Origin of the sequence: Caballeronia sp. INML3B (genome assembly GCF_023631305.1) — a bacterium.
In the GTDB taxonomy this organism is placed as follows: Bacteria; Pseudomonadota; Gammaproteobacteria; order Burkholderiales; family Burkholderiaceae; genus Caballeronia; species Caballeronia turbans.
The window spans coordinates 1-43,402 of the sequence record NZ_JALQDI010000061.1 but is presented as its reverse complement, the minus strand read 5'-3'; the positions used below and the strand labels follow the sequence as shown (position 1 = coordinate 43,402).

Annotated in this window: 37 protein-coding genes and 1 pseudogene; 15 read left to right on the top strand and 23 right to left on the bottom strand. The window is 63.9% G+C overall.

Annotation, left to right across the window (positions count from 1 at the left end; all coding sequences use genetic code 11):
* The first annotated feature begins 632 nt into the window (after positions 1-632).
* The 3 genes from NCS58_RS27240 (at position 633) to NCS58_RS27230 (ending at position 4,750) form a co-directional block, all read left to right on the top strand.
* On the top strand, positions 633-2,174 hold the full coding sequence (locus NCS58_RS27240; RefSeq protein WP_250477883.1) for a UxaA family hydrolase: 1,542 nt from the start codon (positions 633-635) through the stop codon (positions 2,172-2,174).
* A gap of 145 nt (positions 2,175-2,319) precedes the next feature.
* Entirely contained in the window at positions 2,320-3,315 is a 996-nt protein-coding gene (locus NCS58_RS27235) for an SMP-30/gluconolactonase/LRE family protein (protein ID WP_250477882.1), read from the top strand.
* Between the two features lie 58 nt (positions 3,316-3,373).
* Entirely contained in the window at positions 3,374-4,750 is a 1,377-nt protein-coding gene (locus tag NCS58_RS27230; RefSeq protein WP_250477881.1) for an MFS transporter, read from the top strand.
* 54 nt (positions 4,751-4,804) lie between these two features.
* On the opposite strand, the gene NCS58_RS27225 is transcribed toward NCS58_RS27230, so the two are convergent.
* Entirely contained in the window at positions 4,805-5,767 is a 963-nt protein-coding gene (locus tag NCS58_RS27225) for a GntR family transcriptional regulator (protein WP_250477880.1), read from the bottom strand.
* On the opposite strand from NCS58_RS27225, the gene NCS58_RS27220 reads away from it, so the two are divergent.
* Genes NCS58_RS27220 through NCS58_RS27200 form a run of 5 tightly spaced genes read left to right on the top strand, consistent with a single transcriptional unit; the run spans position 5,766 to position 11,603 of the window.
* Positions 5,766-8,366, top strand: coding sequence for a CaiB/BaiF CoA-transferase family protein (locus tag NCS58_RS27220; RefSeq protein WP_250477879.1), 2,601 nt, complete (start codon positions 5,766-5,768; stop codon positions 8,364-8,366). The two genes, NCS58_RS27225 and NCS58_RS27220, sit on opposite strands and share 2 nt — an antisense overlap.
* A 42-nt stretch (positions 8,367-8,408) precedes the next feature.
* The gene (locus NCS58_RS27215; protein ID WP_250477878.1) at positions 8,409-9,539 is read left to right on the top strand and encodes a thiolase family protein; all 1,131 of its coding nucleotides are present in this window, start codon (positions 8,409-8,411) and stop codon (positions 9,537-9,539) included.
* Between the two features lie 3 nt (positions 9,540-9,542).
* A complete protein-coding gene (locus NCS58_RS27210; protein ID WP_233409651.1) occupies positions 9,543-9,953 on the top strand; it encodes a Zn-ribbon domain-containing OB-fold protein in 411 nt (136 codons plus the stop codon).
* A 25-nt stretch (positions 9,954-9,978) separates the two neighbouring features.
* Positions 9,979-10,980: a dihydroxyacetone kinase subunit DhaK gene (locus NCS58_RS27205; protein ID WP_250477877.1), complete on the top strand. Its 1,002-nt coding sequence runs from the start codon at positions 9,979-9,981 to the stop codon at positions 10,978-10,980.
* A gap of 2 nt (positions 10,981-10,982) precedes the next feature.
* The gene (locus NCS58_RS27200; protein WP_250477876.1) at positions 10,983-11,603 is read left to right on the top strand and encodes a DAK2 domain-containing protein; all 621 of its coding nucleotides are present in this window, start codon (positions 10,983-10,985) and stop codon (positions 11,601-11,603) included.
* Between the two features lie 40 nt (positions 11,604-11,643).
* On the opposite strand, the gene aldA is transcribed toward NCS58_RS27200, so the two are convergent.
* The gene (aldA, locus tag NCS58_RS27195; protein ID WP_250477875.1) at positions 11,644-13,089 is read right to left on the bottom strand and encodes an aldehyde dehydrogenase; all 1,446 of its coding nucleotides are present in this window, start codon (positions 13,087-13,089) and stop codon (positions 11,644-11,646) included.
* A gap of 69 nt (positions 13,090-13,158) precedes the next feature.
* Between aldA and NCS58_RS27190 the strand changes: the two genes are divergently transcribed.
* On the top strand, positions 13,159-13,938 hold the full coding sequence (locus NCS58_RS27190) for a FadR/GntR family transcriptional regulator (RefSeq protein ID WP_250477874.1): 780 nt from the start codon (positions 13,159-13,161) through the stop codon (positions 13,936-13,938).
* A gap of 26 nt (positions 13,939-13,964) precedes the next feature.
* On the opposite strand, the gene NCS58_RS27185 is transcribed toward NCS58_RS27190, so the two are convergent.
* Positions 13,965-15,167, bottom strand: a complete 1,203-nt coding sequence (locus NCS58_RS27185) for an acyl-CoA dehydrogenase family protein (RefSeq protein ID WP_250477873.1) — start codon at positions 15,165-15,167, stop codon at positions 13,965-13,967.
* Positions 15,168-15,218: 51 nt separating this feature from the next.
* On the bottom strand, positions 15,219-16,532 hold the full coding sequence (locus NCS58_RS27180) for an MFS transporter (RefSeq protein WP_250477872.1): 1,314 nt from the start codon (positions 16,530-16,532) through the stop codon (positions 15,219-15,221).
* A 164-nt stretch (positions 16,533-16,696) separates the two neighbouring features.
* On the opposite strand from NCS58_RS27180, the gene NCS58_RS27175 reads away from it, so the two are divergent.
* Together NCS58_RS27175 and NCS58_RS27170 are read left to right on the top strand one after the other, a co-directional pair.
* Positions 16,697-17,332: a flavin reductase family protein gene (locus NCS58_RS27175; protein WP_053570491.1), complete on the top strand. Its 636-nt coding sequence runs from the start codon at positions 16,697-16,699 to the stop codon at positions 17,330-17,332.
* A 35-nt stretch (positions 17,333-17,367) separates the two neighbouring features.
* Positions 17,368-18,279, top strand: a complete 912-nt coding sequence (locus NCS58_RS27170) for an SMP-30/gluconolactonase/LRE family protein (RefSeq protein WP_250477871.1) — start codon at positions 17,368-17,370, stop codon at positions 18,277-18,279.
* Between the two features lie 68 nt (positions 18,280-18,347).
* Here the strand turns inward: NCS58_RS27170 and NCS58_RS27165 are convergent, their stop codons facing one another.
* From NCS58_RS27165 to NCS58_RS27100, 14 genes are all read right to left on the bottom strand, one after another.
* Positions 18,348-19,058, bottom strand: coding sequence for an ABC transporter ATP-binding protein (locus NCS58_RS27165; protein ID WP_014193382.1), 711 nt, complete (start codon positions 19,056-19,058; stop codon positions 18,348-18,350).
* On the bottom strand, positions 19,036-19,821 hold the full coding sequence (locus tag NCS58_RS27160; protein ID WP_014193383.1) for an ABC transporter ATP-binding protein: 786 nt from the start codon (positions 19,819-19,821) through the stop codon (positions 19,036-19,038). The genes NCS58_RS27165 and NCS58_RS27160 overlap by 23 nt, the downstream gene beginning before the upstream one ends.
* The gene (locus NCS58_RS27155) at positions 19,818-20,849 is read right to left on the bottom strand and encodes a branched-chain amino acid ABC transporter permease (protein WP_250477870.1); all 1,032 of its coding nucleotides are present in this window, start codon (positions 20,847-20,849) and stop codon (positions 19,818-19,820) included. The genes NCS58_RS27160 and NCS58_RS27155 overlap by 4 nt, the downstream gene beginning before the upstream one ends.
* Positions 20,846-21,715: a branched-chain amino acid ABC transporter permease gene (locus NCS58_RS27150; RefSeq protein ID WP_250477869.1), complete on the bottom strand. Its 870-nt coding sequence runs from the start codon at positions 21,713-21,715 to the stop codon at positions 20,846-20,848. Before NCS58_RS27150 ends, NCS58_RS27155 begins: the two co-directional genes overlap by 4 nt.
* Before the next feature lie 83 nt (positions 21,716-21,798).
* On the bottom strand, positions 21,799-22,974 hold the full coding sequence (locus NCS58_RS27145) for an ABC transporter substrate-binding protein (protein ID WP_250477868.1): 1,176 nt from the start codon (positions 22,972-22,974) through the stop codon (positions 21,799-21,801).
* 66 nt (positions 22,975-23,040) lie between these two features.
* On the bottom strand, positions 23,041-23,940 hold the full coding sequence (locus NCS58_RS27140; protein ID WP_014193387.1) for an MBL fold metallo-hydrolase: 900 nt from the start codon (positions 23,938-23,940) through the stop codon (positions 23,041-23,043).
* A gap of 164 nt (positions 23,941-24,104) precedes the next feature.
* A complete protein-coding gene (locus NCS58_RS27135; RefSeq protein ID WP_250477867.1) occupies positions 24,105-25,157 on the bottom strand; it encodes an amidohydrolase in 1,053 nt (350 codons plus the stop codon).
* A gap of 1 nt (position 25,158) precedes the next feature.
* A complete protein-coding gene (locus NCS58_RS27130) occupies positions 25,159-26,466 on the bottom strand; it encodes an MFS transporter (RefSeq protein ID WP_250477866.1) in 1,308 nt (435 codons plus the stop codon).
* Between the two features lie 200 nt (positions 26,467-26,666).
* Complete coding sequence (locus tag NCS58_RS27125) at positions 26,667-27,446, bottom strand: SDR family oxidoreductase (RefSeq protein WP_250477865.1); 780 nt, start codon at positions 27,444-27,446, stop codon at positions 26,667-26,669.
* 49 nt (positions 27,447-27,495) lie between these two features.
* The gene (locus tag NCS58_RS27120) at positions 27,496-28,143 is read right to left on the bottom strand and encodes a GntR family transcriptional regulator (protein ID WP_045456864.1); all 648 of its coding nucleotides are present in this window, start codon (positions 28,141-28,143) and stop codon (positions 27,496-27,498) included.
* 213 nt (positions 28,144-28,356) lie between these two features.
* On the bottom strand, positions 28,357-28,791 hold the full coding sequence (locus tag NCS58_RS27115; protein ID WP_250477864.1) for a Zn-ribbon domain-containing OB-fold protein: 435 nt from the start codon (positions 28,789-28,791) through the stop codon (positions 28,357-28,359).
* 9 nt (positions 28,792-28,800) lie between these two features.
* Positions 28,801-29,985 carry a thiolase family protein gene (locus NCS58_RS27110; protein ID WP_250477863.1) on the bottom strand — a complete coding sequence of 395 codons (1,185 nt, stop codon included), beginning with the start codon at positions 29,983-29,985 and terminating at the stop codon, positions 28,801-28,803.
* Complete coding sequence (locus NCS58_RS27105) at positions 29,982-31,199, bottom strand: CaiB/BaiF CoA-transferase family protein (protein ID WP_250477862.1); 1,218 nt, start codon at positions 31,197-31,199, stop codon at positions 29,982-29,984. The genes NCS58_RS27110 and NCS58_RS27105 overlap by 4 nt, the downstream gene beginning before the upstream one ends.
* 19 nt (positions 31,200-31,218) lie before the next feature.
* Positions 31,219-32,364: a CoA transferase gene (locus NCS58_RS27100; RefSeq protein ID WP_250477861.1), complete on the bottom strand. Its 1,146-nt coding sequence runs from the start codon at positions 32,362-32,364 to the stop codon at positions 31,219-31,221.
* 178 nt (positions 32,365-32,542) lie between these two features.
* Between NCS58_RS27100 and NCS58_RS27095 the strand changes: the two genes are divergently transcribed.
* On the top strand, positions 32,543-33,094 hold the full coding sequence (locus NCS58_RS27095) for a DUF2889 domain-containing protein (RefSeq protein WP_250477860.1): 552 nt from the start codon (positions 32,543-32,545) through the stop codon (positions 33,092-33,094).
* Positions 33,095-33,358: 264 nt separating this feature from the next.
* Positions 33,359-34,270, top strand: coding sequence for a LysR family transcriptional regulator (locus NCS58_RS27090; protein WP_250477859.1), 912 nt, complete (start codon positions 33,359-33,361; stop codon positions 34,268-34,270).
* On the opposite strand, the pseudogene NCS58_RS27085 reads toward NCS58_RS27090, so the two are convergent.
* From NCS58_RS27085 to NCS58_RS27065, 5 genes and pseudogenes are all read right to left on the bottom strand, one after another.
* Positions 34,261-35,185 (bottom strand): annotated as a pseudogene (locus NCS58_RS27085) (SMP-30/gluconolactonase/LRE family protein). The gene NCS58_RS27090 and the pseudogene NCS58_RS27085 sit on opposite strands and share 10 nt — an antisense overlap.
* Positions 35,186-35,201: 16 nt before the next feature.
* Positions 35,202-35,426 carry an ABC transporter substrate-binding protein gene (locus NCS58_RS27080; RefSeq protein ID WP_311394680.1) on the bottom strand — a complete coding sequence of 75 codons (225 nt, stop codon included), beginning with the start codon at positions 35,424-35,426 and terminating at the stop codon, positions 35,202-35,204.
* Positions 35,427-35,437: 11 nt separating this feature from the next.
* Positions 35,438-36,949 carry an aldehyde dehydrogenase gene (locus tag NCS58_RS27075; protein ID WP_250477857.1) on the bottom strand — a complete coding sequence of 504 codons (1,512 nt, stop codon included), beginning with the start codon at positions 36,947-36,949 and terminating at the stop codon, positions 35,438-35,440.
* Between the two features lie 18 nt (positions 36,950-36,967).
* A complete protein-coding gene (locus NCS58_RS27070) occupies positions 36,968-38,365 on the bottom strand; it encodes an MFS transporter (protein WP_250477856.1) in 1,398 nt (465 codons plus the stop codon).
* Positions 38,366-38,400: 35 nt separating this feature from the next.
* Positions 38,401-39,132, bottom strand: coding sequence for an enoyl-CoA hydratase/isomerase family protein (locus NCS58_RS27065; RefSeq protein ID WP_250477855.1), 732 nt, complete (start codon positions 39,130-39,132; stop codon positions 38,401-38,403).
* 56 nt (positions 39,133-39,188) lie between these two features.
* On the opposite strand from NCS58_RS27065, the gene NCS58_RS27060 reads away from it, so the two are divergent.
* Together NCS58_RS27060 and NCS58_RS27055 are read left to right on the top strand one after the other, a co-directional pair.
* Positions 39,189-39,965, top strand: a complete 777-nt coding sequence (locus NCS58_RS27060; RefSeq protein WP_250477854.1) for a GntR family transcriptional regulator — start codon at positions 39,189-39,191, stop codon at positions 39,963-39,965.
* A 912-nt stretch (positions 39,966-40,877) separates the two neighbouring features.
* On the top strand, positions 40,878-41,888 hold the full coding sequence (locus NCS58_RS27055) for an IS30 family transposase (RefSeq protein ID WP_409241441.1): 1,011 nt from the start codon (positions 40,878-40,880) through the stop codon (positions 41,886-41,888).
* Positions 41,889-43,402 lie beyond the last annotated feature (1,514 nt).

The following is a 43,402-nucleotide window of genomic DNA, read 5'->3' as shown; positions in this document are numbered from 1 at the left end:
AAAAACAGCTCGGCGCTCAGCAAACGGGGAAGTCGACGCACCCGCGCCCTGCCCGTTCGACCCTGCATCTTCAACACTGCGTGAGAGCAAAATCCTTGGATAGATACGACATCTGTATTTAGCCCGCACCCCGACATTTCAATCTGGCCGTGACATCGTTAGTTGTCCCTAAGTAAAGACGCGCGTCACTTCGGGCGTAACTGTGCGAGCCAGCCGAGTAGTCTTAGCATGGGACAAACGGTCGTTACACATCCGTGCTGCCGCTCGACATTGGGAGCCTTCGCCGATCATCGCGAAGCGATCTAAGCGTTCGTTGGCATCTATAGGTCCTTCCTTCAGAGTTTACACACGACTCGCTGGAGGTCGAAATTTCGAGGGAAACTCGGATTGACCAGCTCGATGCCGGCACCTTTCCCAATCAAGAGCAAGAGGCGGGTCCGGGATGACGTTTCCCCCGTCGGCATCCGCAGCGCGGCCTTCGAGTGGGCTAGATGGAGCCGTTGCTGGTCCCTATGGATCGAAAGGAAGCGTTGGTCCGACCACGTGTCCCGGGACGCCAGCTTACTGCACTATCAACACCGCACGGACACTTAGAGAATCAGTTCCCAACCCGATCGCATAGGAGGATCGACATGAATTCGCTCAGCCCCGGCATCGTTTCACGCGCACTGAAGCTCGACAACGCGGACGACGTCGCGATTGCGCGCGACGCTCTTCCGGCAGCCACCACCTTGCCTGAATTCGGCAACATTGTCCTGCTGGACGATATCCCAGCCGCCCACAAGATCGCATTGCGTTCGGTCACCAAGGGGGAAGCGGTGCGCCGCTACGGCCAGGTGATCGGCTTCGCCACGACCGATATCGCGCGCGGCCAGCACGTGCATACGCACAACCTCTCGATCGGCGCATTCGACCGTGACTACGCGTACGGCTGCGACGTCAAACCCGTCGACCCACCCGGCGCACCGCTCACTTTCATGGGTTTTCGCCGGGCCGACGGACGCATTGCGACACGCAACTACATCGGCGTTGTGAGCACGGTCAACTGCTCGGCCACCGTCACCAAACGCGTCGCACAACATTTCGCAGCACCCGGGGCGCTGGCGAATTATCCAAACGTCGATGGCGTCGTGCCCGTCACGCATAGCTTCGGCTGTTGCATCGATCACCACGGCGAGGGCATCGCGCAACTGCGCCGAACCATCGGCGGGTATGTGAAGCACGCCAATTTCGCCGCCGTGCTCGTCATCGGACTGGGCTGCGAAGCCAATCAGATGGGCGCCATGTTCGTCGCCGAAAACGTGCAAAGCGGACCGCGCATGGTTCCGCTCGTGATGCAGGAGCTGGGCGGCACGCAAGCAACCATCGACGCCGCGATCGAGGCGGTCCACGCGCTGCTTCCCGCCGCGAACGAAGTCACGCGCGAACCGGTGCCCGTGTCGGCGTTGAGCATCGCACTGCAATGCGGCGGCTCGGATGGCTATTCGGGCATCACGGCGAACCCCGCGCTCGGCGCGGCAGTCGACCTGCTGGTGCGGCACGGCGGCACGGCGATCCTGAGCGAGACCCCGGAGATATACGGCGCGGAACACCTGCTCACCCGCCGCGCGATCTCGCGCGAGGTCGGCGAGAAGATCGTCGAGCGCATTCATTGGTGGGAAGGCTACGCCGAGCGCGAGAAAGGCAGCATCGACAACAATCCGACGCCGGGCAACAAGGCAGGCGGCCTGACGACGATTCTCGAGAAATCGCTGGGCGCGGTGGCCAAGAGCGGATCGACGCCGCTCATGGGCGTGTATCGCTATGCGGAGCCCATCGAGATGCACGGCCTCGTCTTCATGGATGCGCCCGGTTATGACCCGATGGGCGCGACCGGCCAGGTCGCAAGCGGCGCCAATCTCGTGCTTTTCACGACGGGACGCGGTTCGTGCTTCGGGGCGAAACCCGCGCCATCGATCAAGCTGGCGACCAACACGAAGATGTTTGAGCGCATGCGCGACGACATGGACATCAACTGCGGCGACATCATGGACGGCAGCGCCACGGTGCAGGAAAAAGGCGAAGAGATCTTCCGCGCAATCCTGCGCGTCGCCAGCGGCGAGAAGAGTCGAAGCGAAGCACTTGGCGTCGGTGACGACGAATTCGTGCCCTGGATGATCGGCGCGCAGATGTAAGCACCATCCGCCGCCGCGTTCGATGGGTGCCATTTTATAAAATGCTAAATATAAATTATATTGTCTTGGACCGCCGGCAGACGTACCGGCGTTTCCGCGTGCCGCGTGCGCGCTTTCACGTCCAACCCGTGCGGGAGAGCTTCCGATGTCTTATCCACTCAGGCCAGACTTCCGGCTTGGTTTTTCCGACTTGCGCGTCTCCGCCGCCGGCCTCACCCGGCCGGAGTGCGTGCTCGCGCTTGAGACGGGCGAACTGATCGCCGCGCACGGCGCAGGCGGCTACACGCATTGGCGCCCCGGCGGCTCGCCACGTCATATCCTGCCGGCCGACGGCAATCCGCGTCGCTATGTGCCCAATGGCATCGCGCTATCGACGCGCGGCAAGGTGCTGTTCGCCAACCTCGGCAGCGAGCTCGGCGGCATCTTCAGCATCGATGGAAACGGCGCGGTCGAACCCGTCGTGGAGACGGTGGACAACACGCCCATGCCACCGACGAACTTCGTCGTCGAAGACGGCAACGGCGCGATCTGGTTCACGGTCAGCACGCGCATGCGTCCGCGTGCGCATGCGTGGACGCGCGATGTCGCCGATGGCTTCATCGGCGTGGCGGACGCGAAAGGATCGCGCATCGTGGCGGACGGTCTAGGCTATACGAACGAAATTGCCTTCTCTGCGGACGGCAAGTGGCTGTACGTGAACGAAACCTACGCGCGGAAGACGAGCCGGTTCCCCCTCCTGCCGGGACCGGCGCTTGGACCGAAGGAAATCGTCTGCCAATACGAAGGCGCCGACTTTCCGGACGGCCTGTGCTTTGACGCATTCGGCGGCGTGTGGGTCACATGCGTCGGCAGCAACCGCGTCATAGTCGTTCGGCCGGACGGCTCGACGCAGATCGTGCTCGAAGACCTCGACGTCGAGTACACGGATTACCTCGCAGCGCGCTACGCGACCCGTTCGCTCACGCCCGACGACATGGCGACGACCGGCACATCGCGGCTGAAAAGCGTATCGAGCCTCGTGTTCGGCGGCCCCGACAGGAGAACCGCCTACCTCGGCTGCCTGCTCGGCGATGCGGTGTTGACCTTCGAAAGTCCCATCGCCGGCGCGCCGACGACGAACTGGAACCGCTCGCTGCGCTGAATCGCGGGCCGCATCGGCGCGCGATCCACCTACAGAACAGACAAAACCGGAGACTGAATTGAACACGACGAACGGCGGCTCCAAGGCCGACATCTCGACTCGCAGAAGGCGCGCGGTCATCGCGACACTGATCGGCAATTTCATGGAATGGTTCGACTTCGCGGTGTATGGCTTCGTCGCGGTCAATATCGGTCACGCGTTTTTTCCGGCGGGCAACACGACCGTCGCGCTGCTCTCGTCGCTCGCGGTGTTCGGCATCGCCTTCCTGCTTCGTCCGCTGGGCGGCATCGTGCTCGGCATGATCGGCGATCGTGTCGGCCGGCGGGAGTCGCTCGCCATCGCGATCATCGTCATGAGCGCGGCGACGTTCGTGCTCGCGATCCTTCCGACCTATGAGCGCATTGGCATGTGGGCGACCGTCGCGCTTCTGCTCACGCGCTGCGTTCAGGGCATGTCCGTCGGCGGCGAATGGATGGGTGCGGGCACGTTTCTCGTCGAATATGCGCCGGCGAATCGTCGGGGCATCGCGGCGAGCGTGATTTCGGCGACGGCCGCATTCGGCGTCGCGGCAGGCAGTCTCGTGGTGTTCGCCATATCGAGCAGGCTGGATGCGCAGGCATTCGATGCGTGGGGCTGGCGCATTCCCTTCGTGCTCGCGGTGCCTGTGGGGCTGGTCGGCCTCTACATGCGGCTGAAGCTCGAAGACACGCCGGTGTTCGAGGAAATCAAGGCGCGCTCAGCGGGCGGCGTTGCCAGAACGCCGTTCCTTGCTTCGCTGAACGAAGATATCCGGATGATCGGCATCGCGTTCCTGTTCGCGAGCATCACCGGCCTCGGCTTCTACTACTTCGTCACGTACATGGTGAACTATCTGCCCGTGACCGGTCATCTGGGACGCACCGAATCGGTGATGGTAAGCGGCGCGAGCCTCGTGCTGTACGGGCTGTTCTGTCCGCTGGCAGGCTGGCTGTCGGATGTGATCGGCCGTCGCAAGACCTTCCTCATCGGCATCTTCGGACACATGGCGTTCGGCTTGCCGGTGTTCTTCATGCTGTCGTCGGGCAGCCTGCTGATCGCATTCGCGGGACTCGTGATCTTCGCGTCGTTTCAGGCGCTCATCAACGTGATGAACACGGTTGTCGTCGTGGAGTTGTTCCCGCCGCGCACGCGGATGACGAGCGGCGCGCTCGCGCTCAACCTCGGCGCTGGGCCGGTCGCGGGCACCGGTCCGCTGATCGCGGCCGCGCTGGTGGCAAGCACGGGCATCGCGGTGTCGCCGGCGTTCTATCTTTGCGCGATCGCGCTGATCGCGTTCGTCGTGCTGTATTTGACGCTGCCGGAAACCTGCCGCCGCTCGCTGGTGGAAGAGGAGCCGATCGCACCGGCCGCCGCCGAAACGGGGCAGTCGCTCAGCCCCGCCCGCGCGGGACGTTGATCGCGGCCCGCGCCTTCCGGCCAGCGCCGATGCAGCGCTAGCCGGGCAGCATCGTCAGGCGGCAGTCGACGGTGTCGTCAGATTCTTCTCGACGCGGACCCAGCCGGCCTCGATGTGCTGGGTCATCGCATCCGCCACGCCCTGCGCGTCGTGATCTTCGAGCTTGCGCAGGATCTCGACGTGCTCGTGCGGCAACTGCTTGAACCGCCCTGCCTGATCGTAATGGAAGTTGAACGGAAACTTGGCCCACAGCACCCGGACGAACTGCAGCGTCTGCTGACAGTCGGCGATCTCGTAGAGCCGGAAGTGAAACCGCACGTTCGCGGCGCGAATCGCAAAGCGTTCACCGCTCTTGACCAGCGCGACGAACTCCTTGTGCATCGCGCGCAGCTCGGCGATGTCTTCCTTCGTCGCGCGCTCGGCGGCCTTGAAGGCAAGCATGCGTTCCAGCACGACGCGCAATTCGAAGATCTCGCGTGCGCGCATCGGATCGATATCGGGCACTGACAGGCCACGATGCGGTTCGCTGACGACGAAGCCTTCCATTTCGAGCGCCTTGAGCGCCTCGCGCACCGGCGTGATCGATACGCCGAGCTCGGCGGCGATATCCGCCTGCTTCAGCTTGTGGCCGCGCGGGTACTCACCCGAGATGATCCGTTCTCGCAAACGTTCTGCCACGTGATCGAGTTTTGTGAGGAAAGCCATGATTGTCCAGAGAAGGTGCGATCGCGCTTCGGGCCCGCCGATTGAGCCGGCACGCTCAGCCTGCAAGGCAACGCCAGGCCGTATTGTACGACGCCGCAGCCCCCGCGCCGTCGCCGATGCATTTTGTGTGCGCGTCGGCGCACGCCGCGTCCCGGCGCGTATTCGCCGCGCCCGATCCCCGGCTTGAGATTCAAATCGAAAGTGACGTGACCGCGTTATAGAATATATTTTATAATTTGCATCGACGATTCCGGGTAACACGGCCCGGCAAAGGAGAACCATGTCGCATCCCACCGCTTCCGGACCCAGCATGCCCGACCCCGCTACGCTTCCCGGCATGCTGAGCGGCCTCAGGGTCATCGAAGTCGCCGACGAAACCGGCGAATACTGTGGTCTGCTGCTGGCAGGACTGGGCGCCGAGGTCATCAAGATCGAACCGCTTCACGGCAATACGACGCGCGGCATCGGGCCGTTTTACGAAGACGTCGAAGACCGCGAGCGTTCGCTGCATTTCTGGGCCTACAATCGCGGCAAGAAATCGGTTGCGCTCGATACGGCGAGTCCCACGGGCCGTGCGCGACTGCTCGACCTGCTGGCCCACGCGGACATCCTGCTCGACAGCACGTGCGGCCGTCTCGCACGCGACCTGGACCTCGGCGAGCCGGTAACAAAGCGATTTCCCGCGCTGATCCATGCGCGCATCACACCGTTCGGCGACACCGGACCGTGGAAGGACTATCGCGCATCGGACCTCGTTCATCTCGCGCTCGGCGGCGTGATGATGAACTGCGGCTACGACCGGAATCCGGACGGCACCTACTCCACGCCCCCGATCGCGCCGCAGATCTGGCACGCGTATCACATCGCCGGCGACCAGACCGCCGTCGCGATTCTCGCCGCGCTGATGCACCGCTTGCGCACCGGCGAAGGTCAGGATGTCTCGTGCGCGATCCATCAAGCCGTGTCGATCAACACCGAGCTCGACCTCATGTCGTGGGTGATGCGGCATGCGCCGCTTTATCGGCAGACGGCGCGGCACGCATCCGAGACGCCGAGCGATGTGCCGAACATCAGCCGCACGTCGGACGGCCGCTGGAACATGACATGGGGCGTCTCCGCGCGCGACAAGGCGCGGCTCGTGCCGTTCCTCCAGCAGTTCGACAAGGCCGAGGACCTGCAGCCGCCCCCGAGCGACACCGACATGACGGCTCGCAACACGCCGGGTTCGACCGAGGTCGATGCCGATACGCGCCATATGCTCGAAGTCATCCAGCGTTTCGTCGGCTCGTACGATTACGAACAACTGCCGTGGCGCGAAGCTCAGGACGCTGGGCTGCTGTGGGCGCCCGTGCGCAAGCCTCACGAGAATGCCGAGGACGAGCACTGGCTCGCGCGCTCATCATTCAGCGACATCGAGCATCCGGAGCTCGGCCGCAGCTTCCGCTATCCGACCAGCAAATGGCTCGGCACGGCAACCGCATGGCAGGCGGGCACGCGCGCGCCGTTCCTTGGCGAACACAACGACGACGCCACGCTCACGAAGCCGCTCACGAAGCCGCTCGCGCGCAGCGAAGGGGACAAGCTGCCCGCGCGGCCTCGCGATCCGTCGCCGTCCGGCGTGACGCTCTCGAAGCATGGCAAGCCATTCCCGTTGCAGGGCGTGCGCATCTTCGACTTCTCGTGGTTTCTCGCATCGGCGGGCGGCACGCGCTTCCTGAACGCGCTCGGCGCGGAAAGCATCAAGGTCGAATGGAAGGAGAATCCCGACACGCGGCTGGCCGCGATGGCGCCGGTCGGCGGCCGTGAGGCGCGCGAAAAGGCCACCGGGCCGCTGCCGGGCGTCACGGACCCCGACATGGGCGGGCAGTTCAACAACAAGAACGCGGGCAAGCGCGGCATGTCGTTGAACATCCGGCATCCGAAAGGTCTCGCCATCGCGAAGGATCTGATCCGCCAGTGCGATATCGTCGCCGAAGGGTTCTCGCCCGGCGTGCTGCAACGGCTCGGCCTCGGCTACGACGTGCTGAAGTCGATCCGGCCGGACATCATCTATGTGCAGCAGTCGGGCATGGGCACGATCGGCCGCTATGGCCGGTTCCGCACGGTCGGGCCCGTGGCCGCGTCGTTCGCGGGCAGCACCGAGATGTCCGGCCTGCCCGATCCGGCGATGCCTGCCGGATGGGGCTACTCGTATCTCGACTGGATCGGCGCATACGGCTTCGCGCTCGCCGCGCTCGGCGCGCTCTATCACCGCGAGCGCACCGGCGAAGGCCAGTGGATCGACTCGTCGCAGTGCGAATCCGGCATCTTCCAGACGGCGTCGTCCGTGCTCGACTGGTCGGCCAATGGCCGCGTTTGGGCGCGCTATGGCAACCGCTCGCCGTACAAGCGCGCCGCGCCGCACGGCGCGTACCGGTGCGCGGGCGATGACGCGTGGATCGCGATCGCTTGTTTCAGCGACGCGCACTGGCACGCCTTCGTCGACGCCGCGCAACTGCCCGCGCTCGCCGGCGACCCGCGCTTCGCAACGCTCACGGAGCGGCTCGCTCACCAGGACGCACTCGACGCGCTCGTCGGCGCGTGGACGTCGAGTCAGGAGCCTTACGCCTGCATGCAGCGCCTGCAGCGCGCGGGCGTGCCGGCCGGCGTGTGCCAGACGGCCGCCGGCCGCTGCGACGCCGATCCGCAACTCGCCGAACTCGACTGGCTGACGGAAGTAACGGGCACGCGCATCGGCCGCTGGCCGGTCATCGAATTCCCGGTCAAGCTCGCCGCGACGCCCGCCTACAGCGGCGGCGTGATCGACCGCGGCGCGCCGTGCTACGGCGAGGACAACGCACACGTGCTCAGCCAGTGGCTCGGCTACGGCGCGTCGGAAATCGACGCGCTGCGCGAGGAAGGCGTGATCTGAGCGCGTCTGCACCGACCATCCCATATCGAACGGAGACACAGCATGAATCCGATGCAGGGCCTCAGTAACCGGATCGCCGTCGTCGGCGTCGGCAACACGCCTTACGGCGACTTCCCCGCCGTCGACGATTACGCGCTCGGCGCCGAGGCATTCAAGGCCGCGATCGCCGATTGCGGGCTCGACAAGAACGAGATCGACGGCCTGCTCTGCTGCCGCGTGCCCTTCTATGCGCGCATGGGCGAGATCCTCGGCCTCAATCCGCGCTGGACGATGACGCTGCCGGGCCACGGCCGCATGTCCGGCATGGCGATCGCCGAAGCGATGCTCGCGCTCGAAACGGGCGCGGCGAAATACGTCGCGCTGATCTATACGAACATCGGCCGCTCGCGCCGGATGAACTATGGCGGCGACGAATTCGCATCGTTCTGGGACCCGTGGGGCCTCACGTCGCCGGGCGCTTCGCATGGGCTGATGTTCCGCATGCATATGGAGCGCTACGGCACGACGACGCGCCAGCTCGGGGAAGTGTCCGTCGCGTTTCGCAACAACGCGATCCTGAATCCCGACGCGGTCATGCGCAAGCCCATCACGCTGGAGGATCACGCGTCGATACGCAGGATCGTCGAGCCGCTCGGTCTGCTCGACTACTGCCTCATCAACGACGGCGCCGTCTGCATGATCCTCACGACGCGCGAGCGCGCGAACGATCTCCGGAAGCAGCCGGTGCTGATTTCGGGCGTCGGCGCGCGCGATGCGTTCGAGCGTTCCGCCATCGGCAACTTCGATCCCGAGTTCTGGTACGACGAGGTGCGCGAGGCGGGCACGCAGGCCTACGAGATGGCGGGCGTCACGAAGGACGATGTCGATGCCCTGATGTGCTACGACAACTTCACGCCGACGGTGCTCTTCAGCCTCGAAGGGCTCGGATTCTGCGAGCGCGGCGAGGCGGGCGCGTTCGTCGAGAACGGCGCGCTCGGCGTGCATGGCCGGCTGCCGACGAATACCGATGGCGGCCACTTGTCGAATTCGTATATGCAGGGCTGGGCGCTCAACGTCGAAGCGGTGCGGCAGTTGCGCGGCGAATGCGGCGCGCGCCAGGTGAAGGACTGCGAGGTCGTGCAGTACATCGCGGCCACGCCGTGCACCCGATCGATCATCTACACGAAGGGATAAGCCATGACCACTGCCTATGACAAGCCGCTACCGGCGATCGACGAGTATTCGAAGGGTTACTGGAACTTCGCGCGCCAGCATCGGCTGTCGGTGCAGGTGTGCCGGCAATGCGGCCATCGGCATTTTCCGGCATCGCCCGTGTGCCCCTCGTGTCTGTCCGATGCGCAGGCGTGGGAAGCGGTCAGCGGCCGCGGGACGCTCGTCTCGTGGGTCACGTTTCATCGCGCGTACTGGGACGCCTTTCGCGGCGAGCTGCCGTATCACGTCTGCCTCGTTCAACTCGACGATGGCCCGATCGTCGTCGGCAACTTCGGGGACGGCATTCCCCAGGATGTGAAGATGGGCATGCCGATGAAAGTGCAGTTCGAAGACGTGACGCCCGAGGTATCGCTCGCGCGCTTCGTCCCCGCCTGACGCACACGCACCGCTGGAGGAACGCATGAAGAAGCTGATGAACGAACCGGGCGCGTATGTCGACGACATGCTCGACGGCCTGTGCGCAGCCCATCCCGACACATACCGCCGCGCCGGCGAAAGCGGCCGCGTGATCGCGCGCGCGACGCCGGGCTTCGAAGGCAAGGTCGGCGTCGTGTCCGGCGGCGGCTCGGGCCATATGCCGCTTTTCACCGGCTATGTCGGCGAGGGGCTGCTCGATGCCTGCGCGATCGGCAACGTGTTCGCCGGACCGACCGTCGGCGACTGCATCGACGCGATGCATGCCGCCGAGCGCGGCGCGGGCGTGCTTTGCCTGTATGGCAACTACGGCGGCGACCGGATGAACTTCGACATGGCCTGCGAGCTGACCGGACTCGACGGCATGCAAAGCGAAACGGTGCTCGTGACCGATGACGTCGCGAGCGCATCCGCCGACGAAAGCGGCAAGCGCCGCGGCGTCGCGGGTATCGTCTACGCGTACAAGATCGCCGGTGCGCGCGCCGAGCAGCGCGGCGCCACGCTCGACGACGTGGCCGGCAGCGCGCGCAAGGCCATTGCCGGATGCCGCACGATCGGCGTCGCGCTGACGCCTTGCATCGTGCCGGAAGTCGGCACACCGAACTTCACGATCGGCGAAGGCGAGATCGAGATGGGGATGGGCATTCACGGCGAGCCCGGCATCTGGCGCGGCGAGCTGAAACAGGCCGATGCGCTCGCGGGCGAAATGCTCGAATGCGTGCTCGCCGACCTCGACGTGGGCGCGGGCGAGCGCGTGTCCGTCATGCTCAACTCGCTCGGCGCGACGCCGCACGAGGAGCTTTACATCCTCTATCGCGCGGTGGCGCGGCTGCTAGATGCGAAGCGCGTGAGCATCGTCGCGCCGCTCGTCGGGCGCTATGCGACGTCGATGGAAATGACGGGCGCATCGCTCACGATCCAGCGCCTCGACGCCGATCTCGAAACGCTGCTGCGCGCGCCCGCGCGCTGTCCGTTCTGGAGCAACTGACGATGTCTCTCACGACTTCACAGATGGAAGCCGCGCTGCGCCGCTGGGCAGACCGGATCGACGAAGTGGCGCCCGAGCTCAATCGGCTCGACGGACAGCTCGGCGACGGCGACCTCGGCGCGACGCTCGAAAAATGCGCCGCGCGCGTGCGCACGGCGCTCGACGCCGGTCCGTACGCGGATCTCGGCCTGCTGTTCAAGGCCTGCGCGCAGGCTTGCGCGCGCGCGTCGGGATCGAGCTTCGGCACGCTTTTGACCGTGGCGTTCATGACGCTCGCGCGCCGGCTCGATAACCAGGCGACACTCGCCTGGCGCGACCTGCCGGCGGCGCTGCAAGCCGCGCTCGATGCGATGTCCCAGCGCGGCGGCGCGAAGCTCGGCGACAAGACCGTGCTCGATACGCTGGCGGCCGCGCACGACGCCATCGACGGTATCGATGATCCTCATACGCAATACGCCGCCGCGAGTGCGGCCGTCGACGAGACGATCGCGTCGTTCAAAACGCAGCCGAACCGGATCGGGCGCGCGCGGATGTTCGCGGAGCGCTCGATCGGTCTCGACGATCCGGGAATGATCGCGTTCCGCCACATGCTCCACGGCATCGCGCCCGCTCCCTGCAACTGACACGCGCAGCACGATGCGCGGGCTTGCGCCCGCGCCTGCGTCAGGCGTTCAGATAGATCGTCTTCGTGCGAACGTAGGCTTCGAGCCCGTACTTGCCGTCCTCGCCGCCCAGGCCGCTATCGCCGTAACCATGATGGAAACCTTGCGGCGCTTCGCCGAGCGAGCGGTTCACGTAGATCTCGCCGAAGTTCAGTTCGGCGGCGGTGCGCATCAGCACGCCGAGATCCTTCGTGAAGAGATAGGCGGAAAGGCCGTAGCTCGAATCGTTCGCGAGTTTGAGCGCCTCGTCGAAATCGCGCACCTTGAGCACCGACATGACCGGACCAAACACCTCTCCCTGCACGATGTCCATCTCGTGCGTCACGTCCGTCAGCAGCGTGGGACCGTAGAAATGGCCGCGCTCGTACACGCCGCCGCTCAGCCGCGCGCCGCCGATCCGCACGCGCGCGCCCTGATGCACCGCCTTCGCGACCATCGCCTCGACCTTTTCGAGCTCGGCGGCGCTGATCTTCGGGCCCATCGTCGTATCTTCGTTCGACGGATCGCCCACCTTGATCTCGCCGATCTTCTGGCTCACCAGTTCGAGGAAGCGGTCGTAGACGGCTTCGTGCACGTACGTGCGTTCATTGCACGTGCAGACCTGACCCGCGTTGAGAAAGCGCGCCTCGACGGCCGCGCTGGCGGCCGCTTCGAGATCGGCGTCGGCGAGCACGATGAACGGCGCCTTCCCGCCGAGTTCGAGGCGGACTTCCTTCAGCGTCGGCGCGGCCGCGGCCATGATCTTTTTGCCCGCCGCGGTGCTGCCCGTCATCGTGATCATCTTCACGGCCGGATTCGCGACGAGGCGCTGTCCCGCCGGAATGCCGCCGCTCACGATGTTGACGACGCCCGCCGGGAACTTCGCTTCGGCGACGAGCCTGGCGATTTCGAGCGATGTCACCGGCGTCAGTTCATGCGGCTTGAGCACGATCGTATTGCCGGCCGCGAGCGCCGGCGCGACCTTGCGCGCGAGCAGACCCGCCGGAAAATTCCACGCCGAAATGCCGGCGATCACGCCATGCGGCTGCTTGTCGATCAGGATCTTTTCGCCCGGACGGCTCCCCGGCACGATGTCGCCTTCGAGGCGGCGCGCATTCTCGGCGGCGAAGCGAATCAGCGAGATCGCGAAATCGATCTCGCCGCGCGCCTCGCGGATCGGCTTGCCGACTTCCTGGGTCAGCAGCCGCGCCAGGCGTTCGTGATCGCGCTGGATCAGCGTGTTCAGGCGCAACAGGAAGTCCGCGCGCCCGACGGCCGTGCGGCGGCTCCATGCGGGAAATGCCGCCGCCGCGGACTGAACCGCGCGGTCGATATCCGCGTCCGTCGCGTCGGCGGCCGTGGCGATGGTTTCGCCTGTCGCCGGATTGCGCACCGTGAGCCGCGCCGTGCCGCTCGACACAACCCAATCTCCATCGATAAATAGGGAATACTGATTGATTTCGTCCATTCGTTCTCACCTTTAGGGAGACGCGCCAGGCGCGCCGATGTTCGCGGGGAAGCAAAGCGCGACCCCACCATGTTGAAACAACCTTGGGCACTCACCAAGATGGTCAGACCACCGATGCAGCAGCCCCACACGACCGAGCGTAGGGCCGGACGTCGCGAGACGGTCGCGCGCGTCGCCCGTCAGCTCGAAAGCGCTATCGAAGAAGCCGGCTTGCGCAACGAGCCGCGTCTGCCGCCCGAACGCGAACTGGCGCTGACACTCGGCGTATCGCGCTCGACGCTTCGCGAGGCCATCCAGCGATTGATCGCAACCGGCGCGATCGACGCGCGTCACGGCCGCGGGCTGTTCATTCGCCGCGCGCCGCCCGCATCCGACATGCTGGAGCCTTCGATGTTCGGCGAAACCGCGGCTTCGCGCCGCGACACGCTCGAATTCCGGCTCGTCGTCGAATGCGCCGCTGCGAGGCTCGCCGCGACGCGCGCAGCCGACAGCGATCTGCGCGAGTTGCAGACGCTGCTTCAGCGCATGACCGATGCCGTGCACGCGAGAGACGTGGAAGCCGAAGCGCTCGCGGATGCGCATTTCCATCTGGCGCTCGTCCGCGCTTCGCATAACCGGATGCTGGCCACGCTCTGCCTCAACGCAGGTTCGACCTTGCGCAGCCATATCGCGAGAAACACGCTGCTGGCGTCGGCTTCCGAGGATGAATCGCATCGGCTCGCGACGGCGCGGCTTGCGCAGCATCGCGCGATCTACGACGCCATCAGCGCGCATCGGCCTCATAGGGCCGCCGAAGCGATGCAAACGCATATCGAAGAGGTCGGCCGGCAGTTCGATGACTGTGAATGAGGGACGCGCCGCGAAACGTTCGCGCATCAATACGACCGTGGCAGCCCGAGAACATGCTCGCCGAGATACGCGAGAATGAGGTTCGTCGAGATCGGCGCAGTTTGATAAAGCCGCGCTTCGCGCCACTTGCGTTCGATGCCGTATTCCTCGGCATAACCGAAGCCGCCGTGCGTTTGCAGTGCGGTATCGGCGGCGTGCCAGGTCGCCTCGGACGCGAGCAGCTTCGCCATGTTCGCTTCGGCCCCGCACGGCTGCCCCGCCTCGAATAGCGCCGCGGCCTTGCGCGCCATCAGATCGGCGGCTTCGAGTTCCATGTAGGCGCGCGCGAGCGGGAACTGCACACCCTGATTCTGTCCGATCGCGCGTCCGAACACTTTGCGCTCGTTCGCATAATCGACGGCCCTTTTCAGCAGCCAGCGGCCATCGCCGATGCACTCCTGCGCCACGAGAATCCGCTCGGCATTCATGCCGTCGAGGATGTAGCGAAAGCCCTTGCCTTCCTCGCCGATCAGGTTTTCGACCGGCACTTCGAGATTCTCGATGAAGATCTCGGTCGTGTTGTGATTGATCATCGCCGGGATCGGCCGGATATCGATGCCCCTGCCCTTCGCCTCGCGCAGATCGACGAGCAGCGTCGACAAACCATCGGTTCGTTTCGCGCACTGCGCCGCCGGCGTCGTGCGAACCAGCAGCAGCATCAGATCCGAATGGAGCGCGCGCGACGTCCATACTTTCTGTCCGTTCACGACATAGACATCGCCGCGCCGTTCCGCGCGCGTTCTCAGTTGCGTCGTATCCGATCCGGTGGTCGGCTCGGTCACGCCAAACGCCTGCAGCCGCAGCGCGCCCGACGCAATCTCCGGCAGATAGCGGCGCTTCTGCGCCTCGCTGCCGTGTCTCAGCAGCGTGCCCATGATGTACATCTGCGCGTGCGCGGGACTCGCGACGCAGCCGCTCGCATTGATCTCCTCGAGAATCACGGCGGCCGCGCGCAGCGGCATGCCGGAGCCGCCGTACGCTTCGGGGATCAGCGCGCCCAGAAAACCGCCGGCAGTCAGCGCATTCACGAATTCGGTCGGATATCCGCGCTCGTTGTCGAGCTTGCGCCAGTAGTCGCCCGGAAAATCGCGGCAGATGCGGCGCACCGCATCGCGCAGATCCGCGTAATCCTCGCGTGTGACGGAAATGCCGATGTCCTCGCCTGACTCGTGATTCGCTTCTGTCGTCATCGAAAAGTCCTTCGTGAAATACGTGAGAGGAACGCCGGGCCGCCGTGCGCCCTACCGGTTGACTAGCGCCCGCGGCAAACGCAGCACCAGCGCCGCGCCGAGCACGAGCCACGCGGCCAGCATGGCGACGCCATAGCGCGCGTCATGTGTGAAGTCGTTCAGCACGCCGGTCAAGAGCGGGCTCACGAAACCGGCCAGCGCACCGACCGAATTGATGAGCCCGATGCCCGCCGCGCCGGATGCGCCCTTCAAGAACGATGTCGGCAGACACCAGAACAGCGGCAGTGTCGCCATGACGCCGCCGGTCGCGATGGTCAGCGCGGCCAGCGCGAGCGTCGTGTCGTGCTGCAGGAACGTGCTGAGCACGAAGCCAGCGGCGCCGACCAGCGCGGGCGCGGCCACATGCCAGCGGCGCTCGCGCAGCCGGTCTCCGGTGCGCGAGAGCATCAGCATCGCGATGACGCCCGCCAGGTACGGAATCGCGCTGAGATAGCCTATCTGAAAGTTGTCGTGCAGCCCGAGACGCTTGATCAGCGTCGGCAGCCAGAAGCTGACGCCGTACTGCCCGGTCGCGATGCAGAAGTTGATCAGCACGCAGAGCCATACGCGCGCGTCGGTGAACATCTGGCGGAGCGAAGCATCGGGCTTCGCATCGTGCTCGGCGTCGAGTTGCGACTGCACCCACCCTTTTTCCGCCGGGCTCAGCCAGTCGACGTCCGCCACGCGATCGGGAAGCGCTTTCCAGAGCACGCCCGCGAGCACGACGGACGGCATCGCCTCGATCAGAAAAAGCCACTGCCACGACGCCAAACCGCCGGTGCCGCCCATGCTGCTCATGATCCATCCCGACAGCGGCCCGCCAAGCACGCCCGATACCGGAATGCCCGTCATGAAGATCGCGACGACGCCAGCGCGTCGGCGCGACGGAAACCATTGCGTCAAATACAGCACCACGCCCGGAAAGAAGCCTGCTTCCGCGACGCCCAGCAAAAAGCGCGTCGCATAGAACGCGCCGGGCGTCCGGACGAAAAGCATCGCCGCCGAGATGACGCCCCAGGTCACCATGATGCGGGCGAGCCACCGCCGCGCGCCCACGCGATACAGAATCATGTTGCTCGGCGTTTCGAACGCGAGATAGCCGATGAAGAACGTGCCCGCGCCGAGCCCGTACACCGTATCGCTGAAGCTCAAATCCGACGCCATCTGCAGCTTCGCGAAACCGATGTTGACGCGGTCGAGGTAGCAGGCCACATAGCAGATGAACAGCAAGGGCAGAAGCCGGCGCGTGATGCGCCCATAGATCGAGACACCCGGTGCCGCAGCGTGATGCGAAGACACCGCCGAAGCGGGATCGACAGATTGCATGCTTGTCTCCTGATTGACGACGGTTTCGTCGCCGTGTGGACTTTCGTATGGTTCCGACGCGATGCTTCTATGGGCTTCGTTGACGGATGCAACACATATAATGCATTATATAATCTATATTTATACGAGGCGCAATGCACCCGCGCACTTGCCGAAGGAACGTCATGTATTTCGAGTTCTCCCGCTTCAAACCGATCGAGCGTTACAAGCTGTTGTCGTCGACGGTCACGCCGCGTCCGATCGCATGGGTATCGACCATCGACGCGAACGGCAAGCCCAACGCCGCGCCCTTCTCGTTCTTCAACGTCTTCGCCGAAGACCCGCCGACGCTGGGTTTCGCGATCAATCATCGTTCCGATTCGGACCGCAAGGACACCGGAGAGAACGTGCGTTTGCAGAAGGAATTCGTCGTCAATCTCGTGAGCGCCGACTGCGTCGAGCAGATGAACATCACCGCGATCGAGTTCGGCCCGGCGGTGGACGAGTTCGCGGAAGCGGGCCTCACGCCGGCGCCGTCCACGCTGATCCGCACGCCGCGCATCGCTGAAAGCCGCGTGTCGTTCGAATGCCGGCTGATGCAGATCATCGCGCTCGGCACGCGGCGTTCGCTCGTGCTCGGCGAAGTGCTCGCGATGCACGTCCCCGACGAAGCGGTGCTCGACGCGCAACGCTGCTGGATCGATACGCAGCGGCTTCAGCTCGTCGGCCGCATGCACGGTCACCACTACTTGCGCATGGCGGATGTCTTCGAGATGCCCACGATTCCCGTCGATACATGGAATGCGAAAGACAACCGCTAGCCGCCTGTCGATACACCCAAAGGAAGGAGACGAACTTGAGTCCAGAATTCGAAATAGTCGATTACGAACGCTTCCGCCAGAGCATCGTCGCGAATGCGCGTATCGAAGTGCTGCATACCGGCATGCGCTGGCCCGAAGGTCCGGTGTGGTTCGCCGACAGCGAATGTCTGCTGTGGAGCGACATCCCGAACAACCGCATCATGCGCTGGGTGGAAGGCGCGCCGGCAACCGTGTATCGCTATCCGTCCAACAACGCCAACGGCAACACGCGCGACCGTCAGGGACGTCTTCTGACCTGCGAGAGCGGCGGCCGCCGCGTCACGCGAACGGAGCACGACGGCACGATTACGGTGCTCGCGGATCGCTTCCAAGGCAAGCGCCTCAACTCGCCGAACGACATCGTCGTGAAGTCCGATGACAGCATCTGGTTCAGCGACCCCGACTACGGCATCCTCAGCGATTACACCGGCGACAAGGCGAAGAGCGAGATCGGCGCGAACCATGTGTTCCGGCTCGATCCCGCGACGCGCGAACTGAGCATCGCGACCAGCGAACTCGTGAAGCCGAACGGGCTCGCGTTCTCGCCGGACGAGTCGATTCTCTACATCGCCGATTCGGGCGTCTCGCACGACCCGAACGGCCCGCACCATATCGTCGCGTTCGATGTCGTGGACGGTGTGCGCCTCGTGCGTCCACGCGTGTTCGCGACGATTTCGCCCGGCGTGCCCGATGGCTTTCGCGTCGATACCGAAGGCAACGTATGGACCACGGCCGGCGACGGCGTGCACTGCTATGCCCCCGACGGCGCGCTGCTCGGCAAGATCCATCTGCCGGAAGTCGCGACGAACCTCACGTTCGGCGGGCCGAAACGCAATCGCCTGTTCGTGACGACGGCGTCATCGTTGATCGCGGTCTATGTGGGTCAGCGCGGTGCGCAGTGGCCGTGATCGTGTCATCGTCGTAACGGATGCGGGCTGCCGGCGGCAGCCCTTCTTTCATGCAGCGATCGCCGCAATCAGATACCGAGATATGCGCTTTGCACGGCGGGGTCTTTCATCAACTGCTCGGTCGGACCGGTGTTGACCGAACGGCCCAGCTCGAAAATCACGGCGCGCGACGCGAGATGCATCGCCCAGTGCGCGTTCTGCTCCGCGAGGATCACGGTCAGTTGCTCCACGCGCCGAATTTCGTCGAGCACATCGCCGATTCGTTCGACGACGATCGGCGCGAGTCCGAGCGACGGTTCGTCGAGCAGGAACAGCTTCGGCTTCGACATCAGCGCGCGGCCGATGGCGAGCATCTGCTGCTCGCCTCCGCTCAGGCTCGCCGCATGCTGCTTCCAGCGCTCCTTGAGACGCGGAAAATACGCATAGATCTGCTCGACGCGTTGATCGGCCTCATCGCGCGGGCGCGTGAACGCGCCCATGCGAAGGTTCTCCGCCACCGACAACTGCCCGAACACGCGCCGCCCTTCCGGCGAGATAGCGATGCCGCGACGCACGATCTCGCTCGTCTTGAGCCCGCGCATGTTCTCGCCTTCGAACGTGATCGAGCCGGACGCATAGTGCGCCATGCCGAGAATCGCCTTGATCGCGCTGCTCTTGCCCGCGCCGTTGCTGCCGACGAGCGCGAAGATCTCGCCGGCCTCGACCGAGAACGACACGCCATGCGTGCCGATCACGCGCCCGTAACGGACGTTCAAATCAGATACCGTGAGCTGCGGCATGTCCCCTCCCCAGATACGCTTCGATCACCTTCGGATCGGCCAGCACGTCGAGCGGTGCGCCGGTCGTCAGCTCATGGCCCTGATGCATCGCCATCACGCGATCGCACAGGCCCTTCATGAAACGGATGTTGTGATCGATGACGATCACGGTGATGCCGCGGTCGCGGATCTTCAGGATCGTGTCGCGCACGTGATCGGCCTCCTCCGCGCTCAGACCCGCGACCGGCTCGTCGAGCATCACGATGCGCGGCCGCGCCGCAAGCGTGATGACCATGCCGAGCGTCTTCTGATAGCCGTACGGCAGGCTGCCGGCTTGCAAGGAAGCGACATCGGCGAGGTTCAGCCATTCGAGCAACTCGGCCACGCGGTGCTCGCTTTCGGCACGCATCGCACGCGCACGGCGCGTATTGAAGAACGCCGCCATCGCGCCCGGATACATCCCGAGGAAGGCGCCGCGCACGGCGTTTTCATAGACCGTGCGTCCGCCGTATACGGTGGTCGACTGGAACGTGCGCACGAGCCCCTTGCGCGCGAGAACGTGCGGCAGCAGTCCCGTCACGTCCTCGCCTTCGAGCCGCACATGACCGCTGCTTGGCCGGATCATACCGCTCACGAGATTGATCGCCGTGGTTTTTCCGGCGCCATTCGGCCCGATGATGCCGAGTATCTCGTGCTCGTTGACGTGAAACGTCAGTTCCGACACGGCGGCAAGCCCGCCGAAATGCCGCGATAACTTTTCGATCTGAAGCAGGCGCGCGCTCATTGCCGGCCTCCGCGTCCCAGGCCGAGACGTTTGAACAGCACGCCCGCATCGGCGATGCCGCCGGAAAAGAACGCCATGACGAGGATCAGCACGATGCCGAAGACGACGTGCTGCAGTTCCACGTAGCCGCGCAGGAATTCCGGCAGCAGCACGACGAACACCGTGCCGACGATCGGCCCGATCAGCGTGTACATCCCGCCGATCACGTTGATCACCACGAGATTCAGCGACTGTTCGAGCGCAAACGAAGTCGGATCGATGTAGTGCACGAAATGCGCCTGCAGCGCGCCCGCTACGCCGACGATCCCGCATGCGAGCACGAACACCGCGACCTTCGTGCTCAGCACCGGCACGCCCGAGCAGCGCGCGAGCGATTCGCCTTCCCGCACCGAATCGATCATCCGGCCGATTTCGGACCCGAGCAGCCGGCCGACGATCCCGATGATGACGACTGCAAAGCCGAGCGCGAGGTAATAGAACGGCACCGCGTTCGAGAAGAACTCGCTTGGCCCCGGCACGCCGGAGATGCCGTTCGAGCCGCCCGTTACGCTCGTCCAGTTGACGAACACGGTGCGCACGATTTCGCCGAAGAGCAGCGTCACGAGCACGAAGTATTTGCCTGTGAGACGCAGCAGAATCGGGCCGACGATCAGCGCGAGCGCGGCGGGCGCGAGAAAGGCGAGGCACACCGACACCGGAAACGGCAGGCCGAAGTTCATCGTCGAAATAGCCGACACATAAGCACCGATGCCCATGAACGCGGCATGACCGAGCGACACATGACCCGTGCGCACGATGAGGTGCAACGAACTCGCGGCAATGGCCGTGATGAACGTGGTGACGGCCACCGAGAGGACGAACTTGTCCTGCCCGAAGAGCGGCAATGCCACGAGCACGACGAGCACGACGGCGATCACCGCGGGATGAGCGAGCCAGCGGCGCGCCGGCCGCAAGGCGCTCGCCTGCGGCGCGGGCTGCAACGGAAGCCCTGGCCGCAGCGCGGATTGAAGAACGGAGGGTTTGTTCATGCTTCTTTCGCTCCAAGCAGGCCCCACGGGCGGAAGATCAGCAGCAGGATCACAGCGCCAAACGACACGAATATCGACATGGCGCTGCCGTAGAAGGTGCCGAGAAAGCTGTTTGCGAGCCCGAGCAGCAGTCCGCCGAGCGCAACGCCGGGAATACTGCCCATGCCCCCGAGAATCACCACGATGAACGCGATCATCAGCTGAGGCTCGCCGACGAACGGCGAGAGCGCGTAGGTCTGCGCGTAGAACCCACCCGCGAGCGCGGCCATGAAGATGGCGATGAAGAAGGCGAGACGATAGATCGCGGTGCTGTTCACGCCCTGCGCTTCGGCGATATCGACGTCCTGCGCCGCGGCGCGCATCGCGAGACCGTAGCGCGAGTAGTGGGTGAAAACGTAGAAGGTGAGCAGCGCAACCGCCGCAATGCCGATGATGATGAGCTTCTGCGCCGGAAACACGAGGCCGCCGATCTGCAGCAGCGCATCGGTGCTCGGCGGCACCGAGCGCTCCTCGGCGTTCCAGACGATCACCGCCGTGTACATGATCGCCATGTCGAGCCCGAGCAGGCCGATCATGCTCTGGAACATCCGCTGGTAGAAGAAGCGATACACGATACGTTCGAGCAGCAGCGCGACGATCGCCACGATCAGCGCCGAAAGCGGCGCCGCGATCAGATACGGCAGACCGAAGCCGCCGTACAGGTAATACAGCGCATAGCCGCCGAGCATGGCGAACGCACCGTGCGCGAAGTTCACCACGCGCATGATGCCGAACAGCAGCGTGAATCCGAGCGCGATGAGGATGTAGATGGCGCTCAGGCCGATGCCGTCCACGAATACCTGGCCAAGAACTGCGGGAGAGAACATGAAACGCTCCTAATCTCGTCAGCGATGAAACCCGGCACGCGCGAGGCCGGCGGACCTCGCCCGCCTCGCGCGCAAAGGCGCCTTTACGGCGTGATGAAGGCCTTCACCGATGCCTTGCCGTTCGTCACCTCCTTGATGACGAACGTGTGCAGCAACTGATGATCGACGCCGTAGTCCTTCGCGCCGGTCCACACGACCTTGCCGAAGATCGGCGCATCGTAGCCCGTCATCTTCTCGAGCTGGTCGCGGATCTGCGTGGTGTCGGTCGCGTCGGCGCGGCGCATCGCTTCGAAGAGCATGTTCGCCGCGTTGTAGTACACCGGGGCCAGGCCGTTCATCACGCCGCTGTATTTCTTCTGATAGGCGGCGACGAACGGTTTCACGCGCGGCAGCGATTCATCGATCACGTCATACTTCATCATGCCGTTGGCGAGCGGCCCGGCAATCTGGATCAGCTCGTCGATGCCCGCGCCGCCCGACTGGATGATGATGCCCTTGTAGCCGACCTGCCTCGCCTGCTTGACGAGCAGCCCCGCCTCACCCGGCGCATTTGCGTTGAGATCGAACACATCGACGTTTTGCGCCATCATGCGCAGCAGCAGCGGCGTGAATTCCTTCGTGCCCCGCTCGTAGGCATCCGTCCATACTTCGAAGCCGTTCTTCTTGTACGCTTCAGTGAGGATCGGCACGCCGGACTGGCCCGTCGCGTCGTTCGGCGCGATCATGCCGATCTTCTTCGCATTCGGCGAGTTCTTGTGCAGCCATTGAACGATCGGTGTCGAGAATTCCTGCGTGCTGTTGTTGACGCGGAATACGTACGCGCCCTTCCACTGATTGCGAAGGATCTGCGGCGCATAACCGTCGACGAACTGCAGGACCTTCGCGGGCTCCGTGACCGGCAGCGAGCCGAGCGCGCCGGGCGACCCGACCGGGCCGAAGATCACCTTCACCTGATCGCGGTTGACCAGCCGGTCGGCGGCCGTCTTCGCTTGCGCGGCGTTGTACTGGTCGTCGTAGGCGATCAGTTCGAGCTTGTAGGTCTTCCCGGCGAGCTTCAACCCGCCCGCTTCGTTGAGCTGGTCGATTGCGATCTGCACGCCGCGCTGGAGCCCGAGGCCCCACGCGGTCCCGCCTCCCGATAACGACGCGATCACGCCGATCTTCATCGTCTCCTGGGCGTGCGCGACGCACGCGGCGCCGCTCATGGCCGCCGCGCACAACGCGCGAATCGCGATGGTCTTCAGCGTCTTACTGATCATACGGATATCTCCTTTATGGTTTTCGTGCCGCCTGCCCGGCCGCCGCAGTTCAGGCCGTTCTTGAAGTCACTTGCCGTCGAAAGCGAAGCGGAACCGGTCGCCGTGACTGACGATGCGGCCGGCCGTCGGCGACGGGAAATGCCCGGTCAGCAGCAGCGTGTCGGTATCCGCATAGCGGTGCATCAGCGCGAGCCGGGTGTCGTGGGCCTGCTTCGCGTCGAAATCGGCGAGATTCGTCAGCGATGGATCGGCGAACTGGATCGGGTGATGGATCACGTCCCCGGTGAACACGGCGCGCTCGCGGCCGTGGTCGCCGACATTGACGAACACGTGGCCCGGCGTATGGCCGCAGGCGGGCGAGAGCCAGACGCCCTCGCCCAGTTCGCGTTCGACCACGTGATCGAGCTCGACGAGATCGGCGCGTCCGTGCTCGTGGATGGGCAGCACGCTGTCTTCGAACGAACCGCGATTGACCGGCGTTTCCGGATGCCTGCGGTGCTGATCGAACAGATATTCGAATTCGACGCGCGCCATCAGGTAGCGCGCGTTCGGAAACGTCGGCACCCAGCGGCCGTTTTCAAGCCGCGTGTTCCAGCCGACGTGATCGGCGTGCAGATGCGTGCAGAGCACGATGTCGATCTCTTCCGGCTTCACACCGATCGCGGCGAGATTGGCCAGATAGGGCGTGTTCAGGTCGTTCCAGTCCGGCATCGACGGCCGCTGCTTGTGGTTGCCGTTGCAGGCGTCCACGAGAATGGTGTGATGCCGCGTGCGGATGACGTAACTATGGAAGCTCATGTACAGCCGGGTCGAGCCCGGTTCGACGAGGTTCGGGCCGAGCCAGTCGCGATTGGCTTCGACAATGGCTTCGTCGATCGACGGGAACAACCAGCGCGCTTCGAGCGGCAGCCGGCTGATTTCGTCGAACTTGCGGATTTCGGTGTTGCCGATTCTCTGCGCTTGCACTGCTGTCTCCTGGTCATTCGGTCTTCGGTTCACCAGCGTCGATGCATTTTATATTATGCATCTTAGGAAAGCACGCTGGAACATCCAGAACGATGTGTCTTTCCGAATATATGAAGGTATGCTTATTGTTTCGAAAGGATGATGCGGCTTCTTCGCGCGCCGCCCTATCGGATACGGTAGAAGCGGGCCGCGGTGTCGTGAAACAACGCAGCGCGGTCTGACGCAGGCAGATTCGCCGTCACGCGCTTGTAGGCATTCCACGCGATGCCGTAGCCGAAACAGCCCTTGTCCACCGGGAAATTGCTCTCGAACATGCAGCGCGAAGCGCCGAACGCCTCGATGCAGGTCTCGACATACGGCCGGATCGCCTCGGCCACCGACGCGGAATCAGGCGGCAGCGTCAGTCGTTCGAAGTCGAAGCCGAAGAGCGGCATGCCGAAGCCACCGAGCTTCACATGCACATTCGCGTAGCTCGACAGCCGCGCTATGTCATCGCGCCATGCCGCGAACACTTCGTCGCGATGCCCGCGATAAGGCCCGAGCGCCAGCGGGCCGCCGACGTGATTGAGCACGATCGGCGTGTCGCCGAATTTGTCCGCTAGCTGGCATAGCTCGGGCAGTTGCGTGTGAATCAGCCATGCATCGAATGCAAGCTGGCGCGGCGCCAGCTGCGCGATGCCGGCCTGAAAAGACGGATCGAGCAGCAGCCTGGCCGGCGGCGTCGCAGCCGATGGACGTACGTCCGGGTTCGCGTGCCACACGGCGATATTGCGGATGCTGCGCAAGCGCCCTTCCGACACATCGATCAGGTGATCGAGCGCCGGCCCCGCCGCCGCTCCGAGCGTCAGATCCACGTTGCCGACGAACGCGGCCCCGACGCGCGTGAAGGTGCCGAGCGCCTCGGCCTCGCGCGCTTCGGCCAATGCGAAGCGCATTTCGCCCGCCGACGCGCGTTCTTCCGGGCCATCGGTGTCGTAGTGCGTCTTGCATTCGACGAACACCGTCGCGCGGAGATTGTGTCCGCTCGCGAGATCGTCGAGCAGATCCCGCGAGCGATAACGCTTGTCCGGAAACTCCCACAGATGATGGTGCGCATCGATGATCGGCAGGTCGGGTTCCAGTGCCGGTTCGGTGCGAAGCGCCAGCCATTCCGGGCGTATCGCAATGTGCGGCGCAGCCTTCGCAATGTCGCGCGGCGCGGTGAGCGGTTCGTTCATGTCAGCCTCCGATCTGCCCCGTCACATCGCCTTGCAGCGCTGCGCCGGGACGCTCGCCGATCGGCGAACGCGTGAGAAACCACGATGACAGCGCGCCCATCACCAGCAGGCCGCCCGCCGCCGCGAACGCGGTATCGAATCGCCCGGTCGCCTGCACCACATAGCCGGTCACGATCGGTGCGAGGAAACCGAACACGTTTCCGCCGATCAGCAGCAGGCCCGTCGCGCGGCCGAGATCGGCCTTCGAGCGCAACAGGTCGCCGAGCAGCGTGATGTTGAGTGCGTTACCCGTCGCGACGCTGCCCAGCGCCATCGTGATGAGCAGCAGAATGCCTTCGATGCTGGACACCCAGGGCACGAACAGGATGACCGCGCCGCCGAGCACGACAGAGCCGAGCACGATGCGCCGGCGTCCTGCCTCCACCGCGCGCGCCGTCAGCAGGCGGTCGCTCAACATGCCGAGCGCGACGGAGACGACGATCGATCCGATGTACGGCAGCGCCATCACCGTGCCGCTCTTGAGCAGCGTCATGCCGCGTTCAGCCTGTAGGTAGTTCGGCAGCCACGTCAGAAACAGGTATTGCGTGTAGGCGCCCGCGCCCTGCGTGAGCATGAGGCCCCACATCGTGCGGCTCGCGATGATGCGGCTCAGCCCGATCGGCTGCGACGCGACCGCCTGCGCTTGCGATACGGTCTCGCGCTCGCGGCGAATCGTTTCGCGCTCATCATCGGAAATCCACGAGGCCTCTTCGGGCTGACGGAAAAATGCGAGCCACACGGCAAGCCACACGAAACCCACGAGACCGCAGATGGCGAAGGAGATACGCCAGTCGAGCACCGATACGAGCCAGGACAAGCCCACCGCACCCAGCGCCGGACCGAAGTACGCGCCCGAGTTGAACACCGTCATCGCAGTGCCGCGCTCGCTGCTCGGCACCCATTCGCGGATGATCCGCGAAGCCGCCGGATAACAGCACGATTCGCCGACACCCATCACCACGCGCGCGGCGACGACGCCGCCCATCGACGTGGCCGCGCCGGTCAGCGCGGTCGCGGCGGACCAGAGCGCCATGCTGAAGGCCGTCACCGAGCGTGAGCCGAATCGGTCGATGAGCAGGCCCATCGGGATCAGGCAGAGCGTGTAACCCCAGAGAAAGGAAGAGAACAGATAGCCGAGCTGAACCTTGTCGATGCCCAGCGCCGCCTGGACGTGGCCGGCCGACACGGACAGCGCGACGCGATCCAGATAGTTGATCGCGGCGAGCGCGAACAGCATCAGATACACCCAGTAGCGAGATCTCCAGCGCACAATCGTCTCCTTTTTGGTTGCCGGGCTTCGCTGGCCGGCAACGCGATTCCTGAAAGTGATGTCGTGAATATAAATTATATTTTCCATCCGGACAACGCGCTTCTGTCGAACGAGGGTTTGCACCGACGCTCGCATCGTCGCCGAAGCGACACAAAAACGTTCGCTATCCGAATCAGTTCGGGAAGATTTCCCCGATGTGACTACCGGCCGCCCGACACCACCAGGTTGGCGCTCAGCAGATACCCTGCGTCGTCGTTCAGCAGCCAGAGAATCGCATTGGCGATCTCCTCCGGCGATCCGCCGCGTCCGATCGGAACTTCGTCCGCGAGACGCTCGATGCGTCCGGGTTCGTTGAAATCGGTGTACACGAGGCCCGGAGAAACCGCATTCACGCGGATGCCCTCGCGCGCCACTTCCTTCGCGAGGCCGATGGTCAGCGAATTGACCGCGCCTTTCGATGCCGCATAGTGCACGCGCCGGCCCGCCGATCCGTGCGTAGCCGCCACCGACGACACGTTGACGATGCGCCCGCCCGCGCCGCCGCGCGCCGTTGACATGCATCGCACGGCTTCGCGGCAACAAAGGAAATAGCCCATCACGTTGACGGCGAGGGTTTCCTGCAACGCGGAGACGTCGAGGTCCGCGAGACGGGTCGAGCCGCCGCTCACGCCCGCATTGTTGACGAGATCGGTCAGCGGGCCATAGCGTCGCGCGACCTCATCGAACATGGCGACGACGGCGCGCTCGTCGGACGTATCGGCTTGCCACGCGAATGCGTCGCCGCCCGATGAAACGATCTCGTCGGCGAGCCGTTCGGCGGCCTCCACCCCATTGCGATAATTGATGCAGACGCGATAGCCGCTGCGCGCGGCGCCCCGCGAGACGGCCGCGCCGATGCCGCGCGAGCCGCCGGTCACGATCAGCGTGCGGCGCGCGCCCGGCGCGCCGACAGGTGAAACGGGATTGCGAGAAGTGCTCATGGTTGCCCTGCGTCCCCTGGAAAAGGTCCAGCTTCCCGTTCCGGCGCGATCATTCTTTCGCCGGTTCCGTGGCGTTCTTCTCCACACGATGCCAGCCGGCCTCGATGTGCTCGACCATTGCCGCCAGCGCGCCAGCACGATCGCCTTCTTCGAGCCGGCGCAGGATCTCTTCGTGCTCGTGCAGCAGTTGCTTGAAGCGGGCTGCCTGGTCGTCGTGGAAGTTGAACGGATACTTGGCCCATAAGACCCGGACGAACTGCAGCGTCTGCGGGCGATCGGCGATTTCATAGATTCGAAAGTGAAACCGGACGTTGGCCGCACGCACCGGGAACGGCTCGCGCGCCTTCGTCAACTTGCTCAACTCGCGATGGATCGTGCGCAGCTCGGCGATCTCGTTGTCCGTGATCTTTTCGAGCGCCCACTCCGTGAGCCGGCGCTCCAGCACCACGCGCAACTCGAAGATCTCGCGCACGCTCTTGCGATCTATCTCCGGCACGAGCAGCCCCTTGTGCGGGATGCTCAGCACGAAGCCCTCCATTTCGAGCGCCTTGAGCGCCTCGCGCACCGGCGTGATCGATACGCCGAGTTCCTCCGCGATCTCCGCCTGCTTCAGCTTCTCTCCCCGCCGGTACTCGCCCGAGATGATCCGCTCTCTCAGCCGCTCGGCCACCTGATCCAGCTTTGTTCGAAACACCATATGAACCCCAGAGTGTCCTGCCTTGTCCGCTCGCGGCCCCGCCGCGCAAATCCGCGGCTGGCCCGAGCCTGTCGTGTCTGCCGGAGCGGTTCGCCGTCCGGCACGGAGGACATTGTAAGGGGCGAATAAAATATATGGTCCTCGGCCAGCCGCACCCGGCATGCGCCAGAACGCTTCCGATCCGCCTTGTCAGACGCTCGAATGCGCGCTCGCTCAGGCGCGGGTTCCGTCCGTATCCAGCACGAATTTGGGCAGCACGAAACCGTCGGGCATCGGCTTGAAGATCATGCGGACTTGCTTGCCGATCCAGCTTCCCTCGGGCAGCGGCGCTTCAAGGTTCGAGACGAGCACGGCGCCTTCTTCCAGACGCACCGCAATCACGTTGTAGGGCGCCGGGTATGCGTCCAGATAGGTCTTGTGAAAGACGACCCAGGACAGCACCGTGCCACGCCCCGACACGCCGCGCCATTCGAGTTCGCTGGACAGGCAGTGCGGGCAGACCGGCCCCGGCGGGTAAAGCACGGTGTCGCAGGACGTGCAGTGCTGGAGCTTGAGCGCGCCATCGCGGATGCTTTGCCACATCGGTGCGTCGTACATGCCCATCACCGGTTGCGGCGTGCGCGGCGCTTCGGCGGGTGTTTCAGTCATGTGGATTTCCTATCGGCTATAGATGATCGAAACAGCCTTGCCGGCGACATCGGATGTGTAGTGCGCGTGCCGGCAGTCGTCGATCTGACGCTCGCCGCATTCGCCGCGCACCTGCCGCACGCATTCGATCTGATGCGCCCAGCCCTGCATATAGGTCTCCGACAAGTGCCCGCCGCCCGTATTGGTCGGCAGCTTGCCGCCCGGCCCGATGCCCTCTTCGCGCAGAAACCGTCCGACGTCGCCGACCGCGCAATAGCCGTAACCTTCGAGCGCGAGCGGCACATGCACGGAGAAACTGTCGTACACCTGGAACAGGTCCATGTCCTTCGGACCAAAACCGGCCATCTCGTAGGCCTGACGCGCGCAGTCCTGCTGCGCGGACAGGTAGAAGTCGGTCAGGCGCGGTTCGAGGCTGGTGGCGCCGCGGTTCAGATCGCGCCGCCCGATCGCCTCGATATAAACGGGCGGCTTTTTGAAGCGCGCCGCCCGCTCGGCCGTCGTGACGATCAGCGCGACGCCGCCGTCGTTGATCATGCAGTAGTCGTACAGGCGCAGCGGCTCGCAGATGTATTTGGCCTCGCGGTATTCGTCGAGCGTGATCCGCTTGCGCATCACCGCGTTCGGATTCATGGAGGACCACGCGCGCTGCGCGACCGCGACGTGCCCGAGGTCATCGGGCTCGAAGCCGCGTGCCTCGCAGAAGGCGCGGAACGTCAGCGCATACAGCGCGCCTTGCGACGTGAGGCCCCACGGCGAGTGATACACGTACGAGAGAAACGCATCGCCGCCCATTGCCTGCGGGCCGCCGTACTGGATCTGCGCCGAGCGCTGATCGTTGCCGTAGACGAGGGCCACCGTCTCCGCGAGGCCCGCCTGAATCGCCGTCACCGCCTGAGCGACCGACAGCACCGCATCGGCCTGATCTCCCCAGCGCGGATCGATGCCGAGCACTTCGGACATCCGCTCGTAGGCCGTCGTCGGACCGACGATGAGACCGTCGATTTCATCCTTGCCGATGCCCGCGTCGTCGAGCGCCTGGCGCAGCGCGATCGCGCCGTAGCCGTAGCTGTCGGTCGGCTTCTCGCCGCCGCGCACGCGCTTCCAGTCGCCCACCCAGTCCGAATGGCCGACGCCGACCACAGCTGCCGCCCGGCGCAGCGCTTTCGACGGGCTTGCCGCTTTCCACTTGCTCACGAAAACACTCCTTGATCGTTCAGTTCGTCGAGTTGCTTCCCGGACATGCCGAGCAGGCGGCCGAGCACCTCGCGCGTATGCTGGCCGAGCAGCGGCGGCGGCTGAAGCTCGACGCGCTCGCCGTCGATGAGATACGGCGGCGAGTTGAGCAGCACCGCGCCGATCTCCGGATGCTGCACGTGCTGCCAGTAGTTCCGATGCGCAAGCTGCGGATCTGCTTCGATGAGCCTGCGCGAATGCGCGACCTCGGACACGGCGATCCGTTGCGCACGCAACGTCGCCACGATCTCGTCGGGCGAATGCGTTGCGCACCATTCGGCCACGGCCTGCTCGACGCGATCCTGCGCGGCCAGGCGGCCAGCCGCGGTGGAAAGCGATGCATCGTCGCCCAGCTCCGCGCGCCCGATGATCGCGGTGAGCGCGCGCCACTGCGCATCGTCCGTGACGGCCACGGCGACCCACTGATCGTCGCCGCGCGCGCGAAAGATGTTGTGCGGCGCATGGCTGCGGCTGCGATTGCCGACTTGCGGCGGCTCGTGGCCCGTCGCGCTCGCCTCGACGATGGCCGGGCCGATGAAATTGATCGTCGATTCGACCTGCGACAGATCGATCTTCATGCCGCGCCCGGTCTTGCGCCGATGCGCGAGCGCGGCGAGCACCGCGAACGCCGCATGATAGGGATTCGCGGCATGATCCGGATAGTGCGTGCCCGGACCGACGGGATCGGCGGGACCATAGGCCGTCTGCCACATGATGCTCGTGACGGCGCTGATCGTCATGCCGACGCCGAGCAGGTTCGCGCGCGGGCCGTCCTGTCCGTACATCGGCATCGACAGATAAATGATGTCGGGCTTGATCTCGCGCAGCGCCTCGTAGCCGAAGCCGAAGCGGTCCATCGCGCCGGGGCCGAAGTTGTTCGACACGACATCCGACTTGGCGACCAGTTCACGCACAATGCGCTTGCCTTCCTCGGTCTTCAGGTTCAGCGAGATGCTCTTCTTGCCCGTGTTGCGCGACGCGAAGTAACCGCTGCGGTTCAGTCCGAAGACGCCATCCTTGTAAGGACCGGCCGTGCGCACTGAATCGAGGCGCGTGGTGCTTTCGATCTTCAGCACTTCAGCGCCGAAATCGGAGAACACCTTCGTGCCGAACGGCCCTGCTCCGGCCCATGTGAGATCGGTAAAGCGAACACCTTCAAGGAAATCAGGCTTCATGAAGTCTCCTCTTCTTGTGTCACGCCGGCTGCGGCTGTTCGTTGCCGGCGATGGCGGGCCTGAGCTTCCATACGGGCTCGGACAATCGATAAGGCGCGCCGGGAAAGCTCACGCGAGCGCCCGCGAGCGACAACTCCACCTGCTCGAAGTACTCGCGGTGTCTCAGCTGAGGATCGTCGAGCACGTCGGTGACTCGGGCCACCGGGCCCATCACGATCTTGCGTTTCAGCGCCTCTTGCGTGAGTTGATCCTGCGTGTAGTCCCGCGTGAACGATTCCAGCGTCTGACGGAATATCGACTTCGCCTCGCCCGTGAGCCGCCACACGCGATCCGCCCAGCGCTCCTTCGTGAGTTCTTCCGCCGACGGATGTCCCGTCTCCTGAATCCAGCCCACGAGCGCGTTCCACGACACGCCCAGCGAGCGCGGCGCCGCCAGGAAAATCAACCCGTCGCGGCACGCGAACATGTCCTCGCTCGCGTCTCGCGTGCCTTCGCCGCCACGCATCGACACCTTGCGTTCGAAGTCCCACATCTGGATGGAGTTCTGCAACGAGTGGGCGATGCACTCCTGCGCCGATACGTCCACCTCGTGACCGCGGCCCGTGGCCAGCGTGTCGTACAGCGCCAGCGATGTCGCCGTTGCCGCGTACACGCCCGTGACCATCGTCGCTTGCAGGCCCGGCAAGCGCAGCGGCGCATCGGTCAGCCGGCCCGACAGCCAGGCGATGCCGCCCGCCGACTGCAGCGTCAAATCGGTCGCGGGCGCATCCGCCCACGGACCCGTGCGTCCGAAAGGCGAGATCGACGTCACGACCGCCAGCGGAGCCTGCTGCTGCACCCACGACAGTTCGTCATACAACGGACCGCCGCGCTCGAGCAGGATCACATTCGCCGCCTGCGCCAGCGCCGCGAACGCTTCGCGGCCTTTCGCGGAGGCCAGATCCAGCGTCATGCTGTCCTTGCCCGCGTTCAAGAACTCGAATTCATAGACCGCCGGCTCGCGTTCGATTGCGTCCGCCGATGTCGCCGCCTGCCGGTCAGGCAATCCGCTCGGCGGTTCGATACGCGTGACCCGCGCACCGAGATCCCCGAATAGGCGGCCCACGTAGCGGCCGAATTCCCACGTCAGGTCCAGTATCTGGACGTCTTCAAATGGACTATTCACTGCTCCTCCTTGGTTCCCCGTGCCAAAAATATAATTTATATTCTATATGCGCGCAAGCGGATCGATGAGAGTCTTCGCTCGCGGATGCATTGCGATACCGTATGCATCGAATCGATGCAGTCGTCTCTTCACATGCGAAGCCGGCTTGCTCCGGCATCGCCCTTCATTGAGCTTGCTGATGCCACTGTCCACTATCGAAGAGCGGGAATTGCTGCACACACGGCGTATCGAAGCGAATGGCTATGCGAGGCCGGGCGGTCTTTACGACCTCGAAGCGCGCCTCGTCGATGTCAAGACACACGACAAGATCGGACCCGCCGGCACGCGTCGCGCGGGCGAGCCCATTCACGACATGTCGCTGAGAATCACGATCGATACCGAGATGCATATCGTCGCCGCCGAGGCGTGCTTCGATGCGCATCCTTATGAGAACGTGTGCGACCGCATCGCGCCCGACTACGGAAAACTCGTGGGATTACGCATTGCGCCGGGCTTGAGCGCGGCTGTGAAGGAACGCCTTGGCGGCACGCGCGGCTGCACGCATATGACGGATCTGATCGGCGTCCTGGCTACGCTCGCCTTCCAGACCATGGCGAATCAGCGCGCACGGGATGCGCAGAATCGCGAGCGGCCGTTTCAGCTGAACCGGTGTCATGCATTGGCAACCACCGGTGAGGTCGTGCGTCGCTATTACCCACGCTGGTATGCGTCGATCAAACCCGCCAGCTGACGTGCGCGATGCAACAAGCGTCAACATCTCCGCGGGCTGCACACGGATGCGGTTAGAAAGCCTCCTTTGGAAACTCAGTATCTGCGGATCTGCATCGAGCCGGTGTGATGCCGAGAGGTTAAGCGCGCGTGAGGTAAGGTTGTTTGTTAGGGCCGGACCGTCGACCGCGATACTTCGACGCTAATTGATTTGCCACTGACTCAGTGCCTATCCTGGCTTCGCACGAAAGGCTCGCTGCGAGAGGACCACGCTTAGGAGACTTAGTTGCGTTTCGATCTACAATCGCTGAAGCTTTTCGTCGCCGTCTGCGAACACGGGAGCATCGCGCGGGCTGCGGAATTCGAGAACATCGCGGCTTCGGCGCTCAGCAAGCGCATGTCGCAGCTCGAAGACATCCTCAAGACGGCGTTGTTCGTGCGTAGCAACAAGGGTCTGGAATTGACCGTCGCGGCGGCAGCACTGCTGCAACACGCACGGACGCTTCTGCGCGACATCCAGCAGATGGAAAGCGAATTGCTCGACCACGCGGAAGGCGTTCGCGGTCAGATCCGGCTACACGCCAGCCTCTCCACCATCGTCCAGTACATCGCCAAGGATATCCGCGATTTCCTGGATCTCCATCCAGCTTTGCGCATCGACCTTCAGGAGAGCCTGAGCCCTGCTGTCGTGCGCGCCGTTTCCGAAAACACTGCCGATATCGGCGTGTTCGGCGGCACCACGGTAACTGCCGGCCTGCAGGTCTATCCGTACCGAAGCGACCGCCTCGTGGTCATCATGCCGCCCGATCATCCGCTGAGCCGTGCCGGCCGTCTCAAGTTTCGCGAGGTGGCGCGATATCCGCTCGTGGGGCCTCAGGAAGGAAGCTATCTGAATTCGCTAGTGTTGCGGGCGGCGGCAGACCTCGACCATCCGCTCAAACTGTCTATCCGGGTCAATGGCTTCGAGCCGGTGCGCAGCATGGTCGAGGCGCGCCTTGGCGTGGGACTCGTGCCCGAGCATCACGCCGAGCGCTACGTCAGCTCGGCGCCGCTGGTTGCTGTCCCGCTGGACGAACCGTGGGCCGAGCGGCACTGGAAAATCCGCGTGCGTGAGGCGGAGTCACTTCCCGCACCCGTCCAGCTCTTCCTCAAACACCTGCTTGCAAGCGCGCAGCAGCAGCCCGGCAATCACGAATAAGCTAGCCTCAATCCGGGTTCCGGCCACGACAGCACACCCAGACGCCCGGTGCCGGACATCGTGACATACGCTGTCTTCATGTCGGCGCCTCCGAAGCAGATGTTCGTCACCATGCCGTCGGGCACCATGACTTGCCGCATCACCTCGCCGGTCGGCGCGACGACGGTGATGCAACCGGTGACGAGCGTCGCTACGCAAATGTTTCCTGCCGCGTCCACGGCCAGGCTGTCGAATCGCTGGTAGCCCGGAAGCCCGCACACGAGACGTCCGCCGTGCGGCGATGGATACGGATGCTTGCGCGCCCGGCCGGGTTCCTCCAAGTCGAACGCCCATAAGCGCGCCGTTTCTGTTTCGGCGACGTAGACCACGCGATCGTCGGGCGACAGACCGACGCCGTTCGCGGTAGTAAGCGGATACGCGACTTCGACGATCATCGACCCGTCGGCTCGCGCGTAATAAAGACCCGCGTGATCGCGATCGCGCAGCCGGTTCTTGCCGAAATCAGTGAAGTAAAAAACCGCCTTCGTGGTCGAACACGATGTCGTTCGGCCCGCACAGCGGATGATCGCCGCAGCGGTCGTAGAGCGTCGTCAGCGTGCCCGTGCGCAGGTCGAACCGTTCGATCCGCCCACTCGTATAGCCTGGATGGATACCCGCCCGAGTGCGATTGAGCCCCGCAACGGTACGGAACAGGAATCCCCCGTTGTTGCAGATGTAGAAAGCGCCGTCCGGACCCACAGCGAGACCGTTCGGCCCTCCACCTGTATCCGCGACGACGCTCACCCTGCCGTCGACGGATACGCGGCTGATCGTCTCGCGCTCGATCTCGACCAGTACGACCGAGCCATCGGGCATCGCCACGGGTCCTTCGGGGAACATCAAGCCCTCCGCCAGGATGCGGACGTCGCTATTCATGTGTCGTCTCCTCGGTTCAACGCTTGTCCGCATTCTCGACGGAACGATTGTCGTACGTGGTTTCATCATCCTTTTCGGCGAGCGCATATTGCAGCGGTACGGCGGCGGCGACCTTTTCGGGTGTTGCATGCGCCGTCCAACGCTGGGCCTCGACGATGGCATTCGTCACCGCTCGCACGGTATTCGGATACCAGTCGAGAAAGTCTCTGGTCGTGTACATGGCCGCTTGCGGCCCGCGCACATAGCCCGTCGTCAATTGAGCCGCTTAAGTTCGCCGTCGTCGGCGTACCAGTCCACGGTCTTGCCGCTCGTGTTGACGGTGACGGCGCGCGGCTCGCTGAACTGATCGAACGACTCGATGCCCGTCTCCCGCCCCACGCCGCTGTTCTTGAAACCGCCCCAGGGCGATGCGGGATCGAGCCGGTGATGGTCGTTCACCCATACCATGCCGAACTCCAGCTTCGATGCCACGCGATGCGCCCGCGCCACGTCTCGCGTCCACACGGATGCGGCCAGACCGAACTGCGTCGCATTGGCGATGCGAAGGGCGTCGGCTTCATCATCGAACGGCATGATGACAGTGACCGGGCCAAACACTTCCTCCTGCCCCATCTCCGATTCCGGCGGCACGTCGTACAACACAGTGGGTTCGAGATAAAATCCCTCCGTTAGACCCTGCGGCACGCCGCCTCCGATCAGGCACTTCACGCCGGCTTGCTTTGCGCGGTCCAGCATGGCCAGAATTCGCTGACGCGAGCGGCCCGAAATTACAGGGCCGAGCTGCGTCTTGGCATCAGTCGGATCGCCGACCCGGATTTGCGACGCCTTGGCGCGGAAGCGCTCGAGAAACTCCGCGTACATCGATTTTTGCACCAGGATGCGCGCGCCGCAGACGCAGGTCTGCCCCGCGCCGATGAACGCCGCGAAGGCCGCGCCATTCACTGCGCGCTCCATGTCAAAATCGTCGAAGAGGATCACCGCGCCCTTGCCGCCGAGTTCGAGCGTCGTGAGCGCGAAATTGCGCGCCGCCGCTTCGCCGATCGAGCGCCCGACTTCCGTGCCGCCGGTGAACACTACCTTGCGAATGAGCGGATGACGAGCCAGCGCCGCGCCGGCCTCGCGCCCTTCGCCGTTCACCACGGTGACGACGCCCTTCGGCACGCCCGCCTCGTCGAGCAAGCGCACGAGCCGCACGGTCGTCAACGGCGTCTGCTCCGATGCCTTGATGACGACGCTGTTGCCCGTTGCAAGCGCCGGCGCGAGACTCTTCGACAGGATCATGAGCGGATGATTGAACGACGTCATCAACGCGACGACGCCGAGCGGCACACGCTGCGTATAGCAGAGATACGGACCTTCGATGGGAATGACGTCGCTGCGCCGCGTGAGCGCGAGCGCCGCGAAATAGCGATAGAACTGCGGCAAACGCGAAATCTGCGCGCGCGTCTCCGAGATCGGCCGGCCGTTGTTGAGCGTCTCCAGCTTGTAGAACTGCTCCAGGTCCGCCTCGAACAGATCGGCGAAGCGATTCAGGATGCGCGCGCGCTGCTGGATGGGCATGTCTCGCCACGTGCCGGCATCGAATGCGCGATGTCCCGCCTGCACCGCGCGATCGACATCGCCGGCGCTCGCGGCGGCCAGCGCACCGATCACGCCGCCCGTGGCAGGATTGACAATGTCCATCGTGTGGCCGCTCTCCGCATCGGTCCATTCGCCATCGATAAAGAGTTGAGCATCGAGATGATTCGGGTTTGCTGTGTCCATGTGTTTTCCTGAGTTCGGTTATTTCGAAGGCGATGCGTGCGCCGGGCGCACCTCGGGCGCATCGTGCAGGTCGGCGGAATCGGGCTGGAGATCTTCGAGGCGTTCGCCGGTCGGCTCGACGCCGAGCCACGCCACCACGACGATCTGAATGGCGAGCAGGCCGATCATCAGCGCCAGCACGCCGACAATGCCATGCTGCGCGAAGAGCGCCACCACGATGAACGGCGTGACGATGGTCGCGCCGCGTCCGAGCGTGTTGCAGATGCCGGAGGCGCGCAGCCGCACGGGCGTCGGAAAGAGCTCCGGCACATACACCGCGAACAGCAGCGCAACGAGCACGTAAATGGGAATGGTGAGCAGGAGGCCGATGACGGGCAGCAGCATCGCGCTCGAAACGAACGGATAGATTGCTCCGAAGACGATGGCCGCGAGCGACGCGCCGATGATGGTCGGCTTGCGGCCCCACGCGTCCGCCGTCAACGCGCCGATGCCGCTGCCGATGGGCGCGCCGAGCGACATCACGAGCGCGAAGCCGAACGACTTCGCGATGCTCATGCCCTGATGCACGAAGAAAGTCGGCAGCCACGTGACGAAGCCGTACAGCAGCGTATTGATGACCACGAGCGTCACGCAGCCGACGATCATGCGCGGCAGCATTGCACCGGAAAACAGCGAGCCGAACGACATCGGCGCTGCATTCGATGCTTTCGTCACGAGCGGTGGCGGCAGCGGTTCACCGCCGCGCGCGTGCGTCACTTCGGCCTCAATGCGCGACATGATCGCTTCGGCTTCGTCGTCGCGCCCGACAGATTCCAGCCAGCGCGGCGACTCGGGCAAAGACTTGCGCGCATACCAGACGCCGAGCGCGCCGAGACCGCCGACGACGAACATCGCGCGCCAGCCGAGCGACGGAATCAGCAGCAAGCCGATCAGCCCCGCGACCGGCAAACCGGACACGACGAATACGGCCATCAGCCCTTGCAGCTTGCCACGTTTGGTCGGCGGCACGAACTCCGTCAGCGTCGAATAGCCGACTACGTTCTCCGCGCCGAGGCCCAGACCCATCACGAAGCGGCACGCGATCAGCACCGCCATGTTGGGCGCGAGTGCCGCGCCGAGCGATGCGAGCCCGAAAATCGCGAGATTCGCCTGATACGTGAAGCGCCGCCCGAAACGGTCACCGAGAAAGCCGGTGCCGAGGGAGCCCAGCATCATGCCGAGAAAGGTCAGCGACACGAACAATGCGTTCTGCGCGAGCGTGGAAAACCCGCTTTGCAGCGTCGCGCCGAGCACGGTCGATGCGACGTAGATATCGAAGCCGTCGAAGAACATGCCGATGCCGATCAGCCACATAATACGGCGATGAAACGGCGACATCGGCAAACGATCCAGTCTCGGGCCTGCGTTGACGTACATGGTTGTCTCCTCCTTGTCGTCTGGTCGTTCCGTCTTCAGCGGCCTTGCATCAGGCGCAGGGAACTGACGGTCAGCATGTCGGTGGCGGTGCGGAAGTTGTCTTCGACGCGGCTTTCGCGCGCGGCCTGAAAGAACGCCTTGCAATGGCGCGCGCCGGTGTCGTCAAGCGCGAAGATGCGCCGAGTCAACGCATCGGCCTGCGCCTCCAGCGCGTCGCGTTCGCAGATGCGCGTGATGAGCCCCGCCTGCAGCGCTTCATCCGGCGTGATGGCATCGCCGAACAACACCATGGGAAACAGCACCTTGGGCAACGCATAGTCGCCGGCGTACGCCATGATCGCGGCGGGCGGTAAGCCCTTGCGCATCTCCGGAAACGCAAGCGATGCGTTCGAAGCCACCAGCGTGAAATCGCACAACATCGCGAGCCCCAGGCCGAAGCCCATCGCATCGCCGTGCACCTGCGCGATCGAGATGAGCGACGTATTGCGCACGAGCCGCTTCATTTCGATGAGCCGCGCGATCTCCTTTCGGATCGACATGGCATCCGTGCCTGCGCGCTCGCGTCCGAGGCAAAAGGTTTCGCCTACCGCGCGGATGCGGAGCACGCGTGCGGTGGGCTCCAGCGCTTCGGCACGCAGAGCGGCGGACATCGCATCGAACATGGCGGCAGATATTTCGTTGCCGCAGTCAGGGCGATTGAGCGTGAAGGTCATCACGCCGTCCAATCTGTCGATCAAAACGGGTTGCGGCAGCGAATCGCGATCCATGGCACTCCTCCTGTATAATCTGTATACAGCGTATTCAGAAACGGATAGAGGTGTCAATGGCTGCTGCAAAAACCGCTCGACCGAAAGGGGAACTCCGCGCGAAGGAAGCACGCGCTGTCGCGAGCACGCCGACGCTCAATGACATCGCGGAGCGTTATCACGCCAGGCTGCGTGCGGTGGATGCTTCCGGTGATTCCCTGAGTGAAGGCGTCGTCGTGCCCGCATTGCGCGAGGCGATCGTGGAAGGCGTGTTGACGCCGGGAAGCCGGCTGTCGGAAGTTCAGGTCGCGAAACAGTTGAGTGTGAGCCGCACGCCCATGCGTGAGGCGTTCGCGCAGCTCGAGCGCGAGGGGCTCGTCAATATCGTGCCGCGCGTGGGCGCATTCGTGCGAGCGGTGAGCGTGCGTGACGTCGAGGAAATCTACACGGTGCGGGCCGCGCTCGAATGTCTCGCCGTGCAGCTTGCATCGGAGCGCATCACGCCGCTCGGCACGGCGCAACTCGATGACGTCATCGCCGACATGCAGCACAGCGTCGATGCGGATGATCCGTCCGCTTACGTCGATGCGCTCGATCGTTATTACGCGATCGTGATGACCATCGCGGACAACCGGACTTTGCAGGCCAATCACGCCGCGCTGATCGGTCCCGTGCGGCGCTTGCGTCGCATCGCGATGGCGCGTGGCGGGCGCATGCGGACGTCGTTCGACATGGCGAAGAAGATTCGCGACGCCATCGTCGGCCATTCATCGGACGTTCAGGAACTGATGCGCGAACAACTGCGCGGCGCATGCGCGGCGGCAATGGATGTGCTCAACAGCAGCACTTCGTGAGGACGGTAGTACGTTGCCGCACTGGCTCGACTAGAAGAGACGCTCGACGTACAACCGGTGCGCATGAGCCCAATGCCGCCTTGCTGCCATTCGAGATTCGGTGCGGTCGCTCGTCTTCAGCGCGGAGCGGCAACGGGCATTTACCGCCGCAGGATTGAAGTGTGGCGCGATGGGTGAGCAGGGGAATTCTTCAGTAAAGGTGAAAACCGATAGTCTCTCCATGATCTGAACGGTGAGCACTGCAAACTTGCGCGAATCCATTTATAGTTGCATGGGTCGCATCCCCGCCGCGATCAGTGATGGCCGAATGCGAAACTGCACCATCGACTCGCGCTCGAGACGTTTCCAACGTTGTCGCGGCCAATGCATTCGACATCAGGTTCACTGACTGAGCCGCGAGCGAAACTCTCGCCCTCACGGATAGGCTCGGCAGCCGTATCATGCGGACGCCCCCGAGCCCGTTAGCCACCACGTGGCCTCCTCGTTTCAAAGGCAAGCCGCTGCGCGGTAGACCTATGCCGCGAACATCGAATTGATCCGGTCGGCCAATATTGTGAACCTGATTGGGCACGCAATTTCCCGTCAAACTATTAAGGGTCGGTACCTACAACCTCGGCGTTCCATTCAATTGGGTCCCGATGTCAAAGCGACGAGAGAAACCACTCGCACGTCGCCGGAGCTGTTGGCTGCCCCGGCCGTCTGAGGCCAGCAAAGTGCTTGTAACAGCGACCCGCGCGATGGGATTAGGCCTGCACAATCGACCGCGCCCTTTCGTGAATCCGTCTCCGATCACGGTCGCCATCTTCTTGGTGGTGCTTTTTATCACCTATCCATTGTCGATGGAAATGGGAGGCCTCAAAAGTGAGGTGCAACACTTATCTCGTATAAGGTGTTGCAATGCCCGACAAAACTATTTCATACCAGCACCTTCAACCTGAAGAACGCCTCGCCATCGCAAGCCTACGAATGCAGGACGTGAGCATACGGGCCATGGCCCGTATGCTCGGGCGCTCGCCTTCCACCGTGAGCCGTGAACTGACGCGCAACAGCTCTCCTGCTGGCTACGCATCAGTGCCAGCTCAAGCGCTGTGCGCCGCCCGCCGTAGGGCTGGTCGCGGCCCCGCCAAGCTTTGCACGCAAGGCGTTCGCTGGCGGATTGTGCTCACGTTGCTGGACTGGAAGTGGTCGCCCCAGCAGATATCGGGCACACTTAGGCGGATGTATCCGACCGACCCCACCCAGCACGTATCGCATGAAACCATTTACACGGCTATCTACGCTCAGCCGCGTGGCGAATTGCGCCGCCAGTTGATTGCCTGCCTGCGCCACGGCCACAACACCCGCATGTCGCGCACGCGCGGCACAGACCGACGCGGGCAGATTCCCAACATGGTGAGTATTCACGTACGCCCGCCCGAAATCGAGGACCGACTGCTGCCTGGTCACTGGGAGGGCGACTTCATAAAAGGCGCTGGGAACCAATCCTCCGTTGGCGTGCTGGTTGAGCGCACCAGCCGGCTGGTGCTGCTTGCCAAGATGGACGATGCTACCGCCGCCTCAGCTCTGGCGGGCTTCTCGGCCAAACTCAACTCGATTCCTGAACCCCTGCGCCAGAGCTTCACTTATGACCAAGGCAAGGAACTTACGCGCCATCAGGAACTCGCCGCGGTCACCGGCGTGCGCGTGTACTTCTGTGACCCCCATAGCCCCTGGCAACGCGGCACATGTGAAAACACCAACGGTTTGCTGCGACAATACTTGCCCAAAGGAACCGACCTCTCGGTCTACACCCAGGACGAACTCGATGCTATCGCCGACAGCCTGAACAACCGGCCACGCGCAACCCACGCGTTCTATTCGCCGTTCGAGGTCTTCGCCGCCACGCTCGCCTCAGCAAGCCAATCTCAAGGCGCTAAACATTAACCCCCTGTGCACTTCGGCTTGAAACCGCCCCATAAAACACGTCACTGCTGCTCGGAAAGATGACCGGTGCCGGCACGGACGCCGCAGCATCGTGAGCAGTGGCCGAGGTGCTGCTCGATGAACCGCCTCCGCAAGCCGCGATCGAAGAAACCAACACAAAAGAGCCGACTACGTAGCAAAGCGAATTGTGAATGTTCATTTTCAACTCGACACCTTCCGGTAGCTAAAACAATGGTTGCGCACTGCTGCAGGTTTTTCATGCGCCTCGGGTGCGCAGCCGTTAGCGGCGGCTTTCACACACGCCCATGCGCGCAACAACCGCCCGACGCGGTCGCTCGAAACCGGACCCGTTCCGGACACTGAACCAAGCGCCACCTCAACGGCAGCTTTAGACTGAACATTAATCCGTTCGAGTCGGTCGGCGAGTCATTGGCGATCGCTGCCTCTCGCAAATCAGAGATATCCTCTTTGGAGACGTCGATGTCTCTGTCATCTCCGCCGCTTCGGTGCCTGCTGGATTCGCTTCTTCCAATGCTTCCAGATACTCCCGCACGGCACGGCTTTGGCCCTTGACACAATCCCAGGCGATTGGTTCGGGACCCGATGGAGATAATTCTTCCACAGCCGCGGATCGAAGGCAACGGCGCGACGGCGCGCGCGGGCCTTCGAGACGGCGCTCGACCTCGACCCGACCTATGCACGCCGCCATCAGAATGGTTCGATCGTGCCCCCGGTAAGGCACTTGTATCTCGCAGACGAATAAGTGGAGACGATCTTGTTAAGACCGCCCTTCACGGCCGTTTCTCTTCAACAGAAGGAAGCATTACTTAGCAACACCCCTCCTGTTGCGGTCGATGGGGGCGTTAGATGACCCTTCTTTAACGCAAGCTTCTAGCGCAGCTATTGCCGCGTTAGCTGCAGCCATCACCTCTTGACAAATCTTGTGTCTGGGACTGCGCTCCAGGCTTGAGCAGCCTCCAAAGGCGTTCACTTGGGCTACGTCCGCACGCGCCTTTGCGAGCGCGTCCGGCGCAGAGCCGCTATCTTCTACCAACCTCGCAATGTCAAAAACGGTCCCGGACGGCAATTCTACGTATGTTGGGCAGGTGGCGCCGGCAATCAATATCGAAACAGGACCTGCGACAACCAGCACGGTGATTTTTCCGATTCGACGGGGAACGGTTCGCACGAAAATTACCCCTGTCTAGACGTTTTGCCTAACGGGCGGTGTTTGGGTCGGAGCCGCTTCGGGTGTGTCAAACGAAGGCTTCCGCTTCTGCGCGCGCCCTACCAACCAATACAAGATTAGATTAAATAATCGCGAACGACTGGTTCTTTATTTCGCTATCCTTATGTTCAGTGTATGTATAATCTTGACCGTCCGAAGCGCCTGAGCTTTTCACAAAAAAGAAAAGTTGACCGGGACGCTTGTTCGTTATTAGTCAGTATGACTCCGCGAGGCAGGGGCTGGCCTGGCGCGCGGAATCAGACGCGGGTTAGCATCGCTGCCAGAG

Excerpts from the sequence above, each read along its gene's own strand:
- NCS58_RS27135 (WP_250477867.1), bottom strand. The coding sequence starts at position 25,157 with ATGAACGAACCGCTCACCGCGCCGCGCGACATTGCGAAGGCTGCGCCG.
- NCS58_RS27240 (WP_250477883.1), top strand. The coding sequence starts at position 633 with ATGAATTCGCTCAGCCCCGGCATCGTTTCACGCGCACTGAAGCTCGAC.
- NCS58_RS27120 (WP_045456864.1), bottom strand. The coding sequence starts at position 28,143 with ATGGTGTTTCGAACAAAGCTGGATCAGGTGGCCGAGCGGCTGAGAGAG.
- NCS58_RS27200 (WP_250477876.1), top strand. The coding sequence starts at position 10,983 with ATGTCTCTCACGACTTCACAGATGGAAGCCGCGCTGCGCCGCTGGGCA.
- NCS58_RS27095 (WP_250477860.1), top strand. The coding sequence starts at position 32,543 with ATGCCACTGTCCACTATCGAAGAGCGGGAATTGCTGCACACACGGCGT.
- NCS58_RS27175 (WP_053570491.1), top strand. The coding sequence starts at position 16,697 with ATGTATTTCGAGTTCTCCCGCTTCAAACCGATCGAGCGTTACAAGCTG.
- NCS58_RS27105 (WP_250477862.1), bottom strand. The coding sequence starts at position 31,199 with ATGAAGCCTGATTTCCTTGAAGGTGTTCGCTTTACCGATCTCACATGG.
- NCS58_RS27225 (WP_250477880.1), bottom strand. The coding sequence starts at position 5,767 with ATGCTGGGTCCGGAAGCGGTGGGATGCGACATGGTTCTCCTTTGCCGG.
- NCS58_RS27210 (WP_233409651.1), top strand. The coding sequence starts at position 9,543 with ATGACCACTGCCTATGACAAGCCGCTACCGGCGATCGACGAGTATTCG.
- NCS58_RS27165 (WP_014193382.1), bottom strand. The coding sequence starts at position 19,058 with ATGCCGCAGCTCACGGTATCTGATTTGAACGTCCGTTACGGGCGCGTG.
- NCS58_RS27065 (WP_250477855.1), bottom strand. The coding sequence starts at position 39,132 with ATGGATCGCGATTCGCTGCCGCAACCCGTTTTGATCGACAGATTGGAC.
- NCS58_RS27190 (WP_250477874.1), top strand. The coding sequence starts at position 13,159 with ATGTTGAAACAACCTTGGGCACTCACCAAGATGGTCAGACCACCGATG.
- NCS58_RS27185 (WP_250477873.1), bottom strand. The coding sequence starts at position 15,167 with ATGACGACAGAAGCGAATCACGAGTCAGGCGAGGACATCGGCATTTCC.
- aldA (WP_250477875.1), bottom strand. The coding sequence starts at position 13,089 with ATGGACGAAATCAATCAGTATTCCCTATTTATCGATGGAGATTGGGTT.
- NCS58_RS27125 (WP_250477865.1), bottom strand. The coding sequence starts at position 27,446 with ATGAGCACTTCTCGCAATCCCGTTTCACCTGTCGGCGCGCCGGGCGCG.
- NCS58_RS27215 (WP_250477878.1), top strand. The coding sequence starts at position 8,409 with ATGAATCCGATGCAGGGCCTCAGTAACCGGATCGCCGTCGTCGGCGTC.
- NCS58_RS27070 (WP_250477856.1), bottom strand. The coding sequence starts at position 38,365 with ATGTACGTCAACGCAGGCCCGAGACTGGATCGTTTGCCGATGTCGCCG.
- NCS58_RS27150 (WP_250477869.1), bottom strand. The coding sequence starts at position 21,715 with ATGTTCTCTCCCGCAGTTCTTGGCCAGGTATTCGTGGACGGCATCGGC.
- NCS58_RS27220 (WP_250477879.1), top strand. The coding sequence starts at position 5,766 with ATGCCCGACCCCGCTACGCTTCCCGGCATGCTGAGCGGCCTCAGGGTC.
- NCS58_RS27235 (WP_250477882.1), top strand. The coding sequence starts at position 2,320 with ATGTCTTATCCACTCAGGCCAGACTTCCGGCTTGGTTTTTCCGACTTG.
- NCS58_RS27155 (WP_250477870.1), bottom strand. The coding sequence starts at position 20,849 with ATGAACAAACCCTCCGTTCTTCAATCCGCGCTGCGGCCAGGGCTTCCG.
- NCS58_RS27180 (WP_250477872.1), bottom strand. The coding sequence starts at position 16,532 with ATGCAATCTGTCGATCCCGCTTCGGCGGTGTCTTCGCATCACGCTGCG.
- NCS58_RS27115 (WP_250477864.1), bottom strand. The coding sequence starts at position 28,791 with ATGACTGAAACACCCGCCGAAGCGCCGCGCACGCCGCAACCGGTGATG.
- NCS58_RS27145 (WP_250477868.1), bottom strand. The coding sequence starts at position 22,974 with ATGATCAGTAAGACGCTGAAGACCATCGCGATTCGCGCGTTGTGCGCG.
- NCS58_RS27075 (WP_250477857.1), bottom strand. The coding sequence starts at position 36,949 with ATGGACACAGCAAACCCGAATCATCTCGATGCTCAACTCTTTATCGAT.
- NCS58_RS27205 (WP_250477877.1), top strand. The coding sequence starts at position 9,979 with ATGAAGAAGCTGATGAACGAACCGGGCGCGTATGTCGACGACATGCTC.
- NCS58_RS27060 (WP_250477854.1), top strand. The coding sequence starts at position 39,189 with ATGGCTGCTGCAAAAACCGCTCGACCGAAAGGGGAACTCCGCGCGAAG.
- NCS58_RS27160 (WP_014193383.1), bottom strand. The coding sequence starts at position 19,821 with ATGAGCGCGCGCCTGCTTCAGATCGAAAAGTTATCGCGGCATTTCGGC.